This window comes from Azospira sp. I09 (assembly GCF_009177135.1).
Classification (GTDB): domain Bacteria; phylum Pseudomonadota; class Gammaproteobacteria; order Burkholderiales; family Rhodocyclaceae; genus Azospira; species Azospira oryzae.
In genome coordinates, this window is sequence record NZ_AP021844.1 from 1,351,311 (window position 1) to 1,406,590 (window position 55,280).

The 55,280-nt window shown below is 65.3% G+C and carries 58 protein-coding genes and 2 tRNA genes (2 of these 60 cut by a window edge); 20 read left to right on the top strand and 40 right to left on the bottom strand.

Features of this window, described 5'->3' with window-relative positions; all coding sequences use genetic code 11:
- The 4 genes from AZSP09_RS06240 to acs form a co-directional block, all read right to left on the bottom strand.
- A protein-coding gene (locus tag AZSP09_RS06240; protein WP_014237076.1) for a sodium:solute symporter family protein crosses the window boundary here: on the bottom strand, window positions 1-1,177 show its 5' portion. Its footprint begins 866 nt before the window's first position; 1,177 of the gene's 2,043 nt are visible here — the first part of the coding sequence; its start codon is at window positions 1,175-1,177; its stop codon lies beyond the left edge, outside the window.
- Window positions 1,178-1,190: 13 nt separating this feature from the next.
- The gene (locus AZSP09_RS06245; RefSeq protein WP_014237075.1) at window positions 1,191-1,904 is read right to left on the bottom strand and encodes a 3'-5' exonuclease; all 714 of its coding nucleotides are present in this window, start codon (window positions 1,902-1,904) and stop codon (window positions 1,191-1,193) included.
- The gene (locus AZSP09_RS06250) at window positions 1,901-3,811 is read right to left on the bottom strand and encodes a DUF294 nucleotidyltransferase-like domain-containing protein (protein WP_152089498.1); all 1,911 of its coding nucleotides are present in this window, start codon (window positions 3,809-3,811) and stop codon (window positions 1,901-1,903) included. The genes AZSP09_RS06245 and AZSP09_RS06250 overlap by 4 nt, the downstream gene beginning before the upstream one ends.
- A 211-nt stretch (window positions 3,812-4,022) precedes the next feature.
- Window positions 4,023-5,999, bottom strand: a complete 1,977-nt coding sequence (acs, locus tag AZSP09_RS06255; protein ID WP_152089499.1) for an acetate--CoA ligase — start codon at window positions 5,997-5,999, stop codon at window positions 4,023-4,025.
- A 302-nt stretch (window positions 6,000-6,301) separates the two neighbouring features.
- On the opposite strand from acs, the gene AZSP09_RS06260 reads away from it, so the two are divergent.
- The 8 genes from AZSP09_RS06260 to AZSP09_RS06295 all read left to right on the top strand — a co-directional run bounded on the left by AZSP09_RS06260 (window position 6,302) and on the right by AZSP09_RS06295 (window position 13,627).
- Entirely contained in the window at window positions 6,302-6,826 is a 525-nt protein-coding gene (locus AZSP09_RS06260) for a TIGR00645 family protein (RefSeq protein WP_014237072.1), read from the top strand.
- Window positions 6,827-6,837: 11 nt separating this feature from the next.
- Complete coding sequence (locus AZSP09_RS06265) at window positions 6,838-8,370, top strand: fumarate hydratase (RefSeq protein WP_014237071.1); 1,533 nt, start codon at window positions 6,838-6,840, stop codon at window positions 8,368-8,370.
- Window positions 8,371-8,397: 27 nt separating this feature from the next.
- Window positions 8,398-9,165 (top strand): hypothetical protein, encoded by a 768-nt coding sequence (locus AZSP09_RS06270; protein ID WP_152089500.1) that lies wholly within the window; start codon window positions 8,398-8,400, stop codon window positions 9,163-9,165.
- 25 nt (window positions 9,166-9,190) lie between these two features.
- Window positions 9,191-9,535, top strand: coding sequence for a RidA family protein (locus AZSP09_RS06275; RefSeq protein ID WP_152089501.1), 345 nt, complete (start codon window positions 9,191-9,193; stop codon window positions 9,533-9,535).
- An 11-nt stretch (window positions 9,536-9,546) separates the two neighbouring features.
- Window positions 9,547-10,332, top strand: a complete 786-nt coding sequence (gene murI / locus AZSP09_RS06280) for a glutamate racemase (RefSeq protein ID WP_014237068.1) — start codon at window positions 9,547-9,549, stop codon at window positions 10,330-10,332.
- A 77-nt stretch (window positions 10,333-10,409) separates the two neighbouring features.
- A complete protein-coding gene (locus AZSP09_RS06285) occupies window positions 10,410-10,883 on the top strand; it encodes a peroxiredoxin (protein ID WP_014237067.1) in 474 nt (157 codons plus the stop codon).
- Between the two features lie 22 nt (window positions 10,884-10,905).
- A complete protein-coding gene (locus AZSP09_RS06290) occupies window positions 10,906-12,348 on the top strand; it encodes a PhoH family protein (protein ID WP_014237066.1) in 1,443 nt (480 codons plus the stop codon).
- Window positions 12,349-12,415: 67 nt separating this feature from the next.
- Complete coding sequence (locus tag AZSP09_RS06295) at window positions 12,416-13,627, top strand: transglutaminase-like domain-containing protein (protein WP_152089502.1); 1,212 nt, start codon at window positions 12,416-12,418, stop codon at window positions 13,625-13,627.
- A gap of 181 nt (window positions 13,628-13,808) precedes the next feature.
- Here AZSP09_RS06295 and AZSP09_RS06300 read toward each other — a convergent pair whose 3' ends face one another.
- From AZSP09_RS06300 to cysB, 7 genes are all read right to left on the bottom strand, one after another.
- Window positions 13,809-14,300: a flavodoxin family protein gene (locus tag AZSP09_RS06300; protein ID WP_197739066.1), complete on the bottom strand. Its 492-nt coding sequence runs from the start codon at window positions 14,298-14,300 to the stop codon at window positions 13,809-13,811.
- Between the two features lie 19 nt (window positions 14,301-14,319).
- Window positions 14,320-15,753 (bottom strand): replicative DNA helicase, encoded by a 1,434-nt coding sequence (gene dnaB, locus AZSP09_RS06305; protein ID WP_043799125.1) that lies wholly within the window; start codon window positions 15,751-15,753, stop codon window positions 14,320-14,322.
- Between the two features lie 142 nt (window positions 15,754-15,895).
- Entirely contained in the window at window positions 15,896-16,345 is a 450-nt protein-coding gene (gene rplI / locus AZSP09_RS06310; protein ID WP_014237062.1) for a 50S ribosomal protein L9, read from the bottom strand.
- Window positions 16,346-16,360: 15 nt separating this feature from the next.
- Window positions 16,361-16,639, bottom strand: a complete 279-nt coding sequence (gene rpsR / locus AZSP09_RS06315; protein WP_014237061.1) for a 30S ribosomal protein S18 — start codon at window positions 16,637-16,639, stop codon at window positions 16,361-16,363.
- The gene (gene priB, locus AZSP09_RS06320) at window positions 16,605-16,961 is read right to left on the bottom strand and encodes a primosomal replication protein N (RefSeq protein WP_232058863.1); all 357 of its coding nucleotides are present in this window, start codon (window positions 16,959-16,961) and stop codon (window positions 16,605-16,607) included. Before priB ends, rpsR begins: the two co-directional genes overlap by 35 nt.
- Before the next feature lie 7 nt (window positions 16,962-16,968).
- A complete protein-coding gene (gene rpsF / locus AZSP09_RS06325; RefSeq protein ID WP_014237059.1) occupies window positions 16,969-17,352 on the bottom strand; it encodes a 30S ribosomal protein S6 in 384 nt (127 codons plus the stop codon).
- Between the two features lie 135 nt (window positions 17,353-17,487).
- Window positions 17,488-18,462, bottom strand: coding sequence for an HTH-type transcriptional regulator CysB (cysB, locus tag AZSP09_RS06330; protein WP_014237058.1), 975 nt, complete (start codon window positions 18,460-18,462; stop codon window positions 17,488-17,490).
- Between the two features lie 105 nt (window positions 18,463-18,567).
- Between cysB and AZSP09_RS06335 the strand changes: the two genes are divergently transcribed.
- The 6 genes from AZSP09_RS06335 to cysN all read left to right on the top strand — a co-directional run bounded on the left by AZSP09_RS06335 (window position 18,568) and on the right by cysN (window position 24,678).
- The gene (locus AZSP09_RS06335; protein ID WP_014237057.1) at window positions 18,568-19,341 is read left to right on the top strand and encodes a sulfite exporter TauE/SafE family protein; all 774 of its coding nucleotides are present in this window, start codon (window positions 18,568-18,570) and stop codon (window positions 19,339-19,341) included.
- Between the two features lie 24 nt (window positions 19,342-19,365).
- Window positions 19,366-21,042 carry a nitrite/sulfite reductase gene (locus AZSP09_RS06340; RefSeq protein ID WP_152089503.1) on the top strand — a complete coding sequence of 559 codons (1,677 nt, stop codon included), beginning with the start codon at window positions 19,366-19,368 and terminating at the stop codon, window positions 21,040-21,042.
- Window positions 21,043-21,070: 28 nt separating this feature from the next.
- On the top strand, window positions 21,071-21,589 hold the full coding sequence (locus AZSP09_RS06345) for a DUF934 domain-containing protein (RefSeq protein WP_014237055.1): 519 nt from the start codon (window positions 21,071-21,073) through the stop codon (window positions 21,587-21,589).
- Window positions 21,586-22,308: a phosphoadenylyl-sulfate reductase gene (locus tag AZSP09_RS06350; RefSeq protein WP_152089504.1), complete on the top strand. Its 723-nt coding sequence runs from the start codon at window positions 21,586-21,588 to the stop codon at window positions 22,306-22,308. Before AZSP09_RS06345 ends, AZSP09_RS06350 begins: the two co-directional genes overlap by 4 nt.
- Window positions 22,309-22,468: 160 nt before the next feature.
- Entirely contained in the window at window positions 22,469-23,404 is a 936-nt protein-coding gene (gene cysD / locus AZSP09_RS06355) for a sulfate adenylyltransferase subunit CysD (protein ID WP_152089505.1), read from the top strand.
- On the top strand, window positions 23,404-24,678 hold the full coding sequence (cysN, locus tag AZSP09_RS06360) for a sulfate adenylyltransferase subunit CysN (RefSeq protein WP_152089506.1): 1,275 nt from the start codon (window positions 23,404-23,406) through the stop codon (window positions 24,676-24,678). Before cysD ends, cysN begins: the two co-directional genes overlap by 1 nt.
- Window positions 24,679-24,845: 167 nt before the next feature.
- On the opposite strand, the gene rlmD is transcribed toward cysN, so the two are convergent.
- A complete protein-coding gene (rlmD, locus tag AZSP09_RS06365) occupies window positions 24,846-26,141 on the bottom strand; it encodes a 23S rRNA (uracil(1939)-C(5))-methyltransferase RlmD (protein WP_152089507.1) in 1,296 nt (431 codons plus the stop codon).
- 123 nt (window positions 26,142-26,264) lie between these two features.
- Between rlmD and AZSP09_RS06370 the strand changes: the two genes are divergently transcribed.
- Together AZSP09_RS06370 and AZSP09_RS06375 are read left to right on the top strand one after the other, a co-directional pair.
- Entirely contained in the window at window positions 26,265-26,738 is a 474-nt protein-coding gene (locus tag AZSP09_RS06370; RefSeq protein WP_152089508.1) for a DUF7931 domain-containing protein, read from the top strand.
- Window positions 26,739-26,886: 148 nt separating this feature from the next.
- Complete coding sequence (locus AZSP09_RS06375; protein ID WP_083833950.1) at window positions 26,887-27,135, top strand: hypothetical protein; 249 nt, start codon at window positions 26,887-26,889, stop codon at window positions 27,133-27,135.
- A gap of 94 nt (window positions 27,136-27,229) precedes the next feature.
- On the opposite strand, the gene AZSP09_RS06380 is transcribed toward AZSP09_RS06375, so the two are convergent.
- The 4 genes from AZSP09_RS06380 to AZSP09_RS06395 form a co-directional block, all read right to left on the bottom strand.
- Entirely contained in the window at window positions 27,230-27,997 is a 768-nt protein-coding gene (locus tag AZSP09_RS06380; RefSeq protein WP_152089509.1) for an MBL fold metallo-hydrolase, read from the bottom strand.
- 13 nt (window positions 27,998-28,010) lie between these two features.
- Window positions 28,011-29,144: an outer membrane protein assembly factor BamC gene (gene bamC / locus AZSP09_RS06385; protein WP_014237048.1), complete on the bottom strand. Its 1,134-nt coding sequence runs from the start codon at window positions 29,142-29,144 to the stop codon at window positions 28,011-28,013.
- Window positions 29,145-29,157: 13 nt separating this feature from the next.
- Complete coding sequence (gene dapA / locus AZSP09_RS06390; RefSeq protein WP_152089510.1) at window positions 29,158-30,036, bottom strand: 4-hydroxy-tetrahydrodipicolinate synthase; 879 nt, start codon at window positions 30,034-30,036, stop codon at window positions 29,158-29,160.
- Between the two features lie 109 nt (window positions 30,037-30,145).
- On the bottom strand, window positions 30,146-31,072 hold the full coding sequence (locus tag AZSP09_RS06395) for a histone deacetylase family protein (protein WP_014237046.1): 927 nt from the start codon (window positions 31,070-31,072) through the stop codon (window positions 30,146-30,148).
- A gap of 152 nt (window positions 31,073-31,224) precedes the next feature.
- On the opposite strand from AZSP09_RS06395, the gene AZSP09_RS06400 reads away from it, so the two are divergent.
- The 4 genes from AZSP09_RS06400 to mltB are packed head-to-tail and all read left to right on the top strand — an operon-like array spanning window position 31,225 to window position 36,183.
- Window positions 31,225-32,166, top strand: a complete 942-nt coding sequence (locus AZSP09_RS06400) for an AAA family ATPase (protein WP_152089511.1) — start codon at window positions 31,225-31,227, stop codon at window positions 32,164-32,166.
- Window positions 32,167-32,177: 11 nt separating this feature from the next.
- Complete coding sequence (locus AZSP09_RS06405; protein WP_152089512.1) at window positions 32,178-33,152, top strand: DUF58 domain-containing protein; 975 nt, start codon at window positions 32,178-32,180, stop codon at window positions 33,150-33,152.
- On the top strand, window positions 33,149-35,155 hold the full coding sequence (locus AZSP09_RS06410; protein ID WP_152089513.1) for a transglutaminase TgpA family protein: 2,007 nt from the start codon (window positions 33,149-33,151) through the stop codon (window positions 35,153-35,155). The genes AZSP09_RS06405 and AZSP09_RS06410 overlap by 4 nt, the downstream gene beginning before the upstream one ends.
- On the top strand, window positions 35,152-36,183 hold the full coding sequence (gene mltB / locus AZSP09_RS06415) for a lytic murein transglycosylase B (protein ID WP_152089514.1): 1,032 nt from the start codon (window positions 35,152-35,154) through the stop codon (window positions 36,181-36,183). The genes AZSP09_RS06410 and mltB overlap by 4 nt, the downstream gene beginning before the upstream one ends.
- A gap of 52 nt (window positions 36,184-36,235) precedes the next feature.
- Here the strand turns inward: mltB and rpoS are convergent, their stop codons facing one another.
- The 24 genes from rpoS to rfbB form a co-directional block, all read right to left on the bottom strand.
- Entirely contained in the window at window positions 36,236-37,222 is a 987-nt protein-coding gene (gene rpoS / locus AZSP09_RS06420; protein ID WP_014237041.1) for an RNA polymerase sigma factor RpoS, read from the bottom strand.
- Between the two features lie 10 nt (window positions 37,223-37,232).
- Entirely contained in the window at window positions 37,233-38,141 is a 909-nt protein-coding gene (locus AZSP09_RS06425) for a peptidoglycan DD-metalloendopeptidase family protein (protein WP_152089515.1), read from the bottom strand.
- The gene (locus tag AZSP09_RS06430; protein WP_014237039.1) at window positions 38,138-38,812 is read right to left on the bottom strand and encodes a protein-L-isoaspartate(D-aspartate) O-methyltransferase; all 675 of its coding nucleotides are present in this window, start codon (window positions 38,810-38,812) and stop codon (window positions 38,138-38,140) included. The genes AZSP09_RS06425 and AZSP09_RS06430 overlap by 4 nt, the downstream gene beginning before the upstream one ends.
- The gene (gene surE, locus AZSP09_RS06435; RefSeq protein ID WP_130458162.1) at window positions 38,812-39,552 is read right to left on the bottom strand and encodes a 5'/3'-nucleotidase SurE; all 741 of its coding nucleotides are present in this window, start codon (window positions 39,550-39,552) and stop codon (window positions 38,812-38,814) included. Before surE ends, AZSP09_RS06430 begins: the two co-directional genes overlap by 1 nt.
- A 56-nt stretch (window positions 39,553-39,608) precedes the next feature.
- On the bottom strand, window positions 39,609-39,926 hold the full coding sequence (locus AZSP09_RS06440) for an H-NS histone family protein (protein WP_014237037.1): 318 nt from the start codon (window positions 39,924-39,926) through the stop codon (window positions 39,609-39,611).
- A 211-nt stretch (window positions 39,927-40,137) separates the two neighbouring features.
- Window positions 40,138-40,214: transfer RNA gene (locus AZSP09_RS06445), tRNA-Pro, on the bottom strand.
- A gap of 49 nt (window positions 40,215-40,263) precedes the next feature.
- Window positions 40,264-40,632, bottom strand: a complete 369-nt coding sequence (locus tag AZSP09_RS06450) for a MerR family transcriptional regulator (protein WP_130458161.1) — start codon at window positions 40,630-40,632, stop codon at window positions 40,264-40,266.
- Window positions 40,616-40,918: an integration host factor subunit alpha gene (locus AZSP09_RS06455; RefSeq protein ID WP_014237035.1), complete on the bottom strand. Its 303-nt coding sequence runs from the start codon at window positions 40,916-40,918 to the stop codon at window positions 40,616-40,618. Before AZSP09_RS06455 ends, AZSP09_RS06450 begins: the two co-directional genes overlap by 17 nt.
- 12 nt (window positions 40,919-40,930) lie before the next feature.
- Window positions 40,931-43,303 (bottom strand): phenylalanine--tRNA ligase subunit beta, encoded by a 2,373-nt coding sequence (pheT, locus tag AZSP09_RS06460; protein WP_152089516.1) that lies wholly within the window; start codon window positions 43,301-43,303, stop codon window positions 40,931-40,933.
- 9 nt (window positions 43,304-43,312) lie between these two features.
- The gene (gene pheS / locus AZSP09_RS06465) at window positions 43,313-44,359 is read right to left on the bottom strand and encodes a phenylalanine--tRNA ligase subunit alpha (protein ID WP_014237033.1); all 1,047 of its coding nucleotides are present in this window, start codon (window positions 44,357-44,359) and stop codon (window positions 43,313-43,315) included.
- Between the two features lie 135 nt (window positions 44,360-44,494).
- Complete coding sequence (rplT, locus tag AZSP09_RS06470) at window positions 44,495-44,854, bottom strand: 50S ribosomal protein L20 (RefSeq protein ID WP_014237032.1); 360 nt, start codon at window positions 44,852-44,854, stop codon at window positions 44,495-44,497.
- A gap of 15 nt (window positions 44,855-44,869) precedes the next feature.
- Window positions 44,870-45,067, bottom strand: coding sequence for a 50S ribosomal protein L35 (gene rpmI / locus AZSP09_RS06475; protein ID WP_014237031.1), 198 nt, complete (start codon window positions 45,065-45,067; stop codon window positions 44,870-44,872).
- 109 nt (window positions 45,068-45,176) lie between these two features.
- Window positions 45,177-45,701, bottom strand: coding sequence for a translation initiation factor IF-3 (infC, locus tag AZSP09_RS06480; protein ID WP_083833949.1), 525 nt, complete (start codon window positions 45,699-45,701; stop codon window positions 45,177-45,179).
- A 49-nt stretch (window positions 45,702-45,750) separates the two neighbouring features.
- Complete coding sequence (thrS, locus tag AZSP09_RS06485; RefSeq protein WP_014237029.1) at window positions 45,751-47,667, bottom strand: threonine--tRNA ligase; 1,917 nt, start codon at window positions 47,665-47,667, stop codon at window positions 45,751-45,753.
- A gap of 152 nt (window positions 47,668-47,819) precedes the next feature.
- A tRNA-Val gene (locus tag AZSP09_RS06490) sits at window positions 47,820-47,896 on the bottom strand.
- Window positions 47,897-47,979: 83 nt separating this feature from the next.
- Entirely contained in the window at window positions 47,980-48,423 is a 444-nt protein-coding gene (locus AZSP09_RS06495; RefSeq protein WP_152089517.1) for a rhodanese-like domain-containing protein, read from the bottom strand.
- On the bottom strand, window positions 48,420-49,217 hold the full coding sequence (locus AZSP09_RS06500; RefSeq protein WP_014237027.1) for a 3'-5' exonuclease: 798 nt from the start codon (window positions 49,215-49,217) through the stop codon (window positions 48,420-48,422). The genes AZSP09_RS06495 and AZSP09_RS06500 overlap by 4 nt, the downstream gene beginning before the upstream one ends.
- A gap of 5 nt (window positions 49,218-49,222) precedes the next feature.
- Window positions 49,223-50,122, bottom strand: a complete 900-nt coding sequence (gene cysM / locus AZSP09_RS06505; RefSeq protein WP_152089518.1) for a cysteine synthase CysM — start codon at window positions 50,120-50,122, stop codon at window positions 49,223-49,225.
- Window positions 50,123-50,125: 3 nt separating this feature from the next.
- Window positions 50,126-51,118 carry an ADP-glyceromanno-heptose 6-epimerase gene (gene rfaD / locus AZSP09_RS06510; RefSeq protein ID WP_152089519.1) on the bottom strand — a complete coding sequence of 331 codons (993 nt, stop codon included), beginning with the start codon at window positions 51,116-51,118 and terminating at the stop codon, window positions 50,126-50,128.
- A 9-nt stretch (window positions 51,119-51,127) separates the two neighbouring features.
- Window positions 51,128-52,075, bottom strand: coding sequence for a D-glycero-beta-D-manno-heptose-7-phosphate kinase (rfaE1, locus tag AZSP09_RS06515; RefSeq protein WP_152089520.1), 948 nt, complete (start codon window positions 52,073-52,075; stop codon window positions 51,128-51,130).
- 11 nt (window positions 52,076-52,086) lie between these two features.
- On the bottom strand, window positions 52,087-52,635 hold the full coding sequence (gene rfbC / locus AZSP09_RS06520) for a dTDP-4-dehydrorhamnose 3,5-epimerase (RefSeq protein ID WP_152089521.1): 549 nt from the start codon (window positions 52,633-52,635) through the stop codon (window positions 52,087-52,089).
- Window positions 52,632-53,522, bottom strand: a complete 891-nt coding sequence (gene rfbA / locus AZSP09_RS06525; protein WP_152089522.1) for a glucose-1-phosphate thymidylyltransferase RfbA — start codon at window positions 53,520-53,522, stop codon at window positions 52,632-52,634. Before rfbA ends, rfbC begins: the two co-directional genes overlap by 4 nt.
- A complete protein-coding gene (gene rfbD, locus AZSP09_RS06530) occupies window positions 53,512-54,441 on the bottom strand; it encodes a dTDP-4-dehydrorhamnose reductase (protein ID WP_152089523.1) in 930 nt (309 codons plus the stop codon). The genes rfbA and rfbD overlap by 11 nt, the downstream gene beginning before the upstream one ends.
- On the bottom strand, window positions 54,428-55,280 hold the 3' portion of the coding sequence (rfbB, locus tag AZSP09_RS06535) for a dTDP-glucose 4,6-dehydratase (RefSeq protein ID WP_152089524.1). It continues 209 nt past the right edge of the window; only the last 853 of its 1,062 coding nucleotides appear in the window; its start codon lies beyond the right edge, outside the window — the gene reads right to left on this strand; it ends in the stop codon at window positions 54,428-54,430. Before rfbB ends, rfbD begins: the two co-directional genes overlap by 14 nt.

Sequence of the window (55,280 nt, forward strand, 5' to 3'; positions counted from 1 at the left end):
AGCGCATCAGGACGTGGGGCAAGGCGGCGGTGCCCACCATGAGGCAGAACATGAGGGTGAGGAAGTTGAGCCGGGCGGCCGAGGATTCGGCCTCGCTGCGCCCGGGAAAGGCCTCGGCATGGCGGATGGGCATGGCGCCCCGGTCGGCGGCGGCGTGCATGGCCGCGTCCCAGCGCTCCCGCGCCTCCTCCGCGTTGGCTGGCAGGTCCCGCCGCAGCCGCTCCAGGGCCACCACCTCGCGCATGGGGGCGTTCTCTTCCTTGAGGGCGTTGATGCGCATGGTCAGGCGCTGCCGCTCTTCCGCCAGGGAAACGGGCAGGCGCATGATCTTTTCGTAGTAGGCGTCGGCCCGCTCCCGGTACAGGCCCCGCACCTCCTGCTCGGCCGGGGTCTCGAACAGCTTTTCCTCCAGCTTGCCCACTTCCTGCAGCACTTCCCCGTACACCAGCTGGGGCACCGGCACGCTGGTGATCTGGAAGGACAGCAGGGCCACCGGCGTCACGTAGGCAATGATGAGGATCACGTACTGGGCCACCTGGGTCCAGGTCACGGCCCGCATGCCGCCGAGGAAGGAGCACACCAGGATGCCGGCGAGGCCGACGAAGACGCCGATCTCGAACTGCAGGCTGACGAAGCGACTGGTGATCAGCCCAACGCCATAGATCTGGGCCACCACATAGACGAAGGAGGCGATGATGGCCGCCGCCACGCCCACCAGGCGGGGCGCATTGCCGCCGTAGCGCACGGCGAGGAAGTCGGGGATGGTGTATTGCCCGAACTTGCGCAGATAGGGCGCCAGGAACAGGGCCACCAGCACGTAGCCGCCGGTCCAGCCCATGATGTAGGCCAGGCCCTGGTAGCCCGTCAGGTAGAGGGTGCCGGCCATGCCGATGAAGGAGGCGGCGGACATCCAGTCGGCCCCGGTGGCCATGCCGTTGAACAGGGCCGGCACCCGCCGCCCCGCCACGTAATACTCGGAGACATCGGCGGTACGGCTCATGACGCCGATGGTGGCGTAGATGAGGATGGTGAACAGGAGGAAGGCGTAGCCGATCCAGCGGGGCGGCAGCCCCAGGTGCTCGAGGAAGGCGAGGACCGCGACGAAGGCCAGGAAGCCGACCGTATAAAGCAGGTAGTAGCGCTTCAGCTGCTGACGGAACCCCTTGGCGGTCGGCATGGCGCCTGCCTCCTCAGTTGCTGCGCCGCAGCCAGCGGCGGACCCGCTCGATTTCCATCATCCGCTCCGGGCATTCGGCGCCCCGCTCCGCCGCCCGGGCCATGGCCACCTGCAGCAGCTTGGCGGTGGCGTAGCAGTCGGAGACGGCGTTGTGGCGCTGGATGTTCTCGATGCCGAAGAGGTTGAGCCAGGCATCCAGGGCCACGTTGGTGTCGATGCGGTCCTGGAACAGCTCGGGCATGATCCAGGCCAGGTCCAGCCACTGCTGCTCGAACTCGATGCCCAGGTACTTCTCCATGGCCCGGGCGATCATGGAGTGGTCGAACATGGCGTGGTAGGCCACCAGGGGGCACTTGCCGATGTATTCGAGGAACAGCAGCAGGGCATCCGCCGGCTCCATGCCCTCCCGCTGGGCCGAACCGCCGATGCCGTGCAGCAGGATGTTGGCGGTGTCGCTCACCACCTCCTGCTTGAGGATCACCTCGAAGGCGTCCTGGGTGTCGATGAGGCCATTGACCACGGCCACGGCGCCGATGGAAATGAGCCGGTCCTTGACCATGTTGAGGCCGGAGGATTCCACGTCCACCACCACGTAGCGGGTCTGGAAATGGGAGTGGTTGAGGTCCGGGTCCGGCAGCTGCTGCCAGCGCTCCAGGCGCTCCCGCTGCTCGGGCGAGAGCACCACCTCCGGCTTCTTGCTGCGGAAGAAACGGGCCAGCCAGCTCATACCTGGTAGTCCATCTTGATGCGGCTCTGCAGCTTGCGCACCTGGCGGAAGGATTCCTTGAGGATGCGCCGGTCCAGCTCATTGAGCTTGTCCGGATGGATGCGGTTGTCCCCGGCCTGGCCCGCCTCCGTCTCCAGGTGCTGATGCCGCAGGCGCAGCAGCTGGATGAAGTTGAAGGAGTCGATGATGGCGGCCATTTCCTCGCCGCTGATGCCCAGACGCTTGGCGCTGTGGCGCAGGCGCTGCACCGTGTTGCTGTTGTGGATGCCGGCGGCCAGGGCGTAGATGCGGGCGATGTCCACGAACAGGCGGGCGCCGTACTTCTTCAGGTCGATGGTGCCCGGATGCTCCGGGTCCAGATCGGTGACGAAGTCCCGGATCTTGCCCAGGGGCGGCTCCACGTCCAGGGCGTTGTGGGCCATCATCTTGAGGAAGCCCGGGTTGCTCGTGGTCAGGCTCAGCATCCACTTGCGCAGCCGCTCCCCCAGGCTGGGGTTGCCGTAGAGGGTGCGAAAATCGAAGAAGATGGTGGCGTTGAGCAGGGCCGCCGGATGGGGATGGCGCACCCAGTTGGTGAACTTTTCTTCCCACTCCTCCAGGGTCAGGCACAGGTCCGGGTTGCCGGCCATGATGTTGCCGGAGCAGAGGGGGAAGCCGCACTTGTCCAGGTCGTCGTTCACGTCCCGGGCGAAGTCCAGCAGCCGCATCTTCAGCTGCTCCTTGTCCATGAAGTCCGGGCACAGGTAGATGATGCCGTTGTCCTGGTCGGTGCTGAAGGTCTGCTCCTCCCGGCCTTCGGAGCCGAAGGAGAGCCAGGCCCAGTCCACGCCGTAGAGGTCGTGCTTGTCCAGGTTCAGCTCCAGCACCCGGCGGGTGATGGTGTCGTTGAGGGCGGAGATGAACTGGGTCACCTGCTCCGCGCCGACCCCCTGGGCCAGCATGTTGAGGGCCAGCTGACGCACGTCGTGACTGGTCTGCAACAGGGTTTCCAGGTCCGGCGCCGTCTCCACCGACTGGCGGATCTGGCGCAGGCCGACCCGCTGCAGGGTGAACAGGTCCCGCTCGGAAATGACGCCCTTGAGCCGCCCTTCCCCATCCACCACCAGCACGTGGCGGATGCCGTGCATGGCCATGGCCAGGGCCGCGTCATAGGCATAGACCGTGTCCTGCAGGGTGTGGGGGTCCTTCGACATGACCTTGCCGATGGGCTCCTCCAGGGCCACGCCGGCCAGCACCACCCGGTGCAGCACGTCGCTCTGGGTGAAGATGCCCACCGGCTTGCCTTCCGCATCGGTGACGATCATGGAGCCCAGGCGCTGCTGGCCCATGGCCTCCAGCACCTGGCGCAGGGGCGTTTCCGGCTGCACCGAGACGGGTTCCCGCTTGGCCAGCAGGGACAGGGGCGTGTTGAGGGACTGCTGCTCCGCCGCCCGCTGGGCGAACTGGACCTGCAGCTGCTGCCGGGACTGGTTGAGCAGGCTGGCGATGTACTGGGTGCAGAACAGGTTGAACACCGAGCTCATGCGCATCAGCTCGAAGAAATCGTCCGCCGCCAGCTGGTAGCAGAAGACATCCTCGATGGCGGTATAGCCGTTGGTGGAGGCCCGCTGGGCGGTGACGGCGCCGATGGGGAAGCATTCCCCCGGGCCCAGGGTCATGGCGTTGTATTCGGTGACATTGACCTCGCCGGCCTGGCGTGCCACCACCTTGCCCCGCTGGATGATGTAGAAGGTGCGGGCCGCCCCCATGTCCGGGGTCAGGATGGCCGCATCCTTGTGGTAATAGGCGAGCTTGAGGCGCTCGGCGAGGAAACGCAGGGCATCCCCTTCCATGCGGTCGAAGGGCGAATGGCGCCGCAGGAACTCCATGGTGGCGGACACCAGCATCTGGGTTGCGTTTGTGGACATTTTTTATTCTCTCCCTGCGCAACGTAGCAAATGAAGAGGCCGGCGCGAACAATATCGCGCCGGCCCGAAAGCGGTCTTTATAGTCTGCCGCTTGGTACAGAGTGTCGATGGCCGGTGGATCATGCCGGCTTCACGACTGGGTGGTCTCCTCCACGCCCCTCTGTATTTCAGTTGTTTTACCGCCGGGTCGCCCCGGCGGCTGGTTGCAGGCTCAGGCGCCGGCTTGCTTCAGTTGCTCCAGGATGGCCGGGTTTTCCAGGGTGGAAACGTCCTGGGTGACTTCCTCGCCCTTGGCCAGGGAACGCAGCAGACGACGCATGATCTTGCCGGAGCGGGTCTTCGGCAGGTTCTCGCCGAAGCGGATGTCCTTGGGCTTGGCGATGGGGCCAATTTCCTTGCCCACCCAGTCCTGCAGCTCCTTGATGACGCGCTTGGCATCCTCGCCGGAGGGACGGGAGCCCTTCAGCACCACGAAGGCGCAGATGGCTTCGCCGGTCAGGTCGTCGGGACGGCCCACCACGGCAGCCTCGGCCACCAGGGGGTTGGCCACCAGGGCGGATTCGATTTCCATGGTGCCCATGCGGTGACCGGAGACGTTCAGGACGTCGTCGATACGGCCGGTGATGGTGAAGTTGCCGGTCTTGGCGTTACGCACGGCACCGTCGCCGGCCAGGTACAGGCGGCCGCCCAGGTCTTCAGGGTAGTAGGACTTCTTGAAACGCTCCGGATCGCCCCAGATGGTGCGGATCATGGAGGGCCAGGGCTTTTTCACCACCAGGAAGCCGCCCTTGCCCCACTCCAGCTCGTGGCCGGTCTCATCGACGATGGCGGCCTGGATGCCGGGGAACGGCAGGGTGCAGGAACCGGGCACCAGGGGGGTGACGCCGGGCAGCGGGGTGATCATGTGGCCGCCGGTTTCGGTCTGCCAGAAGGTATCAACGATGGGGCAGCGGCCGCCGCCGATCTCGTTGTAGTACCACATCCAGGCTTCGGGGTTGATGGGCTCGCCGACGGAACCCAGCAGGCGCAGGGAAGTCAGGTCGTACTTCTTCGGCAGGTCGCCGCCGGCCTTGATCAGGGAGCGGATGGCGGTGGGCGCGGTGTAGAAGATGGAGACCTTGTGGTCCTGGATCATCTTCCAGAAGCGGCCGGCGTCCGGGAAGGTGGGCACGCCTTCGAAGACGATCTCGGTGGCGCCGCAGGCCAGGGGGCCGTAGGTGATGTAGGTGTGGCCGGTGACCCAACCGATGTCGGCGGTGCACCAGAAGACATCGTCAGGCTTGATGTCGAAGGTCCACTTCATGGTCAGGGCGGCGTGCAGCAGGTAGCCGCCGGAAGAGTGCTGGACGCCCTTGGGCTTGCCGGTGGAACCGGAGGTGTAGAGCAGGAACAGGGGATGCTCGGCCTCGACCCACTCGGGTTCGCAGATGTCGGACTGGCCGGCTTCGGCATCGGTCCACCACACGTCGCGGCCGGCCACCATGTTGCAGGCGCCGCCGGTGCGCTTGGCCACGATCACGGTCTTCACCGGGGAGTTGGCGCCGACCAGGGTCAGGGCTTCATCGACGGCGGGCTTCAGGGGGATGTTCTTGCCGCCACGGGTCTGCTCGTCGGCGGTGATGACGGCCACGGCGCCGGCATCCAGGATGCGCTCTTCCAGGGACTTGGCGGAGAAGCCGCCGAAGACCACGGAATGGATGGCGCCGATACGGGCGCAGGCCTGCATGGCGACGATGCCCTCGATGGACATGGGCAGGTAGATGATGACGCGGTCGCCCTTCTTGATGCCCTTGGCCTTCAGCGCATTGGCGAACTTGGCGACGCGGGACAGCAGTTCCTTGTAGGTGACCTTGGAGACGGCACCGCCGTCGGCTTCGAAGATGATGGCGACCTTGTCGCCCAGGCCGGCTTCGACGTTCTTGTCCAGGCAGTTGTAGGAAACGTTCAGCTTGCCGTCGGCGAACCACTTGTAGAAGGGAGCGTTGGATTCATCCAGCACGCTGGTGAAAGGCTGCTTCCAGACCACGTGTTCCTTGGCCAGACGGCCCCAGTAACCGGTGTAGTCGGTTTCCGCTTCCTTGCACAGGGCCTCGTAAGCGGCCATGCCGGAAATCGTCGCCCGCTTCACCACTTCTTCGGAAGGGGGGAAGACACGGTTTTCAACGAGAACGGATTCGATCTGGGACATACTCATCTCCTCTGCATTGTCTGCAATAGCAAAAATTGCTGCGTCGAGAGCTAAACGCCCTCCCTTTCGGGGGCGTGAGTCGCATTTTGTTTCTGGATTTTGCGACCCGCTGGTTTTCCGTGACCTGGAGCAAATCAACTGCCCGCAAAGCCCCGTGAATGGCCGCGATTAAACCCCCCCTTTCTTACAGTGCCCTTACACCTCCTCGCTGCGCCGCAGCATAAAAGAGCACCAAAATCAGCCACCTAGGCATGCTAAAATCCGCGCTCCCAACGGTTCCAACAACCTTGCAACGCACAAAGATGAATTCCAAATTCCAAAACAATATGGAGCGCCTGATCTTCTCCAGCCGCTGGCTGCAGGCCCCCCTCTACCTCGGACTCATCGTCGCCCAGGGCATCTACGTGGTTCAGTTCATGATGGAACTGTCCCACCTGGTGGCCGACATCGCCCACCTGGACGAAGCCAAGACCATGCTCATCGTCCTCGGCCTGATCGACGTGGTGATGATCGCCAACCTGCTCATCATGGTCATCATCGGCGGCTACGAGACTTTCGTCTCCAAGCTGGACATCGAGGGCCACCCGGATCAGCCGGAATGGCTGTCCCACGTCAATGCCGGCGTCCTCAAGGTAAAGCTGGCCACGGCCCTCATCGGCATTTCCTCCATTCACCTGCTGAAGAGCTTCATCAATGCCGCCCAGCTGGACGACCGGGTCCTTGGCTGGCAGGTGGGCATCCACGCTGTATTCGTCGTTTCCGCGTTCATGATGGCCGTTACGGACAAAGTCATGAATCAGACCCTCAACCTCCAATCCAAGCACTGAGGAAACCCAGCATGAGTTCCATTCGCCAGGAAGACCTGATCCAGTCCATCGCGGACGCTTTCCAGTACATCAGCTACTACCACCCCCTGGACTACATCAAGGCCCTGGGCGAAGCCTACGAGCGCGAGGAATCCCCCGCCGCCAAGGACGCCATTGCCCAGATCCTGACCAACTCCCGCATGGCCGCCGAAGGCCACCGCCCCATCTGCCAGGACACCGGTATCGGCATGGTCTTCCTCAAGGTCGGCATGAACGTCCGCTGGGACGACGCCACCATGAGCCTGCAGGAAATGGTCAATGAAGGCGTACGCCGCGCCTACGCCAACCCGGACAACCCCCTGCGCGCCTCCGTGCTGGCCGACCCGGCCGGCGCCCGCAAGAACACCAAGGACAACACCCCGGCCGTGGTGCACTTCGAGATCGTTCCCGGCGACCACGTGGAAGTGATCTGCGCCGCCAAGGGCGGCGGCTCCGAAGCCAAGTCCAAGTTCGCCATGCTCAACCCCTCCGACGACCTGGTGGACTGGGTCCTCAAGAAGATCCCCGAGATGGGCGCCGGCTGGTGTCCTCCCGGCATCATCGGCATCGGCATCGGCGGCACTCCCGAGAAGGCCATGCTGCTGGCCAAGGAATCCATCATGGCCCCGGTGGACATCCATGATCTGCAGGACAAGGCCAAGAGCGGCGCCAAGCTGACCCGGGCCGAAGAACTGCGCCTGGAGCTGTACGAGAAGGTAAACGCCCTGGGCGTGGGCGCCCAAGGCCTGGGCGGCCTCACCACCGTGCTCGACGTCAAGGTGCTGGACTACCCCTGTCACGCCGCCAACCTGCCCGTGGCCCTGGTGCCCAACTGCGCCGCCACCCGCCACTGCCACTTCCACCTGGATGGCTCCGGCCCCGCCAAGATCGAGCCGCCCAAGCTGGAAGACTGGCCCGCCGTGACCTGGACCCCGGACCTGAAGGCTGCCACCCAGGTCAATCTGGATACCCTGACCAAGGAAGAAGTCGCTTCCTGGAAGCCGGGTCAGAAGCTGCTGCTCAACGGCAAGATGCTGACCGGCCGCGATGCCGCCCACAAGCGCATCGCCGACATGCTGGCCAAGGGCGAGAAGCTGCCGGTGGACTTCACCAACCGGGTCATCTACTACGTGGGCCCCGTGGACCCGGTGCGCGATGAAGTGGTCGGCCCCGCCGGCCCCACCACCGCCACCCGCATGGACAAGTTCACCCGCATGATGCTGGAGAAGACCGGCCTCATCTCCATGATCGGCAAGTCCGAGCGCGGCCCCGTTGCCATCGAGGCCATCAAGGACAACAAGTCCGCCTACCTGATGGCCGTGGGTGGTGCCGCCTACCTGGTGGCCAAGGCCATCAAGAGCGCCAAGGTGGTGGGCTTTGCCGACCTGGGCATGGAAGCCATCTACGAGTTCGAGGTACAGAACATGCCCGTCACCGTGGCCGTGGATTCCTCCGGCACCAGCGTGCATGAGACCGGCCCCAAGGAATGGCAGGTCAAGATCGGCAAGATCCCGGTCAAAGCCTAAGCTCTCCGCTCAAGACCACCGACCGCCATGTGGCGTCGTCTACGCATCGCCGTACTGCTGCTGGTACTGGCGTCGGTGGCCTTTTCCGCCTGGCATGCCAAGGCCAATGCCACGGCATGGAAAGGCACCCTGCGCGTCGCCGTCTATCCCCTGGCGGCCGACGACAGTGCCGCCACCCGGCGCTATCTCCAGCGCCTCGGTGAGGACAGTTTCCAGCCCATCAGCGATTACCTGAACAGCGAAGCGGCGCGCCACGGCGTCACCACCCTGCGTCCGGTAGACATCACCCTGGGCGGGGAAATCCGCCAGCTGCCGCCACCCCGACCCCAGAGCGGCAGCGTGCTCGACAGCATCCTGTGGAGCCTGCAGCTGCGCTACTGGGCCTGGAAACAGTCGCCGCCCACCAGCCCCAAGCCCCAGGTGCGCCTCTACCTGCTCTATCACGATCCGGCCCTGAACCCCCGGGTGCCCCATTCCAGCGGCCTGGAGAAGGGCATGCTGGGTGTCGTGCATCTCTTCGCCGACCCGCGCCAGACGGCGCAGAACCACGTCGTCGCCGCCCACGAGCTGCTGCATACCCTGGGCGCCAGCGACAAGTACGACATGGCCACCGGCCTGCCCCTGCACCCCGACGGCTATGCCGCGCCGTTCCAGGAGCCGCGCTATCCCCAGAGCGAAGCCGAACTGATGGCCGGCCGCCTCCCCCTCGGCCCCGACCGGGCCCGCATTCCCGACTCCCTGGACGAAACCCTGGTCGGCCCTGCCAGCGCCCGGGAAATCGGCTGGCGCCGATAGTCTTCCCCTTTTCCGGAAACATCCCATGCCCATCGAACGCTTCGGCACCACGCCCCGCTACTCCGACGTGGTGATCCACAACGACACCATCTACCTGGTGGAAGTGGCCCAGACCCTGGAGGCCGATGCCGCCACCCAGACCCGGGAAATCCTGGCCAGCATCGAGCAGTTGCTGGCCAGGGCCGGCAGCGACAAGAGCCTCCTGCTGCAGGTCACCATCTATCTGGCCGACATGGCCGACTACGATGCCATGAACGAGGTCTGGGATGCCTGGCTGCCCGCCGGCAGCGCCCCTTCCCGGGCCTGCGTCCAGGCCCGCCTGGCCAAGCCCGGCTATAAAGTGGAACTGGTGGTGGTCGCGGCGCGGTAAAATCCCCCGCCATGATCGGCATCTTCGACAGCGGCATCGGCGGCCTCTCGGTCCTGGCCGCCATCGCCCGCAGCCTGCCCACGGCAGACCTCACCTACCTGGCGGATACCGCCCACGTGCCCTACGGGCCGCGCAGCGACGCCTTCATCCAGGGCCGGGTGCTGGCCATCGGCCACCATCTGGCGGAACAGGACTGCGGCCTCATCGTCGTCGCCTGCAACACCGCCACCGCCGCTGCCGTGCAGATGCTGCGCGCCGCCCTGCCCCACATCCCGGTGGTCGGCGTCGAGCCCGGGGTCAAGCCGGCGGCCAAGGCCAGCCGCAGCCGCCGCATCGCCGTCCTCGCCACCGAATCCACCGCCCGCAGCGAACGCCTGGCCCGCCTCATCCGGGACCATGCCGACGGCGTGGACGTGCTGGTGGAGCCCTGCCCCGGCTGGGCCACCCGGGTCGAGAGCCGGGACCTGCAGACCCCCGAATTCGTCGCCGAAGTCCGCCTCAAGATGCAGCGGCTGCTGGATGCCGGCGCCGATCAGCTGGTCCTGGGCTGTACCCACTATTCCTTCCTCACCCCCCTGCTGGCGCCCCTGGTGGCTGGCCGCGCCCAGCTGGTGGACGTGGCCGAGGCGGTGGCCCGCCAGGCCCAGCGCCTGGCCGGCGCTTCGGCCCAGGGCCAGGGCCGGCTGCTGTTGCAGGCCACGGCCCGGCCGGAACAGCTGCACGCCAGTCTGGCCGGACTGGGCCTGGGCTGGCTGGCCGAACGCTGCCGTGGCGAGGAACTGCTGGCCCGGGTCTGAGCTCCGTCGGCCCCTGGCGGCCTTGACCCGCTCCCGGGTTTGCTCCAACAATGGACAAAAAACCACGGAGCTCCAATATGGCCGATACCCCCCTCTCCCCCGACAGCAGCGTTCCCGACTTCTCCCTGCCGGCCACCGGCACCAGCCCCTTCACCCTCTCCGCCCACGCCGGCAAGACCGTCGTCCTCTACTTCTACCCCAAGGACAGCACCCCCGGCTGTACCACCGAAGCCCAGCAGTTCCGCGACCTGCACCCGCAATTCGTCGCCGCCGGCGCCCTGGTCCTCGGGGTGTCCCGGGATTCCCTCAAGTCCCACGAAAATTTCCGTACCAAGCAGAACCTGCCCTTCGACCTGATCTCCGATCCGGACGAAACCCTGTGTTCCCTGTTCGGTGTCATGAAATTGAAAAACATGTATGGGAAACAGGTAAGGGGCATCGAGCGCAGCACCTTCGTCATCGACGGCAAAGGCAAGCTGCGCAAGGAATGGCGCGGGGTGAAGGTGCCCGGCCACGCCCAGGAAGTACTCGATTTCGTCACATCCCTCTGACCCTCGACCGACAGGACGCCCCATGGCCCGCAAACCCGCCGCGAGCAGCAAAACGGTAGCTTCCTCTTCCTCCACCGCCTCTTCCCGCTGCAAGATTTTCGTCCTCGACACCAACGTGCTGATGCACGATCCCACCAGCCTTTTCCGCTTCGAAGAACACGATGTGTTTCTGCCCATGATGGTGTTGGAGGAGCTGGACAACAACAAGAAGGGCATGTCGGAAATCTCCCGCAATGCCCGCCAGGCCAGCCGTACCCTGGACGACATCCTGGCCCACGCCGGCGACGAGATCGAGGGCGGCATTTCCCTGGAAACCCCGTCCAGCAAGCTGGCCACCGGCCACCTGTTCCTGCAGACCGAGGCCATCAGTTCCGAACTGCCCCAGGCCCTGCCCACCTCCAAGTACGACAACCAGATCCTGGCCGTCGTCTTCCACCTGCAGCGCCGCTACCCCAAGCGTTCGGTGATCCTGGTGTCGAAAGACATCAACATGCGCATCAAGGCCCGCACCCTGGGCCTGGCCGCCGAGGACTACTTCAACGACAAGGTCCTGGAAGACACTGACCTGCTGTACACCGGCGTGCGGGAACTGCCGGCAGACTTTTGGGACAAGCACGGCCAGGGCATGGAGTCGGGCAAGCGGGAAGGCCGCACCTACTACCGCATCAAGGGGCCCCTCTGCTCCCACCTGCTGGTCAACGAATTCGTCTACCAGGAAGGTCCCCAGCCCCTCTACGCCCTGGTGCGCAACGTTTCCGGCAAGAGCGCCGAGCTGGAAACCCTGATCGACTTCACCCACCCCAAGAACAACGTCTGGGGCATCACCGCCCGCAACCGGGAACAGAATTTCGCCCTCAACCTGCTGATGGACCCGGAGGTGGATTTCATCACCCTGCTGGGCCAGGCCGGCACCGGCAAGACCCTGCTGACCCTGGCCGCGGGCCTGACCCAGGTGCTGGAGACCAAGCAGTACTCGGAGATCATCATGACCCGGGTGACGGTGCCGGTAGGCGAGGACATCGGCTTCCTGCCCGGCACCGAGGAGGAGAAGATGGCCCCCTGGATGGGCGCCCTGGAGGACAACCTGGACGTGCTCAACAAGACCGACGACGAGGCCGGGGACTGGGGCCGGGCCGCCACCCGGGACCTGATCCGCAGCCGCATCAAGGTCAAGTCCCTCAACTTCATGCGGGGCCGCACCTTCATCAACAAGTACCTGATCATCGACGAGGCCCAGAACCTGACGCCGAAGCAGATGAAGACCCTCATCACCCGGGCCGGCCCGGGCACCAAGGTGGTCTGCCTGGGCAACATCGCCCAGATCGACACGCCCTACCTGACCGAGGGTTCCTCCGGTCTTACCTACGTGGTGGACCGCTTCAAAGGCTGGACCCACTCCGGCCACATCACCCTGCAACGGGGCGAGCGTTCCCGCTTGGCTGACCACGCGGCCGAAGTGCTATAATTTTTCCACGTTTTCATCCCCCTAAAGCCGCACCTGGTGCGGCTTTAGTTTTTCCGGAGGACTGAGCATGAAGCGCCGTGCCTTTCTCGCGCTTGCCGGCGGCCTTGCCGTCGCTCCCGGTAGCGTCCTCGCTGCCAAGAAAACCAATACCAATACAAGTTCCAAGCCCGCCGCCAAGGCGACGGCCAAGAAGCCGGCCGGCAAGGCCGGCGCCAAGGCGGCTCCGGCCAAAAGCAACGCCCGGGGCAATACCGCCAACCTGCGTCCCTCCGCCCCCAACCAGCCGCCCGCCGGCCACGTCACCGGCATGCGCCCGGCCCCCCTGCCCCGTCCGCGCCAGCAGTCCTGGCGCCATTACGACCTGGTGGTCAAGGTCGCCGCGCCGGACAGCGGCCAGCCCCTGCGGGCCTGGATTCCCGTACCTTCGGAAAACGACTGGCAGCGGGTGGAAGACCTGGACTGGCAGGGCAACTACGGCAAGGCCGGCCTGCGCCGGGACGGGGACAGCGGCCTGCTGACCTTCTTCGCCGAATGGCCCGCCGGCACCCGGGCTCCGACCCTGGAACTGAAGCTGCGCCTGGGCACCCGCCAGCGCCTGTTCGACATCACCCGCCGCGGCGCCACGCCGGAGACGGAGGAAGTGCTCAACCAGAACCTGCAGAGCCTGGGCCCCTGGCCCCAGGACGTGCTGGCCGAGCTGGCCGAACGCATTACCGGCCGCATCCGGGAACCCATGCCCCAGGCCCTGGCCATCTACGACTGGGTGGTGGATCACGGCATCAGCTGCAGCGGCGCCCCCGAGTCCATCCAGGCCGCCCTCTGCGCCCGCAACGACGGCGGCGCCGGCCTGGCCGGCATCTTCGTCGCCCTGTGCCGGGCCTGCGGCATTCCCGCCCGCCGGGTCAGCGGCCAGCGTCTCGGCCCTTCCCGCCAGTCCCCCAGCCTGGGCGCCAGCGGCGACGTTTCCACCGCCCAGCACTGGCGCGCCGAATTCCACGCCCCCTTCTACGGCTGGGTGCCAGTGGACCCGGCCGATGCGGCCCTGGCCCAGCGCCAGGACGGGGACAGCGGCGCCCTACGCAAGCGTCTCTTCGGCTTCTGGGAAATGAACTGGGCCGCCTACAGCAGTGCCGACGGGGTGCATCTGCCCCAGGGCCCCGGCGAATCCCTGCCGGTGGTGGACCGGCCCCTGCTGGCCCAGGTGGAGCGGGACGGCAGCGTGCGCCTGCTGGGCCGCCAGGGCAGCATCAGCCTGGAAGCCCGTCCCAGCGAGGGCTAGCCCCGTCAGACGCTTCCCTCCCACCAGGGGAAGCCATGGAAGCCAATAAAGACGCCATTCTCCAGGCACATACGGCGGAGAATGGCGTCTTTCCTTTATTTACGGGCACATAGCCGGAACAGCACCGCCCCCATTGCCCCCCGGGAAGGCAGCGGAGCGGCCCGCCGTCCCGGTGCGGCCTTCAGTAGATGCCGAGGGCCAGGCCTGCCGCCAGGGCGGCACCCACTTCGGCGCAGCGGTCCAGATCGTCCGCCGCCAGAATCTTGGGAGCCAGAATGGCCTCCGGCGTCTGGGCCCGGGTGCACACGATGAGGGGCTCGGCCACCGCCTTGAGGCGCCAGCCGGTGGCGATGCGCATCACCTGCCGGGCCGCCCCCTGGCCGTCGCTGCCGGCGCACACCAGGACGGCGTAGGGACGGCCGTTGAGACGATCCAGGACGGGGTAGTAGCTGCGGTCGAAGAAATCCTTGAGTCGGCCGGCCATGGCCCCCAGGTATTCCGGCGTGACGAAGAGATAGGCATCGGCCGCCAGCAGGTCCGCCGGGCCGACGCTGTCGGCATGGCACAGGCGCACCGTCACCAGCGGCTCGTCGCCGGCACCCCGGGCGGCGGCCTCGGCCATGGCGGCGGCGCCGCCGGTCTGGGAGTGGAAGACGACGAGCAGGGTCTTCACGCCGAGAGCCCCGCCAGGATCAGTACTCGGGACCCCGGCTGCCCTGGAAGGCGCAGTTCTCGAAGCGGGTATATTCGCCGAGGAAGGTAAGGTGCACCGTGCCGGTGGGGCCGTTACGCTGCTTGCCGATGATGACTTCGGCCTGGCCCGGATACTGGCTCTTTTCCTTGTTGTAGTAGTCGTCCCGGTACATCATCATGATCACGTCCGCATCCTGTTCGATGGCGCCGGATTCGCGCAAGTCGGACATCATGGGGCGCTTGTCGGTCCGCTCTTCCACCTTCCGCGACAGCTGGGAGAGGGCGATCACCGGCACCGACAGTTCCTTGGCCAGGGACTTCAGGGCCCGGGAGATTTCCGACACTTCCGTGGCCCGGTTCTCGCCGCCGCCGGCCTTGGCGGAGACCATCAGCTGCAGGTAGTCGATCACGATCAGGCCCAGCTTGCCGCCGTACTGGCGCGCCAGGCGCCGGGCCCGGGCCCGCAGGTCCAAGGGGTTGAGGCCGCCGGTCTCGTCGATGTAGAGGGGCTTCTCGTGCATCTTGCCGAGGGCCATGGAGAGGCGGGACCACTCCTCGTCGTTGAGGCGGCCGGTACGCAGGCGGTGGGAATCGAGGCGCCCGAGGGACGCCACCATCCGCATGGCCAGCTGGGCGCCGCCCATTTCCATGGAGAACACGCCCACCGGCAGGCCCTGCTCCACCGCCACGTATTCGGCGATGTTGAGGGCGAAGGCGGTCTTGCCCATGGAGGGGCGGCCGGCGACGATGATGAGGTCGCCGGGCTGCAGGCCGGAGGTCTTGGAATCCAGGTCGATGAAGCCGGTGGGCACGCCGGTGACATCAGAGGGATTGTCCCGGTCATGCAGTTCCTCGATCTTCTGCACCACCTCGTTGAGCAGGGGGTTGATGTGCACGAAACCCTGCTGGGAATGGGCGCCCTTTTCCGCGATTTCGAAAACCCGGGTCTCGGCTTCGTCGAGCAGGGTCTTGGCGTCCCGCCCCAGGGGGTTGAGGGCGCTGGAGGCGATCTCGTCGCCGGCCGTCACCAGCTGGCGCAGGATGGCCCGCTCCCGCACGATCTCGGCGTAGCGGCGGATGTTGGAGGCCGACGGCGTATTGGCCGCCAGTTCGCCCAGATAGGCCAGGCCGCCGGTATGTTCGGTCTCGCCGGCCGCATCCAGGGCCTCGGACACCGTCACCACGTCCGCCGGCTTGCCCAGGGAGAGCAGGCGCTGGATCTGGCGGAAAATGCGCCGGTGTTCGTCCCGGTAGAAGTCGCCCTCGGCGACCATGTCGCCCACCTTGTCCCAGGCCTGGTTGTCCAGCAGCAGGCCGCCCAGCAGGGACTGTTCGGCCTCCAGGGAATTGGGCGGCACCCGCAACTGGGCCAGGGCCGGATCGATGGGGGAATCGGAAGGGTCGGAGCGGGAGAAACGACGGGGCTTGTTCATGGCGAGGTCAATGTCGAGGAAGGGCAATTCTACTCTGCCGCCGCCCATTGGGGCCCGTTGCAACGACAGCAGAAAAGAAAAAGGCCTTACAGGATCAACCTGCAAGGCCTTTGCGCAAGACGCCCCGCAGGGCGCTTGTGGCTTAGTGCTCGCCGAGGACGGAGACGGTGATCTGGGCGATCACGTCGGTGTGCAGGGCGATATCGATGGGGTAGTCACCGATGGCCTTCAGGTGGCCGTTGGGCATGCGGATGGCAGCCTTCTCGACCTTCTGACCCTGGGCTTCCAGGGCTTCGGCGATGTCGAAGTTGGACACGGAACCGAACAGACGGCCGTCCATACCGGCCTTGCGGCTGATCTGGACCATCAGGCCGTTCAGTTGACCGGCTTGGGCTTCGGCGGCGGCCAGCTTGTCGGCCTGGGCCTTTTCCAGCTCGGCGCGCTTGACTTCGAACTCAGCCAGGGCGGCGGGGGTGGCACGCTTGGCCTTGCGCTGGGGGATCAGGTAGTTACGGGCGTAGCCGTCCTTGACCTTGACCACATCGCCCAGGTTACCCAGGTTAACAACCTTTTCCAGAAGAATGATTTGCATGTTTCTCTCTCCCGATTAAACGTGGTTGTCGGTGTAGGGCAGCAGGGCCAGGTAGCGGGCGCGCTTGACGGCGACGCCCAGCTGGCGCTGGTAGTGGGCCTTGGTGCCGGTCAGGCGGGCCGGCATGATCTTGGCGTTTTCAGCGATGAAGTCCTTCAGCAGGTCCACGTCCTTGTAGTCGATCTCGACGATCTTCTCGGCAGTGAAGCGGCAGAACTTGCGGCGCTTGAACATGCCGCCACCGCGGCGCTTTTTCTTGTCATCGTCCTTCTTCTTGAAAAACGGTCGAGCCATTTTCATTTCCTTCCAAAAATTCGATTCGTTCTACGTGCAACATGGGCTGCCGGCTGTTCTTGCTCTTCAGGGCGAGAAACCCTTCGAGTCTTACCGCCTTGCCGGGCCCGGCATCCTGCAGCCATTTGGCTGTGGTTCCCAGGGCAACGACGTTGACTTCACATTCGACCTTGCGGGGGTGGCCGGCTTCGATCATTTCTGATTCGTGGCGCAGGCGCCCTTCGCTCACCGGCACGCCGGCGGGGGTGTAACGCAAGGGTTTGTGTTCGATCAGCGTCCCGGTGATGACAACGCGGTTTTCAGTCAGCTTCGCAGCAGCCAACGATTAATTAGGCAGCCGGGGCCGCTTCGGCGGCAGCGGCTTCAGCCTTGCCTTCGAGCAGGGACTTCGACTTCTCTTCCTTCATCATGGGGGAAGGAGTGGTCACGGCAGCCTTGGTCTTGACGGTGAGGTGACGCAGCACGGCGTCGTTGAACTTGAAGGAGTGCTCCAGTTCGTTCAGGGTCTCGCCGTCGCACTCGATGTTCATCAGCACGTAGTGGGCCTTGTGAACCTTCTGGATCGGGTAGGCCAGCTGACGACGGCCCCAGTCTTCCAGACGGTGGATCACGCCGCTGCGGGTGGTCACGATCGAACGGTAACGTTCGACCATGGCCGGAACCTGCTCGCTCTGGTCCGGATGGACGATAAATACGATTTCGTAATGGCGCATGTATTCTCCTTTTGGCTAACAGCCCTCCGCCATGCGTTCGCAGGTAGGGCAAGGTTGGAAAGCCGGCGAGTATAACGCGGTTTTCCAAGGAAAATCAAGGAAGACCGCGAACCCGGGAGAATCGGCGGCGACAGCTCAGAGCTGGTACTCGTCCTCGCCCCGGCCGGCGCCGCCGGAAAGGGCGCCTTCCATGGACTTTTCCACCGCCTTGCGCGTCAGGTGCGGCGCAAACAACTCAATGAAATCATATTCATAGCGGCGCAGATAGGTTCCCCGGCGCAGGGCTAGGCGGGTGGTGTTGGATTCGAACAGATGGCCCGCATCCAGGGCCACCAGGCCGTTCTGCCGGCCGTCCCGCTCCGGGTCGAAGGCGATGCGGGCGATGATGCCCAGGCCCAGACCCAGGGTGACGTAGGTCTTGATCACGTCCGCGTCGATGGCGGAGAGGACCACGTTGGGCGTCAGGCCGTGGCGCTCGAAAGCGCTGCTGATGCGGCCGCCGCCGGTGAAGGCCGGATCGTAGGTGATGAGGGGAAAGCGGGCCAGTACCGAGAGGGACAGGGGACCCTGCTCCAGGATGGGGTGGCCGGCCGGGGCGATGACGCAGTGGGACCACTGGTAGCAGGGCATGGTCACCAGGTTGGGCACATGGTCCAGGGCCTCGGTGGCGATGGCGATGTCGGCCTCGCCGTTGGCCGCCCACTCGGCGATCTGGGTCGGGCTGCCCTGGTGCAGGTTGAGGCGCACCCGGGGATAGCGCTCGGTGAAGCGCTTCACCACTTGCGGCAGGGCGTAGCGGGCCTGGGTGTGGGTGGTGGCAATGACCAGGCTGCCGGAATCGCCGCCGGCGTATTCCTCGCCCACCCGCTTGAGGTTTTCCGCCTCCCGCAGGATGCGGTTGGATATCTCCAGCACCGCCTTGCCCGGCTCGGTGATGCCGGTGAGGCGCTTGCCGCTGCGCTCGAAGACGATGATGCCCAGTTCGTCCTCCAGCATCTTGATCTGTTTGGAGACTCCGGGCTGGGAGGTGTAGAGTGCTTCCGCCGCCTCGGAAACATTCAGTCCGCGGCGGGAAACCTCGACCAGATAGCGCAGTTGCTGCAGCTTCATGACATAGCCTGCTAATAACTTTAGGTTATATCAATGTAGCACGATATTCTTTTGAGGCCAATAAACGGCTGTTACGATGCGCCCCACTTCACGACAAGGCGCACCATGGACTGGCTGTATACCCTCTCTGGATTCGTAGTCGGCGCCATCGTCGGTTTGACGGGCGTCGGCGGCGGTTCCCTCATGACTCCCCTGCTGGTGCTCCTGTTCGGCATCCACCCGGCCACCGCCGTCGGCACCGACCTGCTTTACGCCGCCGTGACCAAGGCCGGCGGCACCGTAGTGCATTCGCGCAAGGGTCATGTGGAATGGCGCATCGTCGGCCTGCTGGCTGCCGGCAGCATGCCCGCCACCGCCGTCACCCTCTACATCCTGGCCCACCTGCCCAAGCAGGGGCCGGAAACCACTGGCCTGATCTCCCTCTGCCTGGGCATCGCCCTGCTGCTCACCGCCTGTGCCATCATTTTCCGCAAGAAGCTGCAGTCCTACGCCTTGAGCCACGAAACTTCCTTCGTGCAACGGCATCAGACGCCTATCACCATCGCGGTGGGCGCCACCCTGGGGGTGCTAGTGTCCATTTCCTCCGTCGGCGCCGGCGCCCTGGGCGTGGCCGCCCTGTTCTTCCTCTACCCCAAGCTGCCCGCCGTGCGTATCGTCGGCAGCGACGTGGCCCACGCCGTGCCCCTAACCCTGGTGGCAGGCACCGGCCACTGGCTCATGGGCAGCGTGGACTGGCAGCTGCTGACGGCCCTGCTGATCGGCTCCCTGCCCGGCATCTGGGTCGGCAGCCACATTTCGGCCAAAGTACCGGATAAAATCCTGCGCCCCATCCTGGCCACCATGCTGGTGCTGATCGGCGCCAAACTCATTGCCCACTAAGACTCTTTCGCCCGAGGCCCTACGATGTACCGTTACGACAATTATGACCACGCCCTCGTCCAGGAACGGGTAGCCCAATTCCGGGACCAGGTGCGCCGCTGGAAGGCCGGTGAACTCTCGGACGAGGAGTTCCGCCCCCTGCGCCTGCAGAACGGCCTCTACATCCAGCGCCATGCGCCCATGTTCCGCGTCGCCGTGCCCTACGGCATGCTGTCGAGCGCCCAGCTGCGCCGCCTGGCAAAAATCGCCCGGGACTACGACAAGGGCTACGGCCACTTCACCACCCGCCACAACCTGCAGTTCAACTGGATTCCCCTGGAGCGGGTGCCCGACGCCCTGGCGGAACTGGCGGAAGTGGAAATGCATGCCATCCAGACTTCCGGCAACTGCATCCGCAACGTCACCACGGACCAGTTCGCCGGCGTCGCCGCCGATGAAATCCTGGACCCCCGGCCCCTGTGCGAACTGCTGCGCCAGTGGAGCACCTTCCACCCGGAATTCGCCTTCCTGCCGCGCAAATTCAAGATCGCGGTGAACGGCGCCCTGGAAGACCGGGCTCTGACCTGGTTCCACGACATCGGCCTGCACATCCGCAAGAACGAGGCGGGCGAAGTGGGCTTCCGCGTCATCGTCGGCGGCGGCCTGGGGCGCACCCCCATCCGCGGCCAGGTGGTGCGCGAGTTCCTGCCCTGGCAGGACATCCTCACCTATAACGAAGCCATCCTGCGGGTCTACAACCGCTACGGCCGCCGCGACAACGCCTACAAGGCCCGCATCAAGATCCTGGTGCAGGCCCTGGGGGTGGAAAAATTCGCCGAGCAGGTGGAAGCCGAATGGGCCCACCTCAAGGGCGGCCCGGCCACCATCACCCAGGCCGAATACGACCGGGTGGCGGCCTTCTTCAATCCCCCCGCCTACGCGCAGCTGCCGGCCATCGACGACGGTTTCGTCCAGGCCCAGGCCGAGCAGCCCGCCTTCGCCCGCTGGGTGGAGCGCAATGTGCGCCCCCACCGGGTTCCCGGCTATGCCGCCGTTACCCTTTCACTGAAGAAGCCGGGCACCGCCCCGGGCGACGTCACCGACCAGCAGATGGACCGGGTGGCCGACCTGGCCGACCGCTACAGCTTCGGCGAGGTGCGCGTCACCCACGAGCAGAACCTGGCGCTGGCCGACGTGCGCCAGGACGAGCTGCAGGCCCTGTGGCAGGACGCCAAGGCCGCAGCCCTGGCCACGCCCAACATCGGCCTCATCACGGACATGATCTGCTGCCCCGGCGGCGATTTCTGCGACCTGGCCAACGCCAAGTCCATCCCCATCGCCAATGCCATCCAGGCCAAGTTCGAGGATCTGGACTACCTCTACGACATCGGCGACATCGAGCTCAACATCTCCGGCTGCATGAACTCCTGCGGCCACCACCACGTAGGCCACATCGGCGTGCTGGGCGTGGATAAGGGCAACGAGGAGTGGTACCAGATCACCCTGGGCGGCCGTCAGGGCAACAACGCCCACCTGGGCAAGGTCATCGGCCCCTCCTTCCCCGCCGACGAAGTGGCCGGCGTGGTGGAAAAGCTGATCCGGGTCTACCTGGACAACCGCCACGAGGACGAGCTGTTCATCGACACCCTGGACCGCCTGGGCGTGGAGCCCTTCAAGGACAAGGTGTACGGCGACCGCCTCAAGGGCAAGAAAGCCGCCTGACCCATCGACACGGAATAAAGGAACGACCATGACCCGCATCATCAAGAACCGCGCCGTCGTCGAAGACAGCTGGAGCGTGCTGCGTCTGGCCGAAGGCGAGACGGCCGACACCATTGACCTGCCCCAGGGCCCGGTACTGGTGCCCCTCTCCGTCTGGCATGCCCGGAAATCCGCGCTGCTGGCCGCTTCCAGCCCTGCCGCCCCGGTGGGCGTGTGGCTGGCCGCCGGCGAAGGTCCCGAAAGCCTGGCCGACGACCTGGCCCAGCTGTCCGTAATCGCCGTGGATTTCCCCAAATTCACCGACGGCCGCGGCTACTCCGCCGCCCGCCTGCTACGGGAGCGCTACGGCTACCAGGGCGAAATCCGCGCCATCGGCGACGTGCTGCCGGACCAGCTGTTCCTCATGGCCCGCTGCGGCATCGACGCCTTCGCCCTGCGCGCCGACAAGGACGCGGACAAGGCCCTGGCCCTCTTCGACACCTTCAAGACCCCCTACCAGGCCGCGGTGGACCAGCCCCAGCCCCTCTTCCGCCGGAGGGCCGCATGAGCGTCATTCCCGCCCAGTTCCGCGTCTCCGACGAGCTGCGGGCCGCCACCGCAGCCAAGGCGGAAGCCGCCAAGACCCTGCTGGCCCAGATCGCCCAGGACTTCTCCCCGGCCACCTTCGCCAACAGCCTGGGGGCCGAGGACATGGTGCTGACCGACCTCATCGTCAAGGCGGGCCTGCCCATCGAAATCTTCTCCCTGGATACGGGCCGCCTGCCCCTGGAAACCTACGACCTGATGGCCGCCGTGCAAAAGCACTACGGCTTGAAGCTGAAGGTGTTCTACCCCCGCCACGATCTCACCGAGGAATACGTGCGGGCCAACGGCATCAACGCCTTTTACGAATCCATCGAGCTACGCAAGGGCTGTTGCTACGTGCGCAAGGTGGAGCCCCTGCAGCGGGCCCTGGCCGGCAAGCAGGCCTGGATCACCGGCATGCGCGCCCAGCAGGCCGCCACCCGGGACGGCCTGGCGGTGCGCCTGTTCGACGAAGCCAACGGCCTGGAGAAGTTCAACCCCCTGGCCGACTGGAGCGAGAAGGAAGTGTGGGCCTATCTGCTGGATAATGGCGTGCCCTACAACAAGCTGCACGACCAGTTCTACCCCAGCATCGGCTGCGCCCCCTGTACCCGCTCCGTCACCCCCGGCGAGGACATCCGCTCCGGCCGCTGGTGGTGGGAAAATCCTGAAACGAAGGAGTGTGGCTTGCACAAGAAGTAAGTTGAAGGATTTCGTCGTAGGCTAACTTTGCAAAAGTTAAGGTGCGCTAGCACCGGCCGAAGACACAATCCCGAGACCAAGGAATGCGGGCTGCACAAGAAGTAGGCCTCGCCTGCAAGCTCCGCCGATCTTAGAAAACGTTGCGACCCGGTACTGAAAAATGACCACTCTGACCAAGCAAACCCTCTCCCACCTCGACTGGCTCGAGGCGGAGGCCATTCACATCATGCGTGAAGTGGCCGGCCAGTGCGCCAACCCGGTGCTGCTCTTCTCCGGCGGCAAGGACTCCATCTGCATGCTGCGCATCGCCGAAAAGGCCTTCCGCCCCGGCCGCTTCCCCTTCCCCCTGATGCACATCGACACCGGCCACAACTACAAGGAAGTGGTGGAATTCCGCGACAAGCGGGCCGCCGAGCTGGGCGAGCGCCTCATCGTGCGCTCCGTGGAAGATTCCATGAAGCGCGGCACCGTGGTGCTGAAGCATGAGGGCGAATCCCGCAACAAGCACCAGTCCGTGACCCTGCTCGAAGCCATCGAGGAATTTGGTTTCGACTGCTGCATCGGCGGCGCCCGCCGGGACGAGGAAAAGGCCCGGGCCAAGGAGCGCATCATGAGCTTCCGCGACGAGTTCGGCCAATGGGACCCGAAGAACCAGCGCCCCGAGCTGTGGAACCTCTACAACGCCCGGGCCCACAAGGGCGAGAACATCCGCGCCTTCCCCATCTCCAACTGGACGGAAATGGACGTCTGGCAGTACATCGAGCGGGAAGGCCTGGAGCTGCCCTCCATCTACTTCGCTCACACCCGCCCGGTGGTGATGCGCCAGGGAGCCATCGTCCCGGTCAATGTGCCCCTGGTTTCCGGCGAGCTGACCAACCTGCCCAAGGCCGGCGAGGAAATCATCGACCTGCAGGTGCGCTTCCGCACCGTGGGCGACATCTCCTGCACCGCCCCGGTGGAATCCGACGCCGACACGGTGGAGAAGATCGTCCTGGAAACCGCCACCACCACCATCACCGAACGGGGCGCCACCCGTCTGGACGACCAGACCAGCGAGGCCTCCATGGAACAGCGTAAGAAGGAAGGGTATTTCTGATGTCCGCCCCCGAAAAAATTGAAAATCATGGTCTGCTGCGCTTCCTCACCTGCGGCAGCGTGGACGACGGCAAGAGCACCCTGATCGGGCGCCTGCTGTTCGACACAAAGACCATCCTGGCCGACACCCTCTCCGCCATCGAGCGCACTTCCCAGAAGCGCGGCATGGAAGCGGTGGACCTCTCCCTGCTCACCGACGGCCTGCAGGCCGAGCGGGAACAGGGCATCACCATCGACGTGGCCTACCGCTACTTCAGCACCGGCACCCGCAAGTACATCATCGCCGATGCCCCGGGCCACGAGCAGTACACCCGCAACATGGTGACCGCCGCCTCCTCCGCCAACCTGGCCATCATTCTGGTGGATGCGCGCAAGGGCGTGCTGACCCAGACCCGGCGCCACTCCTACCTGGCCCACCTGGTAAACATTCCCCACCTCTTGGTCGCTGTGAACAAGATGGATCTGGTCAATTACGACCAGGCCGTGTTCGAGAAGATCAAGGCCGACTACCTGGCCTTCGCCGCCCAGCTGGGCATCGAGGACGTGCGCTTCATCCCCCTCTCTGCCCTCAACGGCGACATGGTGGTGGATCGGGGCGAAGCCCTTTCCTGGTACAAGGGCCCGACCCTGCTGGAAATCCTCGAAGCCGCTCCCGGCGCCCACAGCGAGCAGGCCGAAGCCTTCCGCTTCCCGGTGCAGTTCGTCTGCCGCCCCCAGGACTCCGCCAATCCGGAACTGCACGACTACCGGGGCTTCATGGGCCGGGTCGAATCCGGCGAGCTGGCTGTCGGCGAAGCGGTCACCGTGCTGCCTTCCGGTCGGGAAACCAGGGTCAAGGACATCCAGATCGGCGGCCAGAGCATTCCCGCGGCCGTCTCCGAGCAATCCGTGACCCTGCTGCTGGAAGACGAGATCGACATCTCCCGGGGCGACATGATCGTGCGCAGCGCCGCCCAGCCCCAGGTGGTGAAGCAGATCGACACCACCGTCTGCTGGCTGGCGGAAACGCCCCTGGACCGGGCCCGCACCTACCTGATCCGCCACACCACCCGGGAAGTGAAGGCCAAGGTGGCCAGCATCGATTACCGGGTGGACGTGAACACCCTGGAACAGCAGGCCACGGACAAGCTGCAGATGAACGACATCGCCCGCGTCAGCTTCAAGCTGGCCCAGCCCCTGTTCATCGACCCCTACAGCCAGAACCGGGCTACCGGCGCCTTCATCGTCATCGATGAAAGCACCAACAACACCATCGGCGCGGGGATGATCGGCTGAGTGGGTTAAGGGCTTTTAGCCACAGAGGACACCGAGGGCACCGAGATTCGAGTGCCTGATGTTCCGCAGTGGCAGAGCCCTGAAAGACAAGAGGGACGCCATTCTCCAGAGCATCAAGCTGGAGAATGGCGTCCCTTCAGCTTTCCGGGGCACCTGATTTTTGGCGGCTATGCCTTCTCGAACAGGGCGATGGATTCCACGTGGGAGGTGTGGGGGAACATGTTCACGATGCCGGCGCCACTGAAGCGGTAGCCCTTCTGATGCACCAGGATGGCCGCGTCCCGGGCCAGGGTGGAGGGGTTGCAGGAGACATAGACGATGCGGCCGGGACTATCCTCCCCCAGGGCCTTCACCACTTCCACCGCCCCTTCCCGGGGCGGGTCGATCAGCATCTTGTCGAAATGGCCCAGGGCACCGAGGGACTTGGGCGTGCATTCAAAGAGATTGGCGACGCCGAAGGAAACGTTGGCAGCCAGGCCGTTGGCCGCCGCATTTTCCTCGGCCCGCCGGGTCAGCTCCTTGAGGCCTTCCACCCCCACCACCCGGGCGCCGCTGCGGGCGATGGGCAGGGTGAAGTTGCCCAGGCCGCAGAACAGGTCGGCGATGCGCTCCCCGGGCCGGGGGTCCAGCAGGCGCATGGCGCGGCGGATGAGCATCTGGTTGATGCCCGGATTGACCTGGGTGAATTCGGTGGGGGAAAAACGCATTTCCAGCCCGAACTCCGGCAGCAGGTAGGAGAGGTCAGGACCATCCACGGGATGGAAGCGGTAGGCCGAAGCCGGTCCCTTGGGCTGCAGGAAGAAAACGATGCCGTGCTCGTCGGCAAAGGCCCGCAGCAGCTTCTCGTCGGCCCCGCTGAGGGGCTCCAGGATGCGCAGCACCATCACCGTGCACTTCTCGCCCACGGCGATTTCCACCTGGGGCAGCCGATCCCGGATCGAGAGGCGCACGAAGAGCCGGCGCAGGGGCACCAGCAGGTCGGAAACGTGGGCCGGCAGGATGGGACAGGTATGCAGGTCGGCCACATAGCTGCTGCGCTTCTCGTGGAAGCCCACCAGCATCCCCTTGGATTCCACCATGCGCACGGTCAGCCGGGCTCGGTGGCGATAGCCCCAGGTAGGGCCGTAGATGGGGTTGTAGACCTGCTCCGGCTTGAGCCGGGCCAGATGCCACAGGTTGTTTTCCAGCAGGCGCTGCTTGGCCGCCACCTGGGCGGTGGGCTCCAGGTGCTGCATGCTGCAGCCGCCGCAGGTGCCGAAATGGGGACAGCGGGGAGGAACCCGGGCGCAGGAGGGGCGCAGCACGGCGCTGACCTCCCCCACGGCGTAATTGGGTTTCTCCCGGAACAGGGCGTACTCCACCGTTTCCCCGGGGAGGGCGCCTTCCACGAACACGGTCTTGCCCTCCAGGCGCGTCACGCCCCGGGCGTCGTGGTCCAAGGATTCGATCTTGCCGACAGGCATGGGCCCATCCCCCGAAAAAAGGCGCCATTCTACCAGCGCGCCGGCAAAGGCAAAGCCAGCCGGCGGCGGCGGTTGCGCCGCCCCATGGCGGTTGCTATGGTAGGCACTCCACGGGAGCCCGCCATGCCTGAACGCCTTCTCACCAGCCGCACCGAACTGGATGCGGCCCTGCTCCAGCTGCTACCCCTGGCGCAGCAGTCCATCCGCATCTTCGACGGCGACCTGTCCAGTTTTCCGCTGGAAAGCCCGGAGCGGATCGCCCTGCTGCAGGAGTTCCTGCGCCGCCCCAATACCCGCCTGACCCTGGTGCTGCAGCACCCCGGCCCCAGCCAGACCGGCTGCCCCCGGCTGGTACAGCTGGCGCGCCAGCACGGCCACACCTTCACCTGGCTGCAGGCCCCGGAAAGCCTGGCCAACCTGCAGGACGCCATGGTCCTGATCGATGCCGAGCACGCCCTGCTGCGCTTCCACCGGGAACAGCCCCGGGGCAAATGCATCGAGGCCGATGCCCGGGCCTGCCACCCCTACGCCAAGCGTTTCGAGTCCATCCTGGCCGAAGGGTGCAGCGCGGTCGCCCATACCCCCCTGGGTCTGTGACAATCTGTTACATGCCAGGCGTATAGAAAAGGGCCTTGCAGGCTATACCCGGCTGAATTTACTGCTATAATGCCGCCCTGATTAGCCCCCCCTGGCTGATCAGCCTCAGGATTGTTTGGATCACACACTAATTGATAGGGAATAAACAATGAAGCACTCTCTCCTCGTTGCTGCTCTGGTTGCCCTGGCCGTTTCCGCTTGCGGCAAGAAAGAAGAACCCGTCGTCGCCGCTCCGGCTCCCGCTGCTGAAGCTCCCGCTGCTCCGGCCGCTCCCGCTGCTGCCCCCGCTGAAGCTGCTGCTCCCGCTGCTGACGCTGCCAAGCCCGCTGAAGGCGCTGCTGCTCCCGCCGCTGCTGCCCCCGCTGAAGCTGCTGCCGCTCCCGCCGAGAAGAAGTAATCTCGCTGTTGCGCAGTAGAAAAAAGCCGACCTCCGGGTCGGCTTTTTTATTGCCTGTTTTTCCCCGGGCGAGAAGCAACTCCCCCAGGCCCCATCAGCAGAAGCTGCGCCACCCCACCCCGTTTTCCTGATCCGCCACCCCGATCCACTCCGCTGCACAGCCCAGGGCCCCGCTCAAGGCGGCCACGGCCAGTTCGGGCCGGTTGCACTTCTCGCTCAGATGGGCGGCCACCACATGCTGCAGGGCGGAAGTATCCAAACGGGTCAGCAACTCCGCCGCCACGTCGTTGGCCAGATGGCCATGGCTGCCGCCGATACGGCGCTTGAGGAAGGGTGGGTAGACGGATGCAGCCAGCAGATCCGGATCGTGGTTGCATTCGAGGAACAGGCCGTCGCAGGCCTGCAATACCTCCAGCACGTGGGAGGTCAGGCTGCCGCAATCGGTGAGCACGCCCAGGCGCCGGTTGCCGTCGCCAAAGACATACTGGACGGGCTCCCGAGCGTCGTGGGGTACGGTGAAAGGCAGGATTTCCAGATCGCCGACAGCCAGGGACTGCTGGCTGTCGATACGCCGTAGCTGCCCGTAGGCGGACTCGGACTCCGGCAGCATGGTCGCGGTACCCGGAGTCAGCCACACCGGCAGATTGAACCTGGCAGCCAGGCGCACCACACCGGCCAGATGGTCGGAATGCTCATGGGTGACCAGCACGCCGGCCAGGGTTTCCGGCTCCACCCCCAGGCGCTGCAGCCGGTAAGTGGCTTCCCGCAGGGAGAAGCCGCAGTCCAGCAACACGCGCGTGCCACCGGACTCGACCAACAGACCGTTGCCCCGGCTGCCGCTTCCCAGGGAGGCGAAGCGCATGGCAGGCGGTCGCTTACTTCAACTGCTCGTACAGCAGGCCCAGAATCTTCTTGGCGGTATCGGAACGGTCCACACCGCCTTCGCGGGAAAGCACCTGAACGGTACAACTGCTGCCCTGATCCTTCACCAGGATGCGGTACTGGATCTTGGAATCGGACTTGTCGTCACCCTTCCAGAAGGCCAGCTTGGACATGAAGCTCTTGTCGGCCTTCTTGTCGTCCACTTCCGGGTCCACATAACGGACGAAGAACAGACCCTTGGAGCGATCCCGGTCTTCCACGGTGAAGCCGACCCGATCCAGGGACAGGCCGACACGGCGCCAGGCCCGGTCGAAGCGTTCCTGCAGCTCCAGGGCGCCCTGGCCGTCATCGGCCCGGGTCAGTTTGGCCCGCTCGACCTGACGGTCCTTGGCCGCAGCCACCATGGCCTCGGCCTTCTTCTCTTCCGTGCCGAAACGGACCATCAGGCGGCGCAGCATCTCCGCCTCCAGTTCCGGATCCGCTTCCCGGGGCTGCCAGCGGGTCTGGTCCTTGCCCTCGGAGATATACACCTCATACATGCCGCGATGGCTGATGAAAATATCCACGGTGCCCGGCTCGGCACCCGGTTCGATACGGGTGCGGAACTTGTCGCGCTCGGCGGTGGAATAGAGGGAGTCGAACATCTTGCCCAGGGTGCTGCGGATGATGTCCTCGCCGATCTTGGCGCGGTTTTCAGCCCAGTCGGTTTCCATCACGCCGGCCTCGGGCACTTCCACGTTGACCAGGAAGCCGGTCTCCTGCCAGAAGTCCTTGATCATGGGCCAGACCTGGTCGGGGGTGCCGGCCACCACCAGCCAGCGCTGGGTGCCGGAACGCTCGATGCGGGTCTTGTCCACCTGGGGCAGCACTTCGCTGCTCTTGGCGGAGCCCCGGGCCTGGGGATCCCGCTCGGCCGCATAGGCGGAGAAGGTGGCGCTGCCGCGGCCGCCCGTATCCGGCACCGCATAGCGGTCATCCCGGGTGGGGGAGGTCAGGTCCGGAGGAATCTCCAGGGTCGGGGCCTTGATGGCCGACTTGTAATCAATTTTCTTCGATTCCGGCAGGATGCCGCTGCACCCTGCCAGCAGGAGGGACGCCACCAGGGGCGTGCAAACGATACGCTTCATGGGATTCCGTAACTTAGGCAAGCACGCCGGCCTGGCGCATGGCAGAACGCACCCGCTCATGGCACTCGGGCGAGAGGGTGGTCAGGGGCAGGCGGATGCCGCCGGGGATGAGGCCCAGCTGCTGCACGGCCCACTTCACCGGGATGGGATTGGCTTCGCAGAACAGATGGCGGTGCAGTCCCAGCAGCTTGAAGTGGATTTCCCGGGCCTTGGCCACGTCGCCGGCCAGGGCGGCGGCGCACATCTCGTGCATCAGACGGGGCGCCACGTTGGCGGTGACGGAAATATCGCCCTTGCCGCCCAGCAGGATCAGGGCCACGGCGGAAGCGTCGTCGCCGCTATAGACGGCGAAGTCGGCCGGGGCGCGGGCGATCAGGTCGGCGCCGCGCTCCAGGTTGCCGGTGGCGTCCTTGATGCCCACCACGTTGTCGATCTGGGCCAGGCGCAAGGCGGTGTCGTTGGACATGTCCGCCACGGTGCGGCCGGGCACGTTGTAGAGAATCACCGGGATATCCACCGCTTCGGCGATGGAACGGAAATGCTGGTACAGGCCTTCCTGGGTCGGCTTGTTGTAGTAGGGCACCACGGAGAGGGCCGCATCGGCGCCGACGCTCTTGGCGAAGCGGGTCAGCTCGATGGCCTCGGAAGTGGAATTGGCGCCGGTACCGGCGATCACCGGAATCCGGCCGGCCGCATGCTTGACCGTGGTACGGATCAGCTCGGCATGCTCGTCCACATTGACGGTGGGGGACTCGCCGCTGGTGCCGACGATGACGATGCCATCCGTCCCTTCCCGTACGTGAAAATCGATGAGCTTCTTCAGGCTGTCGTAATCGAGACGGCCATCGTCGGACATGGGGGTGACGATGGCAACAATGGAACCGGTAATCATGGAGGTCACGAATTCGGGAAAAATGATCGCAGGATTCTACCCCGAAGATCAGGGCAGAAGTGTAAAGGAATGTGACCCGGGCCTGAGGCGCCCGGGTCCCGGGCAAGGCTCAGAGATCGGCCAGGGCCCGCAGGTGGGCGCAAACGCTGCGCGCCAGGGAGGAGAGGACGTAACCGCCTTCCAGCATGGAGACGATGCGCCCCTGGCAGTGGCGCTGGGCCACCGTTTTCAGTTGCTGGGTGACCCAGGCGAAGTCGGACTCCACCAGCTTCATGCTGCCCATGTCGTCTTCGTAGTGGGCGTCGAAGCCGGCGGAAATGAACAGCAGCTCGGGCCGGAACTCGTGCAGGCGGGGCAGCCAGATGTCGGAAACGACCATGCGGAAGTCCTCGCCGCCGGTGCCGGCCGGCAGGGGCACGTTGCACATGTTGTCGGCAGTCCCGTCGGCCCCGCTGTAGGGGAAGAAGGGGTGCTGGAACATGCTGACCATGAGCACCCGCGGATCGTCCTTGAAAATGTCTTCGGTGCCGTTGCCGTGGTGCACGTCGAAATCGACGATGGCCACCCGCTTCAGGCCATGGACTTCCAGGGCATGGCGGGCCGCCACGGCGATGTTGTTGACGAAGCAGAAGCCCATGCAGTTTTCCCGCTCGGCGTGGTGGCCGGGGGGGCGGATGGCACAGAAGGCATCGGTGGCCTCGCCCTTCAGCACCAGATCCACGGCCATGACGCCGGCGCCGGCGGAGCGTTGGGCCGCCGTCCAGGTGTGGGGATTCATGGCCGTATCCGGGTCCAGGTGGGCGATGCCGTTTTCCGGGGCCGTGCGCTTGAGCCGCTCCAGGTAGGCCGGCGAGTGGGCGCGCAGCATCTGCTCCAGGGTGGCCAGGGGCGCATCGTAGTAGGAAAAATAGGGATCCAGCCCCTGGGCGATCATCTGGTCGCTGATGGCCGTGAGACGGGCGGGACATTCCGGGTGGTAGGACCCCATGTCATGCAACTGGCAGTCCCGATGGGTAATGAAGGCGGTGGTGGTCACGTAGGTCGTCCGAGCGTTGAGCGGCCCTGGGTGCGCTGTCTCCTGTACGGAGACGTCTCCTCCCGGTCCGGATTTTGGTTATGGATATAATCGTTCGTGCTGCTACCGTTCTCATCTGTGATTATTATCCCAACATCGGGAAGCCACAAGCCATGCCCCTTCCAGCCTCCCAGACCTCTCCGGGCGACGGCATCGCCGCCGTCCTCGATGCCGCCAACCGCGTCATCCTCGGCAAGGACACCCAGGTCCGGCTGGCCCTGGCCTGCCTGCTGGCCCGGGGCCACCTGCTCATCGAGGACCTGCCCGGCGTCGGCAAGACAACCCTGGCCCACACCCTGGCCCGGCTGCTGGGCCTGGACTTCCAGCGCATCCAGTTCACCAGCGACATGCTGCCGGCGGACATCCTGGGCGTATCCATCTTCGACCGGGAACACGCCGACTTCCGCTTCCTCCCCGGGCCCATCTTCACCCAGGTGGTGCTGGCCGACGAAATCAACCGGGCCACGCCGAAGACCCAGAGCGCCCTGCTCGAAGCCATGGAAGAACACCAGGTGACCGCCGAAGGCATCACCCGGCCCCTGCCGGAACCCTTTTTCGTCATCGCCACCCAGAACCCGGCCCACCAGGTCGGCACCTTTCCCCTGCCCGAGTCCCAGCTGGACCGTTTCCTCCTGCGCCTGGAACTGGGCTACCCGGACAGCCGGGCCGAACGGGCCCTGCTCGAATCCGGCGGCCGCCGCAGCCAGGTGGCTGCGCTGGCGCCCTGCCTGACGCCCCCTGCCCTGGCCGGATTGCAGGACGAGGTGGCGCGGGTCCATGCGGCGCCGCCCCTGCTCGACTATGTGCAGGCCCTGGTGGAAGCCAGCCGGCGCGCCCCCGCCTTCCGCCACGGCCTCAGCCCCCGGGCCGCCCTGGCCCTGCTGGCGGTGTCCCGGGCCTGGGCCTACCTGGCCGGACGCCGCCAGGTGCTGCCGGAAGACGTCCAGGCCGTCTGGCCCGCCCTCGCCTGCCACCGCCTGCCCCTGGCCCAGGGCAGCGGCCATGCCAGTCCCGAGGAAGCCCTGGCCCTGCTGCGGGGCGTGGCCCTGCCCTGAACCGGCAGACCATGGACCTGCGCGCCCAGGCCCAGCGCTGGCAACGCTGGCTATTCCGTCTCCAGCCCGAGGGCGGCGCAGTCCGCCTGGAGCGGCGGCGCATCTACATCCTGCCCACCCGCAGCGGCCTCCTCTACGCCCTGGCCCTGGTGGTGATGCTGCTGGGGGCCATCAATTACGACCTGGCCCTGGGCCACGCCCTGGTGTTCCTGCTGGCGGGACTGGGACTGGTGGCCATGGTGCATACCTTCCGCAACCTGCTCGGCCTGGGGCTCCAGGCCGGCGCCGTGGCTCCGGTCTTCGCCGGCGAGCAGGCCCGCCTGACCCTGCACCTGGACCGCCCCGACACCCGGCCGCGACGGGCCCTGGCCCTGGACGCCGGCGCCGGCCCCATCCTGGCGGAACTGGACCTCCCGGACAGCAGCAGCGTCAGCCTGCCCCTGCCGCCCCAGCCCCGGGGCTACCGCCCCCTGCCGCGGCTGACCGTCGCCAGTGTCTACCCCCTGGGCCTCTTCCGCGCCTGGGCCTATTTCCTGCCCGCGGCCCGGCACCTGGTCTATCCCGCCCCCCTGTCCAGCCCCCTGCCCCGGGCCCGCAGCGTCCCCCAGGCCGGCGACAGCCGGGGCGGCAATGGCCAGGAGGACTTCGCCGGGCTGCGTCCGCGCCAGCCGGCCGACCCCCTGCGTCACATCGCCTGGAAGGCGGCAGCCCGGGAGCCGGCGGAACGGCCCCTGCCGGTGAAGCACTTTGCCGGCGGCGGTGCCGAGGAAATCCGCCTCGACTGGCAGGACCTGCCCCCCGGCTGCGACGTGGAACGGGGCCTCTCCCTCCTCACCGGCTGGGTCCTGGCGGCGGAAGCCGAGGGCCTGAGTTACGGCCTGCAGCTGCCCGGAGTGGACATCCCCCGGGGCAGCGGCCCGGCCCACCGCCAGCGCTGCCTGGAAACCCTGGCCCTGTGGTCGCCTGCGGGAACCCGCCAGCCATGAACTGGCGCCTGCCCTGGCGCCGGCAGCGCCGTCCGCTGCTATCGCCCCTGCCCCACAGCGTGCTGCCCTGGCTGCTGCTGTGCGCCCTCGCCACGGCCGGGCCCCACACCCTGCACCAGCCCCTCTGGCTCACTGCCATTGCCGGTCTGGTCCTGGCCTGGCGCGCCTGGCTGTGGCTGCGCCAGCTGCCCCTGCCGCCCCGCTGGCTGCTGTCCCTGGTGTCCCTCGGCAGCCTGGCCGCCATCGTCGTCGAATACCGCACCCTGCTCGGCCGGGATGCGGGTGTCAGCCTGCTGGTGCTGTTCCTGGCCCTCAAGCTGATGGAACTGAGGCAACGCCGGGACGGGGTGGTGGTACTGATGCTGGGCTATTTCCTCCTGCTCACCCACTACTTCCACTCCCAGAGCATTCCCACCGGCCTGTGGATGCTCCTGGCCCTGGTGCTGCTCACGGCAACCCTGCTGCGCCTGCACGGCGACGACCGGGCCCGGCCCCTGGCCAGCCTGCGCTACGCCGGCGTGATGACCCTGCAGGCCCTGCCCTTCATGCTGGTGCTGTACCTGCTCTTTCCGCGCATCTCCGGCCCCCTCTGGGGCCTGCCCCGGGACGCCCATGCGGGGCTCAGCGGCCTCTCGGAGACCATGGCCCCGGGCAGCCTGGCCAATCTCATCCAGAACGGCAGCATCGCCTTCCGCGTCCAGTTCCAGGGCGAGACGCCGCCCCGAGCCCAGCTCTACTGGCGCGGCCCGGTGCTGGACCATTTCGCCGACGGCGTCTGGCGCGCCCGCTTCCTGCCCAACCGCAAGCCCGAGGTGGAAGCCCGGGGACCGGAAGTGGCCTACGTCACCACCCTGGAACCCCACAACCAGCGCTGGCTGCTGGCCCTGGACAGCCCCACCGCCGTCCCCGCCGAAGCCAGCATCGGCCACGACCTGCAGGTGCTGGCGCCAGCGCCCCTGACCAGCCGCAGCCGGCAGGCCTTCCGCTCGGTGCTGGACTACCGCCACAACCGCCAGGAGCAGCCCCTGGTGTTGCAGCGGGCCCTGCAGCTGCCGGCAGAACGCAATCCGCGCACCCGGGAACTGGCGGAACAATGGCGTCGCGCCGATCCCCGCCCGGCCAGCCTGGTGCAGCGGGCCCTGGCCCACTTCCGCCAGGAGCCCTTCTTCTACACCCTGCGGGCGCCCCTGCTGGGACGGGACGGGGTGGACGAATTCCTCTTCGCCACCCGCCGCGGCTTCTGCGAACACTACGCCTCGGCCTTCGTCGTCCTGATGCGGGCCGCCGGCGTGCCGGCCCGGGTGGTGACCGGCTACCAGGGCGGCGACATCAACCCGGTGGACGGCTACCTGACGGTGCGCCAGTCCGACGCCCACGCCTGGGCCGAAGTCTGGCTGGAAGACCAGGGCTGGCGGCGGGTGGACCCCACCGCGGCCATTTCCGCGGCGCGCATCGAGGCCGGCATCGCCGCCGCCCTGCCCGACGACGAAGCCCTGCCCCTGCTGGCCCGGGTGGACCTGGACTGGCTGGTGCGCCTGCGTCACCGCTGGGAAGCGGCCAACAACGCCTGGAACCAGTGGGTCCTCGGCTACACCCCGGAACGCCAGCGCCAGCTGCTCTCCCGCCTCGGCCTGCAGCAGCCGGACTGGCGCAATATGAGCGCCGCCCTGGCCGCCGCCTGCGGCCTGCTTCTGCTTCTGCTGACCCTGTGGAGCCTGGGCCGGCGCCCCCGCCTGGCCCCGGAGGAACGCCTGTGGCAGCGCTTCTGCCGCCGCAGCGCCCGCCTCGCCCCGGACCTGGCGCGGGCCCCGTGGGAAGGCCCCCTGGCCTACGGCCGCCGGCTGGGAGAGCGCCTGCCCACCCTGGCGCCCCAGGCCGAAGCCATTGCGGGGCTTTACGCCACCCTGCGCTATGGGCCACCATTGGCGCCCCGTGACCGACAACAACTGCTAGAACGGCTAGCCGCCTGCATCCGCGAGCTGCCATCCCGGAGACCCTCTTGAAACATGCCTTGCGGCGTAGTGCCGCCCGAATCGCCCTATTCATCCCGCTCCTGGCCGCCCCCGCTTTCGCCGCCGGCGCCCGCCCCCAGGAAACCTTCGCCAACGACGAGCAGGCCGCCGCCTTCGCCGCCGACATGGCCCAGCGCCACGGCTTCAGCGAGGCGGAACTGAAATCCCTGTTCGCCGCCACCGGCCCCAACGCCTCCGTGCTCAGCGCCATCCAGCCCGCCGCCAGCGCCGAGCGCCGCTCCTGGCAACGCTACCGGGAACGTTTCGTGAACGACCGCCGCAGCCAGCAGGGCCTTCTTTTCTGGCAGCGCCACGCCGCCACCATCGCCAAGGCCAGCGCCGTCTATGGCGTACCGGAGGAAATCATCGTCGCCATCATCGGCGTCGAAACCGAATATGGCCGCAACACCGGCCGCTATTCCGTGCTGCAGGCCCTGGCCACCCTGGCTTTCCGCTATCCGCCCCGGGCCGAGTTCTTCCGCGGCGAGCTGGAAAACTTCCTCCTGCTGGCCCGGGAAAACCGCCAGTCGCCCCTGGAGATCAAGGGCTCCTACGCCGGCGCCATCGGCATTCCCCAGTTCATGCCCAGCAGCCAGCGCCGCTTCGCCGTGGATTTCGACGGCGACGGCCAGATAGACCTGCGCAACAGCCCGGAGGACGCCATCGGCAGCGTCGCCAACTTCCTCGCCCAGCACGGCTGGCAGACCGACGCCCCGGTGGCCCATGCCCTGCCCCTGGGCACGGAGCCCCCGGCGGAACTGACCCAGACCGACCTCACCCTGCGGCAAAGCGCCAGCGCCCTGCGCCGGGCCGGCCTGACCGTCCCGGGACCGGACGGGGCCCGCTATGCCATGGTGGATCTGGTGACGCCGGATGCGCCGACGGAATATTGGCTGGGGGAACAGAATTTCTGGGTGATCAGCCGCTACAACCGCTCCAGCTTCTACGCCATGGCGGTGTTCCAGCTGGGAGAGAAACTGCGGGAAGAAAAACAGGCCCTGCTGGCGGCCGGCCAGTAGGCAGGCCCGGGGCCACTGAGGGTCGGGCTGGGAGGCAGGAGGGGCGGGCCTGCTAGAGGATGCTGTCCCGGTCCACGCCGCCGCGCTTGATGATGCGTCGCAGCTGGCTCAGGGCCTCGCCCTGGATCTGCCGCACCCGTTCCCGGGTCAGGCCCAGGTCGGCGGCGATGGCTTCCAGGGTGGCGATCTCCGCCCCCTTCAGGCCGTAACGGCGCTCCACCACCTGGCGCTGCTTTTCCGGCAGCTGTTCCACCCACTGCAGCACCAAGTCGTTGAGTTCGTTTTCCTGCAGCACCCCCACCGGGTCGGCCCCGGCGGAATCGTCGGCCACTGAGTCCCCCACCGTGTGGTTGGGATCGATGTCCAGGGGCGTATCGAGGGAGGCCACGTGCTCGTTGAGATGGAGGATGTGGCGGATGTCATCCACCGGCTTGCCCAGCAGATGGGCCACTTCCTCCACCCGGGTCTCCCGGGACGGCGTCAGGCCGCGGGCCCCGTCCAGATGACGCATGGCCCGCAGCACCACGTTGATTTCCTTGACCACGTGCACCGGCAGACGAATGGTGCGTGACTGGTTCATGATGGCCCGCTCGATGCTCTGGCGGATCCACCAGGTGGCGTAGGTGGAAAAGCGGAAGCCCCGCTCCGGATCGAATTTCTCCAGGGCATGGATGAGGCCCAGGTTGCCCTCTTCCACCAGATCGAGCAGGGGAATGCCCCGGTTCAGGTAGTGCTTGGCGATATTCACCACCAGGCGCAGGTTGTGCTCGATCATCTTCTGCCGGGCGGCGAATTCCCCGGCCTTGGCCCGGCGGGACCATTCCAGCTCCTCCGCCGGCGTCAGCAGGGGCTTGGCACCGATCTCGTTGAGATAGAGCTGGGTGACGTCGTTGAGCAGTTCATAGGCTGGCGGCGCCCCGTCGTCGCCCTCTGCCGCCGTCGCAGCGGCAGCCAGGGACTCGTCCTGGGCCTCGTCCGCGGCGAACGCCTCCTCCGCATCCCCGTCGGGAAAATCAGCGGCGTCGGCGTCGTCGCGCACGGCAGACCTGTCAGCGCTTGGGCAGGTACTGGGTGGGATCCACCGGCTTGCCCTGCCGACGGATTTCGAAGTGCAGCTTCACCTGGTCCGTGTCCGAATTGCCCATCTCGGCGATCTTCTGCCCCCGGGTGACGGACTGCCCTTCCTTGACCAGGATGTTGTTGTTGTGGGCATAGGCGGAGAGGAAGATGGCGTCATGCTTGATGATCACCAGCTTGCCGTAGCCCCGCAGGCCGCTGCCGCTGTACACCACCTTGCCGTCGGCCGCCGCCAGCACCGGTTCGCCCAGCTTGCCGGCGATGTCCACGCCTTTGTTGGTGGCCTCGTTGAAGCCTGCAATGGACTTGCCGCCGGCGGGCCAGGCCCAGGTCACATCGGCAGCAGCGGGGGCCGCCGCAGCTGCCGGCGCCTCGCTGCGGACGGGTTCTGCCGGCTTGGCGGCAGTGCCCTGGACATTGTTCTGGTTCTGGGCCTTGGCCCAGGCCTGGTCGGAATAAGCTTCCTTGCCGGCCTTGGGCTCCCGCTTGAGCGTGTCGCTGGCCGCAGCCGGTGCCGGGCCGCCGTCCAGGGAACGGCTTTCCACCACGCCGCCACCGATGGGCTTGGCCACCGCCGTGCCGGCAGCACCACCGTCGGGCGGCGTCACGCGCAGCTGCTGCCCCACCAGGATGCGGTTGGGATTTTCCAGGTTGTTCCAGGCGGCCACGTCCTTGTAGTCCTGGCCGTTATCCAGGGCGATGCTGTAGAGGGTGTCGCCCTTCTTGACCGTGTAGAAGTCCTTGGAGGCGGCAGCCGGCTTGCTCGGCACCCCGCGCTCGACCACCGGCGCCGGCGCATGGCTGGCACAACCGGCCAGGAACAGCAGGGCCGCAATGCCGCTTAGGGTGGCGGCACGGAAGATAAAACCTGGCGTTTTCATTCGACTCCTGACAGCAGCGGCACGAAACGCACCGCGTCAAGCTTGGTCTCAAGGAACCCCTGGGGCGTGCGTTCGATCAGGTGCAGGGCTTGCTCGCCGGCCCCCACGGGCAGGACCATTCTGCCACCAACCGCCAACTGCTGCAAAAGCGCGGGCGGCACCCGGTTGGCTGCGGCGGCGACGATGATGGTGTGATAGGGGGCCGCTTCGGGCAGCCCCAGTTGGCCGTCGGCATACTTGAGGCGCACGTTGAACTGCTGCATCTGCCGCAGGTTCTGCTTGGCCCGTTCGATCAGGGGCTCGATCCGTTCCACGGCATAGACGTCGGGCGCCAGCTGGGCCAGCACCGCTGCCTGGTAGCCGCAACCGGCGCCGATCTCCAGGGTCTTGCCGAGACCGCCGGGCAGACTCTGTTCACGCCCGGCCCGCAACAGCTCGATCATGCGGGCCACGATATAGGGCTGGGAAATGGTCTGGGAATGCCCCAGAGGCAGGGCCGTGTCCTCATAGGCCCGGTGGGCCATGGCCTCTTCGACGAAGATGTGGCGGGGCACGGCAGCCATGGCGGCGAGCACCGTCTCGTCCACGATGCCCTTGTCCCGCAGACGCTCCACCATGCGCATGCGGGTGCGCAGGGAGGTCATGCCGATACCGGAAACGCCCGTTGCCATCAGCGCAACCAGTTCCGCAGCTCGGGCAGCTGCTGATTGTGGGTCAGGTCGATCTGCAACGGCGTGACAGAGGCCCAGCCCTGGGCCACGGCATGGAAATCGGTGCCTTCGCCGGCATCCTGGGCGGCACCCGCAGCACCAACCCAGTAAACCGTTTCATTGCGCGGCGTGCGCGCCTTGACCACCGGCTCGGCCTTGTGGCGCTTGCCCAGCCGGGTCACGGCCACGCCCTTCAGTTCGGCGTAGGGCACATCCGGCACATTGACGTTGAGCAGGGCCGGCTGGCCAAGGGGCGCCTGCTGGAAGCGCAGCACCAGATCCCGGGCCACCCGGGCTGCCGTCTCGAACTGGCTCGCTTCCTTGCCCACCAAGGAAACGGCAATGGCCGGCACGCCCAGCAGATGGCCCTCCGTCGCTGCCGCCACGGTGCCGGAATAAACGGTGTCGTCCCCCATGTTGGCCCCATGGTTGATACCCGAGACCACCATGTCCGGCAGTTCGTCCAGCATGCCGGTGACGGCGAGATGGACGCAATCCGTCGGCGTGCCATTGACGAAATAAAAGCCGTTGGGGGCTCGCCGCAGGGACAGGGGCCGGTCCAGGGTCAGGGAATTGCTCGCCCCGCTCCGGTCCCTTTCGGGGGCGACCACGGTGATGTCGGCGATATCGGCCAGGGTACGGGCCAGCACTTCAATGCCGGTGGCGAAATAACCGTCGTCGTTACTGAGGAGAATGCGCATGGAACGGAACAGGGCTTTTTATTGTTGGCAGAAAGAAACTACCGGACCGGAGCTGATCAGACAGCCAATTCCTCGATCTTGCGCCCGCCGTTCAGCCATTCCTGCACCCACTGGGGTTTGCGGCCGCGACCGGTCCAGGCCAGGTCGGCATTCTGGGGATGGCGGTATTTCACCTGAACGCTGCGGCCGGACTTGGCCTTGCCCTTTTCGCCGCCCTTGAGCAGCTGATCCAGGGAAAAGCCCCGGGATTCGGCGATCAGTTTCAATTCATTCAGGACTTTTTCCTTTTCCTGAACCTCGCGCTTTTTGATTTCCAGGGGAATTTGCTGTTGCAGAAGCTTCAGTTCGGCCAGGGACAGGGAAGAAATATCCATGTTTATTTCCTTTACGGAATAAGGGAATCGATTCGATGGCGACAATGCGGACAGCTCATTGTCGGGCAACCGATTTTATATGGATTATTTTCCCTGCCGCAATCGACAACAGGAATAATTCTCCGCTGAAATCGGAAAAATGGAGAAACAAGGAGAAAAAGGAAAGCTGGAAATGAAAAAACCGGCCTGGGGCCGGTTTTTTCGGAACTACTGGTCGGGGCGGCGGGATTCGAACTCGCGACCCCTTGCACCCCATGCAAGTGCGCTACCAGGCTGCGCTACGCCCCGACTCGAGAAACGAAACTATACAGAAACGAATTAAATTTGTAAATAGCTTTCAAACACGAAGTAATTCAATAATCCCCAAAAGCTCCTGACGCAAGGCCTGGGCAGCGGGAACGGTGCTCTCCACGGATTCCGTGGCGCCATGCCCCTCTTCCAGGCGATTACGCGCACCGCTAATGGTAAAACCCTGATTATAAAGAAGTTCTCGGATACGGCGCACCAGCAGCACTTCGTGATGCTGGTAATAGCGGCGGTTGCCCCGGCGTTTCACCGGCCGCAGCTGGGTGAACTCCTGCTCCCAGTAACGCAGCACGTGGGGTTTGACGCCGCAAAGCTCGCTCACTTCACCGATGGTGAAGTAACGCTTGGCAGGGATGGGCGGCAACTCTTCCTTGCCGCTTTCCTTAGGACTGCTTTCCATCGTAGGACTGCTCCACCTCGGCCTTCAGCTTCTGGCTGGCATGGAAGGTAACGACGCGGCGGGCGGTGATCGGAATCTCCTCGCCGGTCTTGGGGTTGCGCCCGGGACGCTGGGGCTTGTCGCGCAACTGAAAATTACCGAAGCCGGAAAGCTTGACGCCTTCGCCCCGTTCCAGTGCATTGCGGATTTCCTCAAAAAAGGCTTCCACCATGTCCTTGGCTTCGCGCTTGTTGAGTCCGACCTTTTCGAAAAGCAGGTCGGCAAGTTCTGCTTTGGTGAGAGTCATTGTTTTCCCTGATCAGACACGGAGTTTGGCGGCAAATTGATGCTCCAGGAGGGCCACCAGCTGCTGCAGGGCAACATCCACTTCCGCATCTTGCAAAGTTTTTTGAGTATCTTGCATAACTATGCGGAATGCAAGGCTTTTCTTCCCTTCATCGACCCCCTTGCCGGTGTAGACATCGAACAGCTGGATGTCCTGAACCAGGGGCGGCCGTTGGGCTTTCAGGCCGTCCAGCAGGGACTGCAGGGCCATGCCCTTGTCCACCACCACCGCCAGGTCCCGCACCACGGCGGGGAAGCGGGAAAGCTCGGCATACTGGGGCAGACGTCCGGCCAGCAGGGGCTCCAGATCCAGTTCGAAGACCACCGGCGGCGACGGCAGGTCGTACTTCTGCACCCACTCGGGATGCAGTTCGCCAACCACCCCGATTTCCTTGCCATCCAGGAGCAGGCGGGCAGCACGGCCGGGATGCAGGGCCGGATGGGTAGCCTTCTCGAAACGCGCGGCAAAGGGCTGCAGCAGCGCCTCCAGGTCACCCTTGACGTCGAAGAAGTCCACCTTGCGGGCGGCGCTGCCCCATTGTTCGGGCAGGGCATCGCCGGCGGCCAGGCCGGCCAGCTTCCAGGGTTGACGGTAGCCGGCCACGGGCTGGGCGGCGGCATCCTTGTGGAAGCTGCGACCGGTTTCGAAAATCCGTACCCGGCTCTGCTTGCGCTTCAGGTTGTTGGCCAGGGTGGCCACCAGACCACCGATCAGGGTGGAACGCATGACCCCCATCTGGCTGGCAATGGGATTGGCCAGGCGGATGGGATCGGCGTTGCCGCCGAAATCCTTTTCCCAACCTTCTTCGACGAAAGCGAAATTGACCACTTCCTGGTAACCGGCATCGGCCAGGACCTGGCGCAGGCGCTGGATCTGCCGCTTGCCTTCCGGCATGGGCAGCATGGCGGCCCGGGCCACCGGCGGCGGTGCCGGAATCTCGTCGTAGCCGTGAACCCGCACCACTTCCTCGATCAGATCTTCCTCGATCTCGATGTCGAAACGGAAGCTGGGAGGCGTCACCACGAAGTCGCCACCTTCCTGGACGAAGGGCAGACCCAGACGACCCAGCAGGGAGGCAATGGCCTCGGCACTGAAAGGCACACCCAGCACCTTGTTCACCCGGGCCGTGCGCAGACGCACCGGCTGACGCTGGGGCAGTGCGGCCACCGCTTCCGTCACGGGACCGGCCTGGCCACCACAAATATCGAGGATCAGGCGGGTAGCCCGCTCCAGGGCACGGACGGCACCGGCGAAATCGACGCCCCGCTCGAAGCGGTGGGAGGCATCGCTGGAGAAGCCGTAACGGCGGGCCTTCCCGGCAATGGCAAAAGGAGTGAAAAAGGCCGACTCCAGGAACAGGTCGGTGGTTTCCAGGGTGACGCCGCTCTCTTCGCCACCCATGATGCCGGCCAGAGCCAGGGGCTTGGCATCGTCGGCAATCACCAGCACGTCGGCGTCGATATCGATGGTCTGCTCGTTGAGCAGCAACAGCTTTTCCCCGGCCTTGGGCAGGCGGGCGTGGATGGCCCCCTGGAGCTTGGCGTCGTCGAAGGCATGGAGGGGCTGCCCCAGTTCCAGCATGACGTAGTTGGTGACATCCACCACGGCGGAGATGGAACGGATGCCGCTGCGCTCCAGGCGCTTCTGCATCCACTCAGGCGTGGGCGCCTTGGCATTGATGCCGCGCACCACCCGGCCGGCGTAACGGGGGCAAGCCTCCGGAGCGTCCAGCACCACTTCCCGGCGGGCATCGCAAGCAGGCACCACGGGCTCCACCACCGGATAGACAGCCGCCACGCCGGTCAGGGCCGACACTTCGCGGGCCACACCGGTGAGGGAGAGGCAATCGGCCCGGTTGGGCGTGAGCTTCAGGGTGAACAGGGTGTCGTCCAGGTCCAGGTAGCGGCGGATGCTTTCCCCAACGGGGGCATCGGCCGGCAGCACCAGGAGACCGGAAGCATCTTCGGCAATGCCCAGTTCCCGGGCGGAACACAACATGCCGGAAGACTCGACGCCGCGCACCTTGGCCACCTTGATCTTGAAGTCGCCGGGCAGCACGGCACCGGGCAGGGCACAGGGCACCTTGAGCCCGGCTGCCACATTGGGGGCGCCGCAGACGATCTGCACCGGACCGTTACCGGTATCCACCTGGCAGACGTTGAGGCGGTCGGCATCAGGGTGCTTCACCACTTCCAGGACATGGGCCACCACCACCTGGGTGAAGGCGGGCGCAACGGGGTCCTGCTCTTCCACTTCCAGGCCCGCCATGGTCAGCAGATGGGCCAGAGCGTCGGTGGACAGATCAGGATTGACGAAGGTACGGAGCCAGGATTCGGAGAATTTCACGATCAATCCTTAGACAAATTGCTTCAGGAAGCGCAGGTCGCCGTCGAAGAACAGGCGCAGGTCATTGACCCCGTAGCGCAGCATGGTGAGACGGTCCGGACCGAAGCCGAAGGCAAAGCCGGTGTACTTTTCCGGATCGATGCCGGCATGGCGCAGCACATTGGGGTGCACCATGCCGCAGCCGGCGATCTCCAGCCAGCGCCCTTCCAGGGCGCCGCTCATGAAGGCCACGTCGATCTCGGCAGAAGGCTCGGTAAAGGGGAAAAAGGAAGGACGGAAGCGCACCTTCAGGTCGTCGCTCTCGAAGAAGCGGCGCAGAAAATCGGCAACCACGCCCTTGAGGTCGGCGAAGGAAACGTTCTCGCCGATCCACAGGCCTTCGACCTGGTGGAACATGGGGGAGTGGGTAGCATCGGAGTCGACGCGATAGACCCGACCCGGCGCAATGATGCGAATCTCGGGCATGGTCTCGAGGTGGCCGTACTTGGCCACGTGGGCCTGCATGTAGCGGGCCTGGATGGGACTGGTGTGGGTGCGCAGCAGCACCCCCTCGGCAACGCCGCCCTGCTCGTCCTGCAGATAGAACGTATCGTGCATGGAGCGGGCCGGATGGTTTTCCGGCGTGTTGAGGGCGGTGAAGTTGTGGAAGTCGGTTTCGATCTCGGGACCGTCGGCCACTTCAAAGCCGATGGAGCGGAACAGGGCCTCGATGCGCTCCAGGGTACGGGTGACGGGATGCAGGCCACCCCGGGTTTCACCCCGGCCGGGCAGGGTCACGTCCAGGGATTCCTCGGCCAGACGGGCCTCCAGGGCCGCGCGGCGGATGGCTTCGCGGCGGGCGTTGAGGGCACCCTCAACCTGTTCCTTGGCCTGGTTGATGGTGGCACCGGCCGCCTTGCGCTCTTCCGGAGCCAGTTTGCCCAGCCCCTTCAGCAATTCGGTGATCTGACCACTCTTGCCCAGATAACGGGCCTTGATCTGTTCCAGGGCATCCGGGTCCTGGGTGGCAGCAAAAGCCGCAAGGGCTTCGCTGACGATCTGTTCGAGATTCTGCATGGGCTCGCGTCGTTCGAATTCTGTTATCGCCCCGGATTTAGGGTGCCCGGGCGAAAAAGACACCAGAGATGCCGATACTGCCGGCACCAAGAAAAAAAGGAGGCAGAAGCCTCCTTTTTTCCGCTTGCTTAACGCTTAGGCGCCGAGGCTCGCCTTGGCCTGGTTTGCCAGAGCGGCAAACGCAGCCTTGTCGAACACGGCCAGGTCGGCGAGAACCTTGCGGTCCACTTCGATCTGGGCCTTCTTTAGGCCATTCATGAAGGTGCTGTACTTCAGGCCGACTTCACGGGCTGCCGCATTGATACGGGCAATCCACAGGGCACGGAACTGACGCTTGCGCTGACGACGGTCGCGGTAGGCGTACTGACCAGCCTTCATCACCGCCTGCTTGGCGATGCGATATACGTTCTTGCGACGGCCGCGGTAACCCTTGGCCTGAACCAGAATCTTCTTGTGACGGGCGCGAGCCGTTACACCACGCTTAACTCGGGGCATCTTTAATCTCCTTGATTAGGCGTAGGGCAACATGGCACGGATGGAGGCCTTGTCACTGTCGTGAATGGCTTCGGTACCGCGCAGTTGGCGCTTGTTCTTGGTGGTCTTGGAGGTCAGGATGTGACGCTTGAACGCCTGACCGCGCTTGATGCTGCCGCCAGCGCGGATTTTGAACCGCTTGGCGGCACCGCTCTTGCTCTTCATCTTGGGCATTGAATGCTCCTTGGTTTTAACATGATCCCAGGTGGCTTCCGACGGAAACGCTTGACTACCCGGCACCACTTATATCGCCCCCGAACGAGTCCGGAGGCGGGTACTGCAATTACACCTTCTTCTTCGGCGCCAGCATCATCACCATCTGGCGACCTTCCATCTTCGGCATCTGCTCGACCTGTGCCAGCTCGAGCAAATCGGCCTTGATGCGTTCCAGCTGACGCATACCGATTTCCTGGTGGGCCATTTCACGGCCGCGGAAGCGCAGGGTCACCTTGACCTTGTCTTCGTCTTCCAGGAAGCGGGTCATGTTCCGCAGCTTGATCTGGTAGTCGTTTTCGTCGGTACCGGGACGGAGCTTGATCTCCTTCACCTGTACCTGCTTCTGTTTCAGCTTGGCCTCATGCTGCTTCTTGGCCTCGTGGTACTTGAACTTGCCGTAATCCATCACCCGGCATACCGGCGGCTTGGCCAGGGGAGCGATCTCCACCAGATCCACACCGGCCTCTTCGGCCATTTGCAGCGCCGCACGGATGGTTACGACACCAATCTGCTCGCCTTCTTCCCCGATAAGCCGGACTTCCGGCACCGTGATTTCTTCGTTGACGCGATGCGCCTTTTGCAGTGCGGCGATGGTTCAATCTCCACGAAAACAGGCCGCCCCATTCGGGGACGGACAAAAACTAAGCCGTGCTCTTACGCGCGGCGACTTCTTCCAGAAGCCGCTCGATCAGGCTTGCCACGGGCATCTGCCCCAGGTCCTGACCACCGCGGGTACGCACGGCCACCAAGCCGGCTTCCTTTTCCTTGTCGCCGATGACGAGCTGATAAGGCAACCGGTTCAAGCTATGTTCGCGTATTTTATAGGTAATTTTTTCATTGCGCAAATCCGCTTCGGCACGCAAACCTGCCTGACGCAGGGTTTTCACCACTTCGGCGGAAAAATCGGCCTGTTTTTCCGAAATATTCAGCACCACGGCCTGTACCGGCGCCAGCCACAGGGGCAAGGCACCCGCATAGTTTTCCACCAGGATGCCGATGAAACGCTCCAGGGAACCGAGGATGGCCCGATGCAGCATCACCGGCACATGGCGGGCGTTGTCCTCGCCCACATACTCGGCGCCCAGGCGACCCGGCATGGAGAAATCTACCTGCATGGTGCCGCACTGCCAGGAACGCCCGATGGCATCCTTGATGTGGAACTCGATCTTGGGGCCATAGAAGGCACCCTCGCCGGGCAATTCATCCCATTCCAGGCCGGAAGCCTTGAGGCCGGCCCGCAGGGCATTCTCCGCCTTGTCCCAGATGTCGTCGGAACCGACACGGCTTTCGGGGCGCAGGGCCAGCTTCACCGCCACCTGATCGAAACCGAAGTCGGCATAGACCTTCTTCACCAGAGCGTTGAAAGCCGTCACTTCCGCTTCGATCTGGTCTTCGGTACAGAAGATGTGACCGTCGTCCTGGACGAAGCCGCGCACGCGCATCAGGCCGTGCAGGGCGCCGGAGGCCTCGTTACGATGACAGGAGCCGAACTCGCCATAGCGCAGGGGCAGGTCGCGGTAGGAGCGCAGATCGGAATTGAACACCTGCACGTGCCCCGGGCAATTCATCGGCTTGATGGCGTAATCCCGCTTCTCCGACTCCGTGGTGAACATGTTGTTCTTGTAGTGCTCCCAGTGACCGGACTTCTCCCACATGCTGCGGTCGAGAATCTGGGGGCAGCGGATTTCCTGGTAGCCGTTGTCGCGATAGACCTGGCGCATGTACTGCTCGATTTCCTGCCAGATGGCCCAGCCCTTGGGGTGCCAGAAAACCATGCCCGGCGCCTCGTCCTGCATATGGAACAGATCCAGATGCTTGCCGATGCGGCGGTGATCCCGCTTCTCGGCCTCTTCCAGCATGTGCAGGTAGGCTTCCTGGTCTTCCTTCTTGGCCCAGGCGGTGCCGTAGATGCGCTGCAGCATCTCGTTCTTGGAATCGCCGCGCCAGTAGGCACCGGCCACCTTCATCAGCTTGAAAACCTTGAGCTTGCCGGTGGAGGGGACGTGGGGGCCGCGACAAAGGTCCACAAATTCGCCTTCCCGGTACAGGGAAACATCCTGGTCGGCCGGGATGGCAGCGATCAGCTCGGCCTTGTACTTCTCACCCTGCTCCAGGAAAAACTTGACCGCATCGTCCCTGGCCCAGACTTCGCGGCTTACCGGAATGTCGCGCTTGGCCAGCTCGGCCATTTTCTTCTCGATGGCCAGCAGGTCTTCAGGGGTAAAGGGGCGCTTGTAGGCGAAGTCGTAGTAGAAGCCGTTGTCGATGACCGGACCGATGGTCACCTGGGCTTCGGGAAACAGCTCCTTCACCGCATAGGCCAGCAGGTGGGCCGTGGAGTGGCGGATGATCTCCAGGCCGTCCGCATCCTTGTCGGTGACGATGGCCAGCTGGGTATCACGCTCCATCAGGTGGGACGTATCCACCAGCTTGCCGTCCACCTTGCCGGCCAGGGCGGCACGGGCGAGGCCGGCACCGATGGAGGCAGCAACCTCGGCAACGGTCACCGGAGCATCGAAGGAGCGGATGGAACCGTCGGGCAGCGTGATATTGGGCATGATTTCTCCAGCCACATTAAATTCTGGACAAAAAAAAAGTGCGGACGGATCCGCACTTTTTTTCGACATAGGAACGAAGGCGAACCGCTTAGGCTTTCTGAACCAGGATAGTGCAAGTTCGGAAATTCACGGTACAGCTCCGTTCAAGGTGTTGGTAGGCGCGATTGGATTCGAACCAACGACCCCCACCATGTCAAGGTGGTGCTCTAACCAACTGAGCTACGCGCCTGCAAAGAAGGCCGAATTATAACGATCCCAGAGAATCGCGCAAGGGGCTGAGGAGACTTTTTTCGCTTCGCCCCACAAAAAAAATCAGCACAACCGTCCGGGCGAACATTTGGCCAGGGCCGGCGCCACTGCGGTGACGGGGCGCGACTCCTGGATCCAGGCGCGGATGCCCTGGCGCACGTTGTAGATCTTGCTGTAGCCGGCCTGCTGTTCGAGGAAGTCGCTGACGGCCCGGGTGCGGTTGCCGCTGCGGCAGATGAGGATCACCGGCTGCTCCGGACCTGCCACCGTCTTCAGCTGCTCCAGCCAGGCCGCCGGATTGGCGCGGCCGTTGGCATCGAAGAAGGTGAGCAGGCGGCTGCCGGGAATGACGCCGGTTTCCCGCCATTCGGGCTCGGTACGGATATCCACCAGGACCACGCCACTGGCCACCAGCCGGGCCACTTCGGCGCTGTCCACATTCACCACCTCGGCCCTGGCCGCGAACGCCGCCAGCAGAGCCAGGAGGAAGAGGAAGGTGTGCTTCACGCCGCTACCTCCGGCCAGGCGGCCAGGAATTCCTGCCAGTGGGGCTTGTCCAGCTTGGCCAGTTCGGCCTTGATGAAGGCCAGTTCGGCCAGATGCTCCTCCCGGCTGACCTCGCCCCGCATCAGGCGGAAGCGGGTGGACACCAGGTAGGTATTGACCACATCGGTCTCGCAGTAATCGCGGATCTCGTCGGCCTTGCCCTCCTGCCAGGCCTGCCACACCTTGCCGCCGTCCATGCCCAGCTTGCCGGGGAAGCCCATGAGCTTGGCCAGGTCGTCCAGGGGAGCGCTGGCCCGGGGCTGATACATGGCCAGCAGGTCCATCAGGTCCAGGTGGCGGGTGTGGTAGCGGCTGATGTAGTTGTTCCACTTGAAGTCCCGGGAATCCGCATAGTCGCCGTCGCCCAGGTCCCAGTAGCGGGGAGCCACGACGCCGTGGATCAGGCCCCGGTAGTGCAGCACCGGCAGGTCGAAGCCGCCGCCGTTCCAGGAAACAATCTGGGGCGTGAATTTCTCGATGCCGTCGAAGAAGCGCTGGATGATCTCCCCTTCGCCAATCTCGGGAGCCGCCAGGGACCACACCTTGAAGGCATCCCGGGCCCGCAGGGCGCAGGAGATGGTCACCACCCGCTGCAGGTGCAGGGGCAGGAAGTCGCTGCCGTTCTGGGCCCGGCGCTGCTGGAAGGCCAGTTCGGCCACCTCGTCGTCGGAGAGGTCGGCGGGAAGGTCGTGCAGGCGGCGCAGCCCGGGTACATCCGGGATGGTTTCAATATCGAAAACGAGGACGGGAACCATGGGACTCAGGCGGGGAAAACGCCGGTGGACAGATAACGGTCGCCCCGGTCGCAAACGATGGTGACGATGGTGGCGTTCTCCAGCTCCCGGGCCAGGCGCAGGGCCACGGCCAGGGCGCCGCCGGAGGAGATGCCGGCGAACAGGCCCTCTTCCCGGGCCAGGCGCCGGGTCATGTCCTCGGCCTCGGCCTGGGACACGTATTCGAGGCGGTCCACCCGGCTGCGCTCGTAGATTTTCGGCAGATAGGCTTCGGGCCATTTGCGGATGCCGGGAATCTGGCTGCCCTCTTCCGGCTGGCAGCCGACGATCTGGATGCGCGGATTCTTTTTCTTGAGAAACTGGGAAGTACCGATGATGGTGCCGGTGGTGCCCATGCTGGAAACGAAATGGGTCACCTGGCCCTTGGTGTCGCGCCAGATTTCCGGCCCGGTGCCCTCGAAGTGGGCCAGGGGGTTATCCGGATTGGCGAACTGGTCGAGGATGATGCCCTTGCCTTCGTCGCGCATTTTCTCGGCCACGTCCCGGGCCAGTTCCATGCCGCCATCCCGGGGCGTCAGGATCAGTTCGGCGCCGTAGGCACGCATGGTCTGGCGCCGCTCCAGGCTCTGGTTTTCCGGCATGACCAGGATCATGCGGTAACCGCGCATGGCGGCGGCCATGGCCAGGGCGATGCCGGTGTTGCCGGAGGTGGCTTCGATCAGGGTATCGCCGGGCCGGATTTCGCCCCGCTGCTCGGCGTGGGAAATCATGGAGAGGGCCGGGCGATCCTTCACCGAACCGGCCGGATTGTTGCCTTCCAGCTTGGCCAGGATGACGTTGCCGCGCTGGGCGACAACATCGCCGGGCAGGCGCTTCAACTGCACCAGGGGCGTGTTGCCGACGAAATCTTCCAGAGTCTTGTACATGGCTCAGCGTCCGTTGAGGAATTGCACGTAGTCGGCGACGCCTTCGGCCACGGTGGCGAACTCGTCACCATAGCCGGCGCTGCGCAGCTTGCTGAGGTCGGCCTGGGTAAAGCTCTGGTACTTGCCTTTGAGGGCTTCGGGGAAGGCCACGTACTCCACCAGCCCCTGCTGCACCATCGCCTCCAGGGACAGAGCCGGCTTGCCCTCGGCGGCCCGGCAGCTGTTCACCGTGGCCACGGCCACGTCGTTGAAGCTCTGGGCCCGGCCGGTGCCCAGGTTGAAGATGCCGGATTTTTCCGGATGGTCGAGGAAGTACAGATTGACCTTGGCCACGTCCTTCACATAGACGAAGTCGCGCTGCTGCTCGCCGTTGGCGTAGCCGTCGCAGCCCTCGAACAGCTTGACCTTGCCTTCGGCCCGATACTGGTTGAAGTGGTGGAAGGCGACCGAGGCCATGCGCCCCTTGTGGCTCTCGCGGGGGCCGTAGACGTTGAAGTAGCGGAAGCCCACCACCTGGGAACGGACTTCAGGCAAGCGCTGACGGACGATCTGGTCGAAGAGGAACTTGGAGTAGCCGTACACGTTGAGAGGCGCCTCGTACTGCCGCTCTTCCTTGAAAACGCTGCTGCCGCCATAGGTGGCGGCGGAAGAGGCGTAGAGCAGCTGCACGTCCTGCTCCAAGCACCAGTCCAGCAGGGCCAGGGAGTAGCGGTAGTTGTTCTCCATCATGTAGCGGCCGTCGGTCTCCATGGTGTCGGAGCAGGCGCCTTCGTGGAAGATGGCCTCCACGTCGCCGTCGAAGTGGCCGCAGAGCAGGCGCTCGAGAAACTCGCCCTTGTCCAGGTAATCGGCGATCTCGCAGTCCACCAGATTCTTGAACTTGTCCGCCTTGGTCAGGTTATCCACGGCGATGATGCGGGTGATGCCCCGCTCGTTGAGGGCCTTGACCAGGTTGGCGCCGACGAAGCCGGCGGCACCGGTGACGATGTAGTACATGTGAATTCCTTAATTGGCGTCGGCCGCCAGGGCGGCCGACAGTTCCTCGCGACTGACGGTAGCGGTACCGAGCTTGCCCACCACCACGCCACCGGCCAGGTTGGCCAGGTGGATGGCGTCGCCCCAGGGGGCGCCCAAGGCCATCATGGCGGCCAGAGTGGCAATGACCGTGTCGCCGGCACCGGAGACGTCGAACACTTCCTGGGCCCGGGCCGGCTGGTGCAGCGCCTCGCCGTCGCGATAGAGGCTCATGCCCTCTTCGCTACGAGTCACCAGCAGGGCATCCAGTTCCAGTTCGCTGCGCAATTGCTGGGCCTTGGCCGCCAGCTGGGCCTCGTCGCTCCAGCGCCCCACCACCTGGCGCAGCTCGGAGCGGTTGGGGGTGATGACGGTGGCGCCGCGGTACTTGGAATAATCCTCGCCCTTGGGATCCACCAGCACCTTTTTCCCGGCCGCCCGGGCCAGGCGGATCATGTCGCCGATGTGGGCCAGGCCGCCCTTGCCGTAGTCGGAAAGGATCACCACATCCACCCCGGCCAGGCGCTGCTCGAACTCGGCCAGCTTGGCCTGCAGCACCTCGTGGGACGGGGTGGTCTCGAAATCGATGCGCAGCAGCTGCTGCTGGCGGCCGATGACCCGCAGCTTGACCGTGGTGTCGATGGCTCCGTCGGGCAGCAGGGAGGCGGCAATGCCGCCCTCTTCCATCTGCCGCTGCAGGATGCGGCCGGCCTCGTCGTTGCCGACCACGGACAGCAGGCCGACCCGCGCCCCCAGGGAAGCGCAGTTGCGGGCCACGTTGGCAGCACCGCCGGGACGCTCTTCGGAGCGTTCCACCTTGACTACCGGCACCGGTGCTTCGGGGGAAATGCGGGAAACATCGCCGAACCAGTAGCGGTCCAGCATGACATCGCCGACCACAAGAATGCGGGCGGCGGAAAAATCGGGAAGTTGGTGCATGGTGAAGATACTCAGTCGAAAAGATCGGCCTGGGCGAAGGGCGTGCCCTGCATATCCCGGGCCGAAAGACGGGGCTCCAGCCCCTCCAAAGGCCAGGCCACGGCCAAGGCCGGATCGTTCCAAGCGATGCAGCGCTCATGTTCCGGCGCGTAATAGTCGGTGGTTTTATAAAGAAAATCGGCGGTCTCGCTGAGCACCAGGAAACCGTGGGCAAAACCGGGAGGTACCCACATTTGGCGCTGATTATCCGCGGAAAGTACGGCACCAACCCAGCGGCCGAAATAGGGGGATTGGCAACGCAAGTCAACCGCCACGTCGAAAACGGCGCCTTGAGCCACTCGAACCAGCTTCCCTTGAGGCTGGCGAATCTGATAATGCAGGCCCCGCAGCACGCCTCGTGCGGAACGGGAGTGGTTGTCCTGGACGAAATCCACATCGGCCCCAGTCAGCTCGGTAAAGCGACGCCGGTTGTAACTTTCCATAAAAAAGCCGCGAGCATCGCCGAAAACCAGGGGTTCCAGCATGATCACATCGGCAATGGCGCTGGGAATCGCCTTCACGCTGCATGCTCCTTGAGCAGGGCCAGCAGGTATTGGCCGTAGCCGTTCTTGGCCAGGACCCGGGCCTGGGCTTCCAGAGTGGCGTCGTCGATCCAGCGTTGGCGCCAGGCCACCTCTTCGGGACAGGCCACCTTGAGACCCTGGCGCTTCTCGATGGTCTCGATGAACTGCCCCGCCTCCAATAGAGATTCGTGGGTACCGGTATCGAGCCAGGCATAGCCCCGGCCCATGATTTCCACATTGAGCTTGCCCGCTTCCAGGTAATGCCGGTTCACGTCGGTGATTTCCAGTTCGCCCCGGGGCGAGGGCTTGATGCCCTTGGCCACGGCCACGATATCGGTATCGTAGAAGTAAAGGCCGGTGACGGCATAGTGGGACTTGGGCTGCAGCGGTTTTTCCTCGATGGAGAGGGCCCGCTGCTGGGCATCGAACTCGACCACACCGTAGCGCTCCGGATCATTCACCCGGTAAGCGAAGACCGAGGCACCGCTGTCCCGATCGTTGGCCCGCTGCACCAGGGTGGCCAGGTCGTGGCCGTGGAAGATGTTGTCCCCCAGCACCAGGGCCGCCGGGGCACCGTCAAGGAAGGCCTCGCCGATGAGGAAGGCCTGGGCCAGGCCGTCCGGCGAGGGCTGCACCGCGTACTGCAGATTGATGCCCCACTGGGAGCCGTTTCCCAGCAGCTGCTCGAAACGGGGCGTGTCCTGGGGCGTGGAGATGATGAGGATGTCCCGCAGACCGGCCAGCATCAAGGTGGTCAGGGGGTAGTAGATCATCGGCTTGTCGTAGATCGGCAGCAGCTGCTTGGACACCGCCAGGGTGGCCGGATAGAGCCGGGTGCCGGAACCGCCGGCGAGAATGATGCCTTTACGGGGTTTAGTAGCCATTCTGGGCCTTCAGGGCGAGAAGCTGCATCATGCGGGAAAGATAGGGCTGCCAGTCGGGCATGGTCAGACCGAAACGGTCCTCCAGCTTGCGGCAGTCGAGACGGGAATTGAGGGGGCGCGGCGCCGGCAGCGGATATTCGCTGCTGGGAATGGGTGCGATGGCCTCGGGCCCCAGCTTGAGGGCGAAGCCGGGCGTCTGTTCGGCGGTGGCGACGATGGCCCGGGCAAAACCGTTCCAGCTCACCGGATTGGCAGCCACCAGGTGATACAGCTCGCAGCCCTGCTGGGCGCGCCCGCCGTCGAGCTGGGCCAGGACCATGCCGGTGACGGTGGCGATCATGGCCGCCGGCGTCGGGCTGCCGACCTGGTCGGCCACCACCTTGAGGCTGTCCCGCTCGCTCGCCAGGCGCAGGATGGACTTGACGAAATTCTTGCCCCGGGCGCCGAAGACCCAGCTGGTGCGGAAGATGAGGCCGCGGCCGCCCACGGCCAGCATGGCTTCCTCCCCTTCCCGCTTGGTCCGGCCATAGACGCCGAGGGGCGCCGTGGCATCGGACTCCACATAGGGCGCCGCCTTGCTGCCGTCGAAGACGTAGTCGGTGGAGTAATGCACCAGCAGGGCATCCAGGGCCTTGGCCTCCTCGGCCAGCAGGCCCACGGCCTCGGCATTGATGCGCCGGGCCAGTTCAGGCTCCATTTCCGCCTGATCCACCGCCGTATAGGCGGCGGCATTGACGATCAGGCGGGGGCGCTGTTCCCGCACCACGGCCCGCAGCCGGTCCAGGTCGGCCAGGTCGCATGTACGCCGGTCCAGGGCCAGCACCGGCCCCAGGGGCGCCAGGTCCCGCTGCAGTTGCCAGCCCAGCTGGCCCTGGCTGCCCAGGAGCAGGATGGGAGCCGACACCTCAGGCTTCCCCATACTGGCGGCCCACCCACTCCCGGTAGGCGCCGGAGGTGACGTTGTGCACCCACTGGGGATTGTCCAGGTACCAGCGTACGGTCTTGCGGATGCCGGTTTCGAAGGTCTCCGCCGGCTTCCAGCCCAGCTCCCGTTCCAGCTTGCTGGCGTCGATGGCATAGCGCCGGTCGTGGCCGGGCCGGTCGGCAACGAAAGTGATCTGGCTGGCGTAGGAGGCGCCGTCGGCCCGGGGCGACAGTTCGTCGAGCATGGTGCACAGGGTATGCACCACCTCCAGGTTGGGCTTTTCGTTCCAGCCGCCCACGTTATAGGTCTCACCCAGGCGGCCGGCTTCCAGGACGCGGCGGATGGCACTGCAATGGTCCTTCACATAGAGCCAGTCGCGGATCTGCTGGCCGTCGCCGTAGATGGGCAGGGGCTTGCCGGCCAGGGCGTTGTGGATGATGAGGGGAATGAGCTTTTCCGGGAAATGGTAGGGCCCGTAATTGTTGGAGCAGTTGGTGGTCAGCACCGGCAGGCCGTAGGTATGGTGGTAGGCCCGCACCAGATGGTCGGAGGCCGCCTTGCTGGCCGAATAGGGACTGTTGGGCTCGTAGCGGTGCTGCTCGGTGAAGGCCGGGGCCTCCTTTTCCAGGGAACCGTAAACCTCGTCCGTGGACACGTGGAGAAAGCGGAAGGCCGCCTTGTCGTCGGCAGGCAGGCCGTTCCAGTAGGCCCGCACGGCCTCCAGCAGGCGGAAGGTGCCGACGATGTTGGTCTGAATGAAGTCCTCCGGCCCGTGGATGGAACGATCCACATGGCTCTCGGCGGCGAAGTTCACCACCGCCCGCACCCGGTTC

Bases quoted from the DNA above. Each gene is read 5' to 3' on its own strand.
- AZSP09_RS06265 (WP_014237071.1), top strand. From the start codon at position 6,838: ATGAGTTCCATTCGCCAGGAAGACCTGATCCAGTCCATCGCGGACGCT.
- AZSP09_RS06500 (WP_014237027.1), bottom strand. From the start codon at position 49,217: ATGGTTCCCGTCCTCGTTTTCGATATTGAAACCATCCCGGATGTACCC.
- dapA (WP_152089510.1), bottom strand. From the start codon at position 30,036: ATGATTACCGGTTCCATTGTTGCCATCGTCACCCCCATGTCCGACGAT.
- AZSP09_RS06270 (WP_152089500.1), top strand. From the start codon at position 8,398: ATGTGGCGTCGTCTACGCATCGCCGTACTGCTGCTGGTACTGGCGTCG.
- bamC (WP_014237048.1), bottom strand. From the start codon at position 29,144: ATGAAGCGTATCGTTTGCACGCCCCTGGTGGCGTCCCTCCTGCTGGCA.
- AZSP09_RS06245 (WP_014237075.1), bottom strand. From the start codon at position 1,904: ATGAGCTGGCTGGCCCGTTTCTTCCGCAGCAAGAAGCCGGAGGTGGTG.
- cysB (WP_014237058.1), bottom strand. From the start codon at position 18,462: ATGAAGCTGCAGCAACTGCGCTATCTGGTCGAGGTTTCCCGCCGCGGA.
- AZSP09_RS06410 (WP_152089513.1), top strand. From the start codon at position 33,149: ATGAACTGGCGCCTGCCCTGGCGCCGGCAGCGCCGTCCGCTGCTATCG.
- AZSP09_RS06285 (WP_014237067.1), top strand. From the start codon at position 10,410: ATGGCCGATACCCCCCTCTCCCCCGACAGCAGCGTTCCCGACTTCTCC.
- AZSP09_RS06290 (WP_014237066.1), top strand. From the start codon at position 10,906: ATGGCCCGCAAACCCGCCGCGAGCAGCAAAACGGTAGCTTCCTCTTCC.
- rlmD (WP_152089507.1), bottom strand. From the start codon at position 26,141: ATGCCTGTCGGCAAGATCGAATCCTTGGACCACGACGCCCGGGGCGTG.
- acs (WP_152089499.1), bottom strand. From the start codon at position 5,999: ATGTCCCAGATCGAATCCGTTCTCGTTGAAAACCGTGTCTTCCCCCCT.
- AZSP09_RS06370 (WP_152089508.1), top strand. From the start codon at position 26,265: ATGCCTGAACGCCTTCTCACCAGCCGCACCGAACTGGATGCGGCCCTG.
- rfaD (WP_152089519.1), bottom strand. From the start codon at position 51,118: ATGTACTACATCGTCACCGGTGCCGCCGGCTTCGTCGGCGCCAACCTG.
- rfaE1 (WP_152089520.1), bottom strand. From the start codon at position 52,075: ATGCACCAACTTCCCGATTTTTCCGCCGCCCGCATTCTTGTGGTCGGC.
- rfbA (WP_152089522.1), bottom strand. From the start codon at position 53,522: ATGGCTACTAAACCCCGTAAAGGCATCATTCTCGCCGGCGGTTCCGGC.
- AZSP09_RS06250 (WP_152089498.1), bottom strand. From the start codon at position 3,811: ATGTCCACAAACGCAACCCAGATGCTGGTGTCCGCCACCATGGAGTTC.
- AZSP09_RS06405 (WP_152089512.1), top strand. From the start codon at position 32,178: ATGGACCTGCGCGCCCAGGCCCAGCGCTGGCAACGCTGGCTATTCCGT.
- cysM (WP_152089518.1), bottom strand. From the start codon at position 50,122: ATGTACAAGACTCTGGAAGATTTCGTCGGCAACACGCCCCTGGTGCAG.
- rplT (WP_014237032.1), bottom strand. From the start codon at position 44,854: ATGCCCCGAGTTAAGCGTGGTGTAACGGCTCGCGCCCGTCACAAGAAG.
- rplI (WP_014237062.1), bottom strand. From the start codon at position 16,345: ATGCAAATCATTCTTCTGGAAAAGGTTGTTAACCTGGGTAACCTGGGC.
- AZSP09_RS06260 (WP_014237072.1), top strand. From the start codon at position 6,302: ATGAATTCCAAATTCCAAAACAATATGGAGCGCCTGATCTTCTCCAGC.
- AZSP09_RS06400 (WP_152089511.1), top strand. From the start codon at position 31,225: ATGCCCCTTCCAGCCTCCCAGACCTCTCCGGGCGACGGCATCGCCGCC.
- rpmI (WP_014237031.1), bottom strand. From the start codon at position 45,067: ATGCCCAAGATGAAGAGCAAGAGCGGTGCCGCCAAGCGGTTCAAAATC.
- cysD (WP_152089505.1), top strand. From the start codon at position 22,469: ATGACCACTCTGACCAAGCAAACCCTCTCCCACCTCGACTGGCTCGAG.
- AZSP09_RS06440 (WP_014237037.1), bottom strand. From the start codon at position 39,926: ATGGATATTTCTTCCCTGTCCCTGGCCGAACTGAAGCTTCTGCAACAG.
- AZSP09_RS06450 (WP_130458161.1), bottom strand. From the start codon at position 40,632: ATGGAAAGCAGTCCTAAGGAAAGCGGCAAGGAAGAGTTGCCGCCCATC.
- surE (WP_130458162.1), bottom strand. From the start codon at position 39,552: ATGCGCATTCTCCTCAGTAACGACGACGGTTATTTCGCCACCGGCATT.
- rpsF (WP_014237059.1), bottom strand. From the start codon at position 17,352: ATGCGCCATTACGAAATCGTATTTATCGTCCATCCGGACCAGAGCGAG.
- cysN (WP_152089506.1), top strand. From the start codon at position 23,404: ATGTCCGCCCCCGAAAAAATTGAAAATCATGGTCTGCTGCGCTTCCTC.
- AZSP09_RS06425 (WP_152089515.1), bottom strand. From the start codon at position 38,141: ATGAAAACGCCAGGTTTTATCTTCCGTGCCGCCACCCTAAGCGGCATT.
- rpsR (WP_014237061.1), bottom strand. From the start codon at position 16,639: ATGGCTCGACCGTTTTTCAAGAAGAAGGACGATGACAAGAAAAAGCGC.
- pheS (WP_014237033.1), bottom strand. From the start codon at position 44,359: ATGCAGAATCTCGAACAGATCGTCAGCGAAGCCCTTGCGGCTTTTGCT.
- AZSP09_RS06275 (WP_152089501.1), top strand. From the start codon at position 9,191: ATGCCCATCGAACGCTTCGGCACCACGCCCCGCTACTCCGACGTGGTG.
- AZSP09_RS06430 (WP_014237039.1), bottom strand. From the start codon at position 38,812: ATGGCAACGGGCGTTTCCGGTATCGGCATGACCTCCCTGCGCACCCGC.
- rfbD (WP_152089523.1), bottom strand. From the start codon at position 54,441: ATGGGGAAGCCTGAGGTGTCGGCTCCCATCCTGCTCCTGGGCAGCCAG.
- AZSP09_RS06375 (WP_083833950.1), top strand. From the start codon at position 26,887: ATGAAGCACTCTCTCCTCGTTGCTGCTCTGGTTGCCCTGGCCGTTTCC.
- AZSP09_RS06455 (WP_014237035.1), bottom strand. From the start codon at position 40,918: ATGACTCTCACCAAAGCAGAACTTGCCGACCTGCTTTTCGAAAAGGTC.
- AZSP09_RS06335 (WP_014237057.1), top strand. From the start codon at position 18,568: ATGGACTGGCTGTATACCCTCTCTGGATTCGTAGTCGGCGCCATCGTC.
- AZSP09_RS06340 (WP_152089503.1), top strand. From the start codon at position 19,366: ATGTACCGTTACGACAATTATGACCACGCCCTCGTCCAGGAACGGGTA.
- AZSP09_RS06350 (WP_152089504.1), top strand. From the start codon at position 21,586: ATGAGCGTCATTCCCGCCCAGTTCCGCGTCTCCGACGAGCTGCGGGCC.
- AZSP09_RS06345 (WP_014237055.1), top strand. From the start codon at position 21,071: ATGACCCGCATCATCAAGAACCGCGCCGTCGTCGAAGACAGCTGGAGC.
- murI (WP_014237068.1), top strand. From the start codon at position 9,547: ATGATCGGCATCTTCGACAGCGGCATCGGCGGCCTCTCGGTCCTGGCC.
- AZSP09_RS06295 (WP_152089502.1), top strand. From the start codon at position 12,416: ATGAAGCGCCGTGCCTTTCTCGCGCTTGCCGGCGGCCTTGCCGTCGCT.
- dnaB (WP_043799125.1), bottom strand. From the start codon at position 15,753: ATGAACAAGCCCCGTCGTTTCTCCCGCTCCGACCCTTCCGATTCCCCC.
- AZSP09_RS06380 (WP_152089509.1), bottom strand. From the start codon at position 27,997: ATGCGCTTCGCCTCCCTGGGAAGCGGCAGCCGGGGCAACGGTCTGTTG.
- thrS (WP_014237029.1), bottom strand. From the start codon at position 47,667: ATGCCCAATATCACGCTGCCCGACGGTTCCATCCGCTCCTTCGATGCT.